Origin of the sequence: Staphylococcus ureilyticus (assembly GCF_025558845.1) — a bacterium.
Lineage (GTDB): Bacteria > Bacillota > Bacilli > Staphylococcales > Staphylococcaceae > Staphylococcus > Staphylococcus ureilyticus.
In genome coordinates, this window is sequence record NZ_CP094825.1 from 1,960,182 (window position 1) to 2,017,852 (window position 57,671).

Consider the following 57,671-nt stretch of genomic DNA (forward strand, 5'->3'; position numbering starts at 1 on the left):
CTGGTGTTAAAAATGGTGCTAGTAATGTTGAAACACTTGTGATAGCTACTGACAATGCAACATTTGCATTTGCTAAGTAACTCATAACGTTACTAGATGTACCACCTGGACAACATCCAACTAAAATCACACCAATTGCAATTTCTGGAGGCAAATGAAACAGTTTGACAATTAAAAACGCACTTAAAGGCATAATCGTATACTGCAAAACCACACCAATGATTACAGATCTAGGTGCTTGAAATATGATTTTAAAATCTTTGGGGTCTATGGTTAATCCCATACCTAGCATAACAATTCCTAGTAAATAAGGTACCCAATTACTTAAAGTAGAAAGTTGCATTGGAAATATAAAACCAATGACAGCTGCAATAAGCATCCATACTAAGAACGTATTCGTTGCAAACTTACTTACTTTTGATAACATCTAAAACACTTCCCTCTCTGTATTAATAAAGAAGAATGTATCATATTTTGAACATCGAAACAACAGAATTTTCTAAATATTTCGACTTTAAAACCCTAGGAATTTCCAAAATTTTATACTTCGTTCTAAAGACCTAGTGTCTTCTTTTAAAAAGAGTGGTACAATTTAATAGAATTTAAAACATGTATAATTTTAAGGGCACTAAATATTAATTTTAATATACGTATGTCACTTTATATAGATATGGAGGTATAATATGTTTTTAGATAAAACTGAAACGTTTGTTTTAAACATCAGTGGTTTAAATAAACGTCATATCCGCAAAAATTTGTTAAAACTTTTGAAACAAGTCCACTTTTGTAAATCGTTCAAATTTACTATTTTCAAAAAAAATCATTTATATGCTTTAGAAGTGAATTTACCCAAGCAACAACTACCATATTTGATTAGTTTTCTTAGCTTCCACAATTATTTAATCTATCAAATTTTAGAAAATAATCATGCACAAGACCTACTAGACTTGGATCATTTACTATTATCATCTAAGCGTTTCGAAATCGCTGTTGACGGCCTTCATGATGCATTTATTAAAGACAAAGTTATCGATATTATGAATTTACTCAATCACACTGAAACAATTGTTTATACCTTCAATCGAAATACCATCAACGTTTCTTGTTCGCCTACAGTATTCTCTAAATTAATTCACGCTATCGCAACACACAACATTGATGTTTACAGTGCTACCTACCAACCACGTTTAATGCATAAAACGAGAATTTCTTAAAAACATTAATGTACGACATCACTCACATATACAGTAAAATTGATTTAGCTACCATTTCACGATATTTAATCAACATAAATCATGTATACAAGGATCTAGCATCCAATCATAAACGTCTATGCTTATTGTAATTGTATAGAAATGACGTTTTTTTATGTGGACACTTATAAACAAAATAGAATGTAAGGCCCATCCTCGCGCCGTGTATACCATGTCTACTGACAAGCATGCAAAAATTAATTGATGCGTTTTTGATAAAAAATTGGACTAATCCATTAATGATTATCATATGGATTAGTCCTTTTTTGTGCATAAGTTTTATATGCAATCTCGTTATTATTTATTTTTTTCTTCAAATACTAAATTTTCAAATGCTTCTCTGACTTGAGGTACAGACATACCTACTACGACTTGCACATTTTTCCCACTTTTCACTAAGCCATGTGCCATTTGTTTATGCGTAAAGTAATCACTATCCTCAACTTTATTGACATCATTCACTGTCAATCTTAAACGTGTCGTACAATTTGTAACGTCTTTAATATTTTCTTTGCCACCTAGACCTTCTAAATAATAGATTGCTTTAGCTTCAAACTCGTTTGCTGACTCAGTTTTTTTAGCAACTTGTGCTTTACCGTCTTTATTTTTATAGTCATCTTTATTATATAATTTCATATCCTTATCGTCTTTTTTACGTCCAGGAAGTGGAATATTAAATTTTATAATTAAAAACTTGAACAAGAAGAAATAAATCGCTGTAAAACCGAAACCTATTGCAATTTGAATAATATAAGTTAACCAGTGATTTTGGGCTAAAGGTATCCAATTCGTAGCAAAGAAATCTAATAATCCTCCACCAAAGTTACCTACTAATCCGAAACCATACATTAACGTATCCATCGTTGCTGCTAAAATTGCATGTAAAACGAATAAATAAGGTGCAATAAATAAAAATGTAAACTCTAATGGTTCAGTGATGCCTACAACAATCGCTGTCAATGTTGCTGGAATTAGTAATGCTGCAATTTTCTTTCTATTTTCTTTTGGCGTCGTTGCATACATTGCTAAAGCAATACCAATTGAACCAAAGACTTTTCCGTTACCTTGTAACATAAAGCCATATGGGAATAATTCTTTTAATGGTTCTTTACTTTTAGCAAATTCATTTACATGTTCGAACCATTCTGCTTTCAATCCATGATTCACAACAACAGGACCTACTTCTATTGGTGCATATATAAAATGATGTAATCCAGTTGGTATCAATACTCTTTCTAAAAAATGATACAACCACACACCTATATAACCCGAGCCAATAATAAATCCTTGCAGTGAAGAAATACCATTTTGTACCGTTGGCCATATGATGCAAGTAATTAAAGCAATTGGCAACATGACAAAAAATGAAATCGTTACTACAAATGTCAAACCTTGAAATACACCAAGCATTTCAGGTAATTTTTTACTATAATATCTATTATGTATCCATGTGACAATGCTTGAAATAATAATACCGCCTAGGATATTCGTGTCTAATGTTTCTATACCAGCAATCGCTTTTAATCCCGTTACATTTTCTACACCCTTTTCCAAATTTGCTCCGAATGTATGCGGCCATTGCGTTAATATGGCATTGATAAAGGTATTAAACATTAAGTATCCCATTAATGCTGACAGTGCTGCATGTCCAGGTGCTTTTTTAGCTAAAGATAATGGCAAGCCAACAACAAATACCACTTCCATGTGATTAAATATTGTCCAACCACCAGACTCTATCACTGACCATATTTTGAACCAATTTGTACCTTCTTCAGCAATATCCCCCATTATTGAAGGATTTTTAAATAATGTTGCTAAACCGAGTACAATACCAAAAAATGCAAACATCAATACAGGTACAATCATTGCACTTCCAAATCGCTTTATAGCATTCATATAAAGTTCCCCTTTTCTAAATTTCCAAAATAATTCACTTATGATAATTGAATATCTCTCTATTCAAATGATTATGGATCAATTTACCATCGATTTTATAGTAAACGCTTACATCAGAACAATAGTTTGACGCCATTATGAACAATTTTGTACAATAAGATTATATTTTCAAAACTTGAAAATATTTTCAAAATTCTGAGGTGATAACGTTGCTTTTAGATGAACGCATAAATAACAATTTTAATAAATTAAATGAAAACGACCTACAAATCGCTCATTTTATAAACACACATATATCAGATTGTAAAACAATGAAAATCCAAGATTTAGCGGCTTATACACATGCATCAAATGCAAGTATTCATCGTTTTACTCGTAAGCTCGGCTTTGATGGCTACAGTGATTTTAAATCATACTTAAAATTTGAATCTGAACAAGTCCATCAATTACCTTCTGACTCTATGAACGCTTTTAAACAAGAAATTGAAAATACCTTCACTTATTTGGAGCGTATCGATTACGACCTAGTTACTGACAAAATATATCAAGCCGAAACGGTATATTTATATGGCACAGGTTTAGCTCAAATGAATGTTGCGCAAGAAGCTCAAAGAATTTTATTGACCATACATAAAAATATTATTGTATTACATGATGTACATGAATTTAAAATGGTATTAAATAAAGCTTCTGATAATGATTTGTTTTTTATTATTTCTTTATCCGGCGAGACTGATCACTTATCCGATATAACGAATTTACTGCAACTGCGTCAAAAGTATTTCATTTCTATTACTACGCTTCAAGACAACACCTTGGCTCAAAAGGCAAATTATAATATCTACGTATCAAGTAACACTTTTTATTTAACAAACGGCATTGATTATTCCAGCTTTATCAGCTACCATATTTTTTTTGAAACTGTACTACGTAAATTTAATGAGCGTATACAATACGGTCAATTCACACAAAATAATTAACATATCAAATAAAAGAAAGCTGGACAAATTAATTGTCTCAGCCTCTTAGTCAACATCTCAATTTATTACACAAGTGGGACTGATACATGAGCTTCTGCCCAAATATGCCTGAGTCCCACTTTTAATTTATTGAGTTAGGTTGTAATGATTTTTTATTGTTCCTCTTCATATTCTTCTAGTGTTGTTTGCAGCTTATCAAATAACATTTCAAAACCATGCGCAGTAGAATCATGATATTCCTTTTTCTTTTGCTTATACTCTAATGATGTCAATCTGCGTTCCCTAGATACATAAGCTGTATAATTAAAAATCATTTGGGTTATGCCTGGTTCTCTTTCAAACATCTCTACTTCAATTGTATCTTCAGAGTCACTTAATTCAGGCATCCCTATCGTCATTACAATATATTCATTTGGGTTCAAAGTAACGTAAGAACCCTTCACTATATTTTCTTTCCCTTTACGAACATCAATAATTTCATAGCTTCCGTTTTGTACAGCGTCTATCTCTATTGATTTATTCGTTCGTTCAGTTGTCATAAACCATTGTTTAAGAAATCGTTGCTCAGTCCAAGCTTGATATACTAATTCAGGTTCAACTTTAAACAGTCTTTCCAACTGAATTTCTACGTTTTCATTTTCCACATTATATCTAGCCATGATTGTTCACCTACTTTCACTCTTATAACTATTCTAACTCATTATACTAGACTTCTAAACAATAATACTATGAAATTCAACTTTCCTTTATATCCCCTTTAAAAGTGATAACCTATTTATTCTATCGTTATTAATCAGTAAACGTCAAAATTTCCCCTTTTTTAATACTATCTTACTTCTTAAAAAAGAGGACAAACAGTCTATATCAAATAATATAAACTGTTGCCCTTTCTTTTAATCAACTTTTTTATTTTAATCTTGGTAATCTAAAGAAAATTGCAATTAGGCCACAAACACCTAGAATGATCGGATAAATTGAATACGGCATTAATGAAACTGGTGAGATAGACGCAACGCCTGCTGCTGCTATAACTTGCGGACTATAAGGTAATAAACCTTGGAAACAGCTCGCAAATATATCTAAAACACTTGCAGATTTCCTAGGATCAATCTCGTATTCATCTGCAATATCTTTAGCTAAGGGGCCTGCCATTAATATAGAAATTGTATTATTGGCAGTCGAAATATCCGCAGCACTCACAAGTCCCGCTATACCTAATTCTGCACCGCGTTTTGATTTAACCCTATTGCGTACAAAATTTAATAGCCAAGTGATACCACCATTATGTTGTATCAATGCTACAAGTCCGCCAATTAAAAGTGCAATAATCGCAATATCCTCCATACCAACAATTCCTTTTGAGATTGAACTAAGCAAGCCTGACCAGTTGAATGATCCATCAACCAGTCCAATAATCGCAGATAATACGGTACCACCAATCAACACTATAATTACATTTATACCTGCCAGTGCTAAAATCAGTACCAATAAGTATGGAATAACTTTAATAAAGTTATAGTCATATGATTTCGTAGTATCTATCTGAGCACCATGCGTTAAAAACCAAAGTACTATAACAGTAAATAGCGCACCTGGTAATACAATCTTTATGTTCACCTTAAACTTATCGCTCATTTTAGTTTTTTGAGTACGAACAGCGGCAATTGTAGTATCCGAAATCATTGATAAATTATCACCAAACATTGCGCCACCAACGACAGTAGCCATTGTTATCGCTGCAGATACATCCGTCGCCTGACTCAAACCAAAACCAACCGGCGCTATAGCTGCAACTGTACCGACTGAAGTACCCATTGAAAGTGATACAAACATACAAATGATAAATAAACCGACGATAATTAAGTTTTCTGGAATAAAGGATAGTCCTAAATTTACCGTCGACTTGACTCCCCCCATATCTGCTGTAGTTTGAGAAAATGCACCCGCAAGTAGAAATATTAACATCATCAAAATAATATTTGAATGTCCAGCGCCTTTAGTAAATACATCTACTTTTTTAGAAAATGTTTCTTTTTTATTTATCAACAAACCCACAATGGATGCGATAATAATTGCAACATTGAGTGGCATTATTGAAAAGTCACCAGTAATAACGCCCACACCTAAAAATATACCTACAAAAATGATTAATGGCACAAGCGCCCATGCGTTACCTTTTTTATTTTCCGTCATACAAAACCAACTTTCTTTATCATTACTTTTTTAGTCAATCATTCATTTTGCTTACCATAAAAAATAAAAAACTCTTTTCTCATAGAAGAAAAGAGTAAATCGATACATCTTTAATCTTATCTTCTAGCACACTTTATGCTACTGGAATTGGCACACGCATTACCATGTTGCCGAAGTTTCAATGGGCCAGTCCCTCCACTTCTCTAGATAAGCTATTTTATTTATTTTATAACAGTACACTATTCATGCCACTTCGTCAATTATATAATCATAATATGAAATGATATTTTACTTCAAAGGTTATTCCGTTGGCCGAACAATCGTAAATGTATCACCAATCGTGGCATAATCATTTCCAGCTAAACGGCACACGGCTTCTAGTGCCTGTGCATTAATCTTACTGTCTTCAAAATACACGTTTTCATTAATATGAAACATCACGACTTCTCCAATGATTAGATCTGACCCCTCATCAGTATCTCCTAATGATATAATCCGCTCTAATTTACATTCCATACGTATTTTCGCCTGTTCAATACCAGGTACAGTTATCAGTTCTGAGTCGACAAGGGTTAACGCTGTTCGTTCTAATTCATTTTCAGTACGATCCAATGGTGCAGCTGTACGGTTAATTTGCTCTACGTTTGTTTCATCAGTGATATGTACTACAAAATTTTCAGTCTCTTCAATATTAAGTGAAGTGTCTTTACGTTTACCTTCTGAGCGTCCTGTAGAAATCATAATCATCGGTGGTGCACTGTTCACCACGTTAAAAAAACTGAACGGTGCCGCATTTAACTTACCATTTTTATCTTGAGATGTCACAAAGGCTATTGGCCTAGGTATGACACTACCACTCAATAATTTATAGTTTTGTCTTTTAGACAATTCACTTGCTTTAAAATGTTTCACAAAAATTCACTTTCCTTTCATAAATAAAAAGTGGCTATGTCAAAATGTAAGTGCATAACTGTTCATTTAAGCACGAATCACTTTGAAATAGCCATCTATCAAATTAATCTAATTGTGTACCACCTGTAACCCCGTATACTTGGCCAGTAGTGTAACTTGATTCATCAGCTGCTAAATGAACATAAACGCCTGCTAATTCTACAGGTTGACCTGCTCTGCCAAGCACTTCTTTTTGTCCAAATGTTGGAATTTTGGATTGTGGTTGTCCACCTGATATTTGAAGTGGTGACCAAAATGGTCCTGGTGCAACACAGTTAACACGGATGCCTTTAGCTCCTAGTTCTTCAGACAAACTTTTAGTTAGCGATATGATTGCAGCTTTTGATGCTGCATAATCATGTAAAATTGGACTTGGGTTATAACCTTGTACCGATGACGTTGTCGTAATTGTAGCACCTGGTTCAAGATAATCAATCGCTTTTTGTACAGTCCAAAATATTGGATACACATTCGTTTCAAAGGTTTCAGTAAATGACGCTGTATCGAAGCCCTTTAGTGTATCTCTATATTGTTGATGTCCAGCTACGAGTGTAACATTGTCTAATCCACCTAACGCGTGATATGCACGTTCTACTAACTCATAATTGAATTGTTCATTGCGTAAATCACCCGGTATTAGCACAGCTTGTTGTCCTGCCGATGTAATAACTTCTTCTACTTCTTCAGCATCTTCTTGTTCTGATGGCAAGTAATTGATTGCAACATCAGCACCTTCTTTAGCATACGCAATAGCTGCTGCTCTACCAATAGCTGAATCTCCACCTGTTACTAACATCTTTAAACCTTTCAATCTACCATAACCGGTATAAGAAGTTTCTCCACAATCTGGTTTAGGGTTCAGATCTTTTTGTAAACCTGGAACGGGTTGCTCTTGTTTTGGAAAATCTGCATTTGAATATTTCTTTCTAGGATCTTGAGACGCCATGCTTAATCCTCCTCAAAAAATAATGGTTGTAATTATTTTTTACCCAAATTAAATCGCCCATAACACAAGATTATATTTTTAAGTTTCGTTCAATAATTTCTGTACAAATGTTACAAAGTAATCTGGTACTTTTTCTAAAATGCGTTCATCGGGATCATATTTGGGGTGATGTAAATCATAGTCACTATTAGATCCAATAAAAACAAATACACTTGGATACTTGTTGGCAAACCCAGAAAAATCTTCACCAATAGTTAATGGCTGTTCCATTATATTCACATTGTAACCTACTTGTTTAGCAACGTTAATTGCATCGTCTGTTAATTTTTCGTCATTGATTACTGCGCCTGGTAATCGTATATATTGTGTTTCAATTTCAACATCAAATACTTCTGCCAATCCACTCCCAATTTCTCTCAATCTCTTCTCAATGAATGTGCGAATACCTTCATCAAAACTTCTCACTGTACCTTGTACATAAGCTTGATCTGCAATAACATTCCATGTATTACCACAAGATACTTCTCCAATCGTTACGACTGCATTATCAAAAGCAGATAAATTTCTGCTGACGATGGATTGAACACTATTGATTAATTGACCTAACACGATGACTGGATCATTACCTTGTTCAGGCTTTGCTGCATGTGCACCTTTACCCTTAATTTTAAATTCAAAGCGATCTACAGAGGATGTCACGGCACCAGATTTCACTGCCAATGTACCTATATCCATAGTAGGATAATTATGATAACCAAGCACAGCTTTTGTACCATCAATGGCACCTGTCTCAGCTAATTTAACAGCACCATATCCCAGCTCTTCGGCAGGTTGAAAAATAAAACGTACTCTACCTTTTAATTGATCTTCAATTTCTTTTAATTTTGTAGCTGTTGCTAAAATACTTGCCATATGGATATCATGACCACAAGCATGCATAATACCTTCATTAGTTGATGTAAATTCATGTACAACTTCTTCATTAATTGGCAAAGCATCTATATCCGATCGAACAGCAATAAACGTATCTCCTTGACCTACTTCAGCAATCAAACCAGTTTCCAACGGTATATCTAAAATTTTAATTTCATAACTTTCTAAAATACGTCTCAATCGTTTCGTTGTTTCATATTCATCATCTGACAATTCTGGAAATTGATGAAATGTACGTCTCCATTTTACAAAGTCTTCATATTGTGGCATGACACGTCACGTCCTTTCTAAATTTATAAAACGTTTTAAAATATAATATAGTATTGTTACAATCACAACGCCGAGCGCTAAATTATTAGAGATTAAAATAAGTACCATCGTAAGTATTACCATGAATCCATTTACTAAAGGTGACTTACGTATAAAGGGTATTGTTCGTCTATCAAATGTATTCAATGAAATTGTAATAAGCACGGTAGCTAAAACAGCCATTGGAATATGTCCTATAATTTCACCAAAAACAAATAAACTTACCAGTAAAAAACTTCCGGTAACAAGCGTCGAAACTCTAGAGTTCGCCCCCATTGTTACATTAAAACGCGATTGACTAACAAGCGCACTTCCACCATAACCGCCAAATAATCCTACTACTAAATTAGCTATGCCTTGACCTATTGATTCACGATTTTTATCACTAGTTGTAGCTGTTACTTCATCCATCATTCTTGCTGTTAAAGTCGTTTGAACGATTGCAACAATAGCCATCATCAAACCATAAAACAATGTAATTAGGAGAAAGTTAACATTTAATATTTCAATAGGGATAGTTGGATAAGGTAGTTTAATATGTATTGAAGACAAATCGTGCACATATTTTATATCAGGTTTTAATACCCACGAAAATATTGTCAGTATAATAATGGATATCAATGGTGCAGGTATAATTTTGATATGTTGACCGCCCAACCAAATAATAAAAAATGACATGATTGCAACGATATAAGTTGCCATAGAAATACCTAAAATATTCTTTAGCTGAGATGTAAATAATAATATACCTAGTGCATTCATAAATCCAATTACAACACCGACAGGTATCAATTCTAACCATTTATTAATTTGAAAATACCCAAATGAAATTTGGATGATACCCATAAATAAAGTTGCTAAAATGACAGCTTGCATCCCATGACTTGCAGCTAAAGGTGCTACGACTAAAGATACACCACTACTTGGTGCTGATACCATCAAGGTTCTATTTCCAGTCAAGCTAAGTACAAGCATCATTAAACCAGTACTTAACATACCGATTGTCGGATTCACGCCTGCTATAAATGAAAAAGCAATTGCACCAGGTAACAATGCAAGTGCAAGTAATACACCTGAAAGTATATTCTGTACTATGTTACCTTTCCATTGTTCAATATACCCAGCATTACTCACACCATACTCACCCCCAAGCCCCTTTAATTACTATACTATCATAATTGTCAAAATATTTTATTAACTTAATTTTTTGAACTTCTAAATTTCTATTTTTAGAAAACTTGAATAAAAAAATAAGAATAGAGCGAGGACAAATCAACATTTTTGATTCCATTCCTCACCCTATTCATCTCTAATAATCTTATTTTTAATTTTAATTACAGTTTCTCTATTAAAGTTTTACACGATTATCAAAGAGCACTTTACCATCTTTAATAACTCTTTCTGCATGATTAATACCATAATGATATGGAATATATTCATGATTAGGTGCATCCCAAATTACAATATTTGCTTTATCTCCCTCATTTATGGTACCTGCATCAACGTCAATTGCTTTAGCTGCATTGACTGTCACTGCATTCCAAATTTCATTTGGAGATAACTTTAATTTTAACGCTGCAATAGACATCACCAATTGTAAATTATTAGTCACACAACTACCTGGATTGAAGTCAGTAGCTATCGCAATAGCGCCATCGTTATCTAGCATACCTCTTGCATCTGCATAACCTTCCTTATCAAGATAAAAAGTTGTCCCTGGTAATAATACTGCAACAGTATCACTATATTTCAATTTTTGTTTACCTTCTTCACTAGATGCAACTAAATGATCCGCAGAGATAGCATTTTCATCAATTGCAAGTTCTAAACCACCTAATGGATCGATTTCATCTGCATGAATTTTAACATCAAAGCCTTGTTTTTTAGCTGCTTCCATGTAAGATTTAGATTCTTCCACAGTAAACACGCCTGTTTCACAGAAAATATCGGCAAAATCAGCATATGGTTTAACTTCCGGCAATAAATCTATCATTTCTTGTAAGAAAGCTTGGTTAGACTCCGCATCTTTAGGCACAGCATGTGGCCCAAGGAAGGTATGTTTCATGTCTAAATTATATTTTTTTGCTAATCGATTTGAAACACGCAATTGTTTAAGTTCATTTTCTTTATCCAATCCATAACCACTCTTACTTTCAACCGCTAAGACACCGTGTTGTAACATGGTTAATAGATTTTTTTCCGCTTTTTCAAAAAGTTCGTCTTCCGTCGCTTGACGTGTGGCTTCTACAGTAGAAAGTATACCGCCACCTTGTTCAAGTATTTCTAAATAAGACACACCTTGACGCTTGAGTGACATCTCATGTTCACGTGAGCCACCATGTACAAGATGCGTATGTGCTTCTACCAAGGCAGGTGAAACGACTTTTCCTGAAGCATCTATTATTTCTTTTGCATCATATGCATCAGAATGTTCACCCGCATAAACAATCTTGCCATTTTTCACAACTACTGTACCGTTTTCAACAATATTTAAATCATTTAATTCTTTGCCTTTTAAAGGACGTTCGGTAGCTTTCGGTAAAATTAATTGTTTAATATTTTGAATGATTAAGTCGTTCATTTTTTATCTCCTTTTCTTGTAATCATTGGAATGTGAATGCCTTTTTCATTTGCTACATTAATTGCTGATTCATAACCTGCATCAGCATGTCTTACTACTCCCATACCCGGATCCGTAGTTAATACACGTCCTAAACGTTTATCTGCTCTTTCTGAACCATCAGCAACTACTACCATGCCTGCATGTAATGAATAACCCATACCAACACCACCGCCATGATGGAATGAAATCCAAGATCCACCTGCAGCAGTATTGATTAATGCATTTAAAATAGCCCAATCTCCTACAGCATCTGAACCATCTTTCATACCTTCAGTCTCACGATTAGGACTGGCTACTGAACCTGAATCTAAATGGTCGCGACCAATTACAATCGGTGCAGAAATTTCACCTTCACGCACAAGTCTATTTAACGCTAGACCCATTTTCGCACGTTCTCCATAACCTAACCACGCAATTCTTGAAGGCAATCCTTGAAACGCAATTTTCTTCTGTGCTAAATCTAACCAACGAATAAGTTTTTCATTTTCAGGGAACAACTTTCTCATTTCTTCATCAGCACGTTCAATATCCTTAGGATCCCCACTTAATGCTGCAAATCTAAATGGCCCCTTTCCTTCGCAGAATAACGGTCTAATATATGCCGGTACAAATCCAGGAAAATCAAAAGCATTTTTTAAGCCATCATTATATGCGACCTGTCTTATGTTATTTCCATAATCAAAAGCGACCGCACCCTGTTTTTGAAATTCTAACATTAGTGATACATGCTTATGCATTGAGGATTGCGATTCTTTCACGTATTGTTTTGGATCTTTATTACGAAGTGCACTTGCCTCTTCTAATGAATACCCTTGTGGCACATATCCATTTAAAGGATCGTGGGCACTCGTTTGATCCGTAATAATGTCAATTTTAAATCCTTTATCTAAAATTGCTTGATGTACATCGACCGCATTACCGACCAAGCCAATAGATAATGGCTTGCCTTGTTTGCGTGCATCTTCCGCTAACGTTAATGCTTCGTCTAAATCTCGTGTTTTCACATCACAGTAACGTGTATCAATACGCTTATCAATGCGTGTTTCATCTACATCAACTCCGATGACAACACCACCATTCATCGTAACTGCCAATGGTTGTGCACCACCCATGCCACCAAGACCAGCAGTTAATGTAATCGTACCATTTAATTTGCCATTAAAATGTTGATTAGCTAGTTCACCGAATGTCTCATATGTACCTTGAACGATACCTTGTGAACCTATGTAAATCCAACTACCCGCAGTCATTTGTCCATACATCATTAAACCTTTTTGATCTAATTCATTAAAATGATCCCAGTTTGCCCATTCAGGTACTAATACAGAATTTGAAAGTAATACACGTGGTGCCTCTTCATGTGTTTTAAATACAGCAACTGGTTTGCCTGATTGAACTAACATCGTTTCATCAGCTTCTAATGAACGCAGTGTGGATTCAATTGCTTCGAATGCTTCCCAGTTTCGAGCTGCTTTACCTATGCCACCATAGACAACCAAATCTTCGGGTCTTTCTGCAACTTCAGGATCTAAATTATTATATAGCATTCTTAATACTGCTTCTTGTTCCCAACCTTTACATTCAATCTCTAAACCTTTTTTTGCTTTAATATTTCTCATGAACAATCTCTCCTTCATCGATTTTAAATTCAACCTTTGTTTTGATATTTAAAATATCCATAATGCAAATGGAATTGTAATCAGTAGTGTGAGTACTACTCTTTCAAACCAAATAATCACAAGTTTTCCTATCGATATTTTAATTTCAGTAGATAATATAACCGGAACAACGCTTGAGAAAAATATAATCGCTGAAACACTCATGACCGCTACTGTAAATCTTGTTGCTAAATCTGCTGATTGTGCAATCGCAGCTGGTAATAACATTTCAACAATTGAAATCGTTGAAGCCTGTGCTAATACCCCTACATTTTCTACTGGAAAAATGCTGATAAATGGATAAAAGATGTAAGATATATATTCGATTACTGGTGTGAATTCTGCGATTACTAATCCTAGAAAACCAATTGACATGATAGAAGGTAAAATTGCTATAGTCATTACGACACCATCTCTCAAATTTTCAAATACATTGTCAATTAATGACTTAGACTGTTTCACAGCTAATTTTGCTTCTAACCAAGACTCTTTTAACAATGGCATGTTTCTGCGAATCTCTTCTTGATATGGTTGGTCTTTATATGTCGTATGCTTTTCAAATCTGATAGGTGGGAGTTGTACGGTAATAGCAGTAACAATAAATGTCACTGCGAGTGTAAACCAAAAATATAAATTCCAATGCTGAATAATACCTAGTGTGTTAGCTACAATAATCATAAACGTAGCGGAAACCGTAGAGAACCCTGTCGCTACAACTACTGCTTCTTTATGTGTGTAACTACCACTCTTGTAGACTTTGTTTGTTATTAGTAAGCCTATTGAATAACTACCAACAAATGATGCTACTGCATCGACCGCTGACTTTCCTGGTGTCTTAAATATCGGTCGCATTATCGGACGACAAATCACACCGATAAACTCTAACAATCCAAAACCTACTAAAAATGATAAAAAAATCGCTCCTATGGGAATTAAAACACTTAATGGTATGGCTAACTTTTCATATAAAAATGGTCCAATACTTTCTTTTAAAACAAAAGCAGGCCCTATATTGAAAACAACCATGAAAGCGATGAATACCCCTACTACTTTAAATAAGCTAAAAATAATATTTGTTTTCGATTCATTCCACCTTTGATTGAGAAATGGATGAATTGCACCAATAATAATTAAAATCAAAACATAATATGGTAAAACTGGTTTCACTATTAGCGTAATCCATTGCACAATATGATCAATCATAATGGTTGATTGACCTTGTATAGTCACAGGAACGAAGAAAAATATAATACCAATCAAGCTATAAATGAAAAATCTCCACATGTACTTCACGCCCCTAACATGAAAGTACGACTCCCTCTATATCTAAAAGTATAATATGTTATTATATAGACTACCAATATCAATAAACTAATTATTAATAGTTTCAAACTATAAATACGCAAATATATAGGAGTGACATTCAGATGAAAATTGTTCAATTAGAATATTTTATTGCTGTCGTTAAATATAATAGTTTTACAAAAGCAGCAGATTTTTTGCATATAAGCCAACCCTCTTTAACTAATACAATAAAAAAAATAGAAGCTGATTTAGGTTATGATTTATTTTTAAGAACGACCAAGGATATCAAAATTACTGAAAAAGGTATTCATTTTTATAATTACGCAATTCAGCTCGTACAAAGTTATCATCAAACGCTAGAAAAAATGTATGATTTAAAAATGGGACATGCACCTAAAATCAAATTTTCTATTCTTGAATCATCAAATCAATGGATATCACAAGTAGTTGCTATGCATCAAAAAGAATATGCAGATCAAACGTATCACGCTTCAGAAGTACATGATCAGAGCACGATATTAGAGCGTCTATTAAATTTTGAAAATCATTTAGGCTTAACCAATGAACAAATTATTCACGAGGATATACACTCTGTTCCTCTATATAAGGAATCTTATGTCCTCATAACACCTAAAAATACCTTTTCTAATAGCAAAAAGGTATCCATTAAATCTTTACCGCTCATTTTACCTACAAAAGGTTCCCAAGTACGTAAGCATTTGGATGACTATTTTAACCGCTTAAATATTTACCCAAATATTATTATAGAGGCAGATCGCTTTGAAGCTTCAACGAATTTCGTTCATCGAGGATTAGGCTATGCCGTCATACCACGTGTCTATTACCAATCTTTTAATGCACGAGATTTAGATGCAATTGAAATTAAACCTACACTCAGTCGTACCATTTACATCAATTACCTAAAAAAAAGAAAGCACCCTGAACGAGTACTTTCTTTTATAGATTTATGCCTTTATTATTGGAATATTAAAGAATAAAATGATGTAAAAAATTAGCTGATAGCTTTGCAGTACGATTATCGACATCATATTTAGGGTTTGTTTCTGCAATGCTAATCGTAGAGACTTTGTCATTTGGGATAATGCGTTTGGCAAGTTCAAGGACAATATGTGGGAACAAACCTAATACTGCATTAGCACTTACACCTGGTGCGTATGCGCTATCTATAACATCCATACATATTGTGAACATAATAACGTCATGATTGTGTATAAATCGTTCTACCTTATCTTTTACAGGAGGAGATATTTGATGCAATAATTCCTCAGCATAAACAAAACCGATTTCTTTTTCTTCCGCATAATCAAATAGGCCTTGTGTATTACCGCCTTGTTGTATACCTAATACCAAATAATCTGCTTGATTATCTTGATCTAAAATTTGCCTAAAGCTCGTTCCAGAGGTAGACTGTGACTCTGCTCTGGTATCAAAATGTGCATCGATATTAATGATACCTAAAGAAGCATCAGGATAAACTTTTCTTATACCTAAATACTGGGCATATGCGATATCATGTCCACCACCCAATAAAAACGTCTGTTTATGCCTTTGTATTGATGTCGCAACATATTTTGCGAATTCTTTTTGGGTGTCTTCTAAGTCATCATGATCATGTTCTACATTACCATAGTCATATATCTTGCAGTCACTCAACACAGGTAGATTGGCAAATGCTTTCTTAATTGCGTCGGGACCTTCTTTAGCACCTAATCTCCCTTTGTTCAATTCAACACCCCTGTCAACTGCGTAACCTAATAATCCCACACCTTGGCGTGTCTCATGATAGTCATCTTTGATATTTCTAAAATTCACAGTTTGAAAATGTCTAAATTGAGACTTATCTGATTCGCTATCGACTCTACCTGTCCAGAAATCACGCTGTGCTAATTTATACATAATTCTCCTCCTTTTATAACAATGTCTCATTTAAAAGTATACGCTTACATTGAATTCAATTCAATTTATGCTTTTATTTACCCAAAATTTATCTACTTAATTTTATCAAATGACAATAAATTATTTCATTTAGATGTTAGTTTTGGCATTACTATTACATTTCAATGATAAATACCTAAATTTAATTTATTTCTGATTAATAAATATGTATAATTAGTGATAAATGATTTTCTGAACCCTATTGGAGGTTACATAATGAATAAACAACGTATATCAGGTTTTCAATGGGCAATAATGATTTTTATTTTCTATATTATTGCTTATGCAGCTCCTATTATACTGAAAGACTTACAAAGTACTATTTCACTTAAGACTTTTGTCTTTGACTTAAGTGCTATAGCACCATTTATTGCTGCGCTTGTTTGTATTATCGTTTTTAGCAAACGTAAGACGCAGTTATCTGGTTTAAAACTAACAATAGATTTAAAAGTGATTGAACGTATTTTACTAGCATTTATTTTACCTTTAATCATTTTCCTGATTGCTATGATAAGTTTTAATATATTTGCGGATAGTTTTGTATTATTACAAACAGAAGATTTATCTGTTTCAATTACTGCAATTATACTTGGACAACTAGTGATGGCATTCTTAATAGAATTTGGTTTCCGTTCTTATTTACAAAATATTATAGAAACGAAAATGAACACATTCTTTGCATCGATTATTGTTGGTTTATTATATTCCATTTGGAATATAAATATGGCCTTTAGTCTTGAATATACTTTATATGGTTTATTATATACATTTGCATTTTCCATGATTATCGGTGAGTTAATTCGTGCTACAAAAGGTCGCACGATATTTATCGCAACGATATTCCATGCAGCAATGTCATTTGGTCTTGTTTTCTTATTCAATGAAGAACTTGGCAGTGTTTTTGCAATGAAAGTAATTGCACTATCCACATCAGCTGTAGCAGTCGTATACATTTTATTAAGTATTATTATTCGAGCAATACTTTATTTCTTTACTAAACGTAGTTTAGATGAAGTTGATAGCAATAATTATTTAGATCATGTAAGTGAAGATTCAGAAACTGCTCAAGCAGATGATAGTAATGAAGATACACTCGAATCTGATAATTCAACAACAAATGTACATACACATAGTGGAGACAGTGAGCACAGTGAAACTGCTACATCTCAAACTGAAAGAGCAACAGACAATCATGTCAATTCACATGATGCTGACTCAAAACCATCGACTGAACATGTGAATGACACGGACACTGAGAAGGATCACCGACAAACACAGCACGATGACAGCCGAAACAATATTATTGATGAAAACACGCCACAAACTATAGAGAACAACGATGTCCAAGATGAACATCAACATGTTGAGACACAGGTAAATGGCGCCGTTGAAAATTCTACTGAAAAAGCACAGGTGGAGACATCATCACCAAAACATGATGATTCTAGTACTTCTGAGCCAACCATACAACAACAAAATAAAAAACGACAACGATCACCTTTTAAACTTAAAAACAAACATGATCATCGTCGCTAATTAACAAAAAGCAGGTTACGCTAATCGTATATTCAGATACAATGAATAAACTTCATGTCTATCTTAATTTATACCGTTAGTTAACCTGCTTTTATTATATTTTGAGTTATGATTTATTTAAAATTTCAACGCCTTTTTGCTTACCTATAATGACTTGATCTGTAACATCAAGAAAATATCCAGTTTCTAAAACACCTACTAAATGAATTAAAAATTCATGCATAGCATAAGGATCGATAGATGAATTCAATGTAACATCAAGGATGTAATTGCCATTATCAGTTATAAATGGGACATCATCCACCATTCGGCGCATAACTTTTAAATTATCGTAAGCTACTATTTTTTTAGAAACTAATAACCAATTAAATTTATCTACTTCTACAGGTAAATTAAAAGTTTGACCTAAGTATGATACACACTTAGATTCATCTACTAAAACAATAAACTTTTCCGCCATGGCATCAATCACTTTTTCTCTAAATAATGCCCCGCCGCCACCTTTAATTAAATTCAAATTGTTGTCTACTTCGTCTGCACCATCAATGGCAACGTCAATTTTTTCTACATCATTGACATCCACTACTCGAATACCTAATTCTTTTGCGATATAAGCAGTTTTATTAGAGGTGCATACACCTGTAATATCAATCTGTTCATGGTCCAACTTCTCAGCTAGTTTTGGGACAAGCAACTCTATTGTTGAACCAGAACCAATGCCCACAACCATACCGTCACTGATTTGGCTTAACGCTTCATTAAATGTACTAATTTTTAACTGTTTCGTATCCATAATGCGTCCCCTTTACATAACTTACTCTCACCTTTATTGTACATGAGATTGAAAAAAATACATAGTTAAAAAATATGTATAAATTTTAAATTAATATATCTTCTTGCATAATTAAATAGCTAGTTTACAATAATAATACATCACCAACTAGGAGGATTGTCATGATTTATCATTTAAAAGCGATTGCTACAGGAAAAATAGAAGATTTACCTTATAGTACTAAAAGACCAATGCGTTCAGCACTTAACAAAACACTTTTCACCGGTAAGATGTGGCTTTCAAAAACCGGTTTTTCTGAAGATGAACAAGAATACAAAGGACATGGCGGGCCCAATAAGGCTGTATGTTTATATAGCGAAAAAAATTACGATCTATGGAAAGATGATGTCACAGATTTACCAGAATATGCAATGTTTGGCGAGAACTTAACGGTCAAAGACTTAGATGAAAAAGATTTGCATTTTGGAGATCAATTTCAATTAGGTGAAGCGATTATCGAAGTTTCAGAGATAAGAGAGCCTTGTTGGAAAATACAAGAAAAGTATAAAATTCCTAATCTTATTAAACGCATGTCCAGTTCATGTAAAACTGGTTGTTACTTTAGAGTAGTTAAGGAAGGCTTTGTTTACGATTCGTCTCATCTTCAGCTCATAAAATTCGGGGAACATGATTCTCTTTTATCTGTATTCGAACTTAATGATATTTATTACAATGACAATAAAAATGTCGTGCGCTTGGCATATGCTTTGAAAAATCCATATTTAACTGAAGAAAGACGACGTAAATTAGAAAAATATCTAAAACGCGCTCAAAAATAAACATTACAATATGGGTAAATATCCTAAACTAATGGCTCAAAAAAAAGATTCTTATACAACAAGAATCTTTAAAAATGATATATTGATATAACTCAGGTTAAGTAACTGACCAAAAATGGTATTAATATAACTGCACTTACCTGAGTTTGTCTACTTAATCTATTTTCTGTAATACATTATTATAAATTGCTACTTACTTATCCATTTCATAAGTGGTGTTTGCTTACTTTATATTAATTCAAAACACTTGATACACGCGCAATGATATCATTCTACTTCTTCGCAAGTTTTTTCAGCAATTTTATATGATGTCTTAGAATAAAATGGCTGATTCGCTTCTAAAATTGATGGCGCATCTTCTCCATACAAATTAATATCATTAGGTATGCATTGTGTTTCTAACGTAAATCCTGAATGTGCTTTATAAATATTGAAATCACTTTCCCATTCCGTAGTATCATTAAATGTAAATATCACGACATTGGGCATATCAGTTTCAACAGACAGTTGAAAATGTTTATTTTCAACTGTCATACCTTGCTCTCCAATCTGAAACGGATGATCTAGACCACCATAACGTTTCATTTGTGATTGAATGTCATGATGCTCACTATTAAAAATATCTTTAAATTGAATGTGATTGCGTGCAAAAACATGTTCTAAATTTAGTGGCTTTTGTTTTGTCACAAAATGATCGTTATCTAATAAATGCATTTTTAATGTTGAACTTGAAATACTATGGTTATCGATAACATTATTATCTCTGTTCAAATTAAAGTAAACATGATTCATAGGATTAAAAATTGTTTTTTCGGTAGTAACGGCTTTATACTCAATTGTCCATTTGTGATCAACGTCATAAGTATGTATCACCTCTAAATCGATATTTCCTGGAAAATAATCATCTGATTGCTGAATTGTAGTGGAAAACACAATTTTCACTTGTCCTACTTGTTCAAATATCTCATAATCAAAATAACATTTATCAATACCGTTAAAACCACCGTGAATATTATTTTTACCATCATTCGTATCTAATCGATACGTTGTACCATCCAAATGAAATTCTGCATTTGCAATCCGTCCACCATAACGGCCTACAGTAGCACCAAAATAAAAAGGATTTTGTTGATAGAATTCATCCGCTTCTACCACATTACCTAATACAATATTGTTATCATCATATTTCCATGACACGATACGAGCGCCATAGTTTGTGAAAACAATCTTAGTTGCTTCATTGTCTATCTTAATTAAATCAATACCATTACTTTGTCTTTCTACTTTTGCAAACATCATCAATTACTCCCTTTCAAACCAAACATATTATGATTCACTTAGACTTTCAGTTCTATCTTGAATAAAACTTCAATCACAAATTGAATGTATCGAACCACAGTCATGAACACCATCTTTATTTTATAAAACAAGACATAGGATTCCTGGTAGTTCTAAAATTCATTGCTTTTAAAGTGAATGAAACAACATTTAAAAATGAGCTAAGGTCAATACGCACTCAATATCTCCCCAAATTATTGAGCAAAATACTTCATCCACTAATATTTAAAATTCCAAAATAGCTTACTACTTCCCTTAGTAAATATCTTACTTATCTATAGTGTAACAACTTAACTCAATCATTATCTATACTAATTATTCATTCTATCAAATATTATTTAAAATTGTGATATTTTTTCTATTTTTTATAAATATGTTTTATTTGGCATATTCAACAAACTCGAGGACCCTATTTTACAATTCATACTTTCATAAAAAAAGTAGGAGTGAAACCATTATGTTGTTTGAGTTTCATTCCCCTACTTATATATTATGATACGGTTTTAAAAGTTATTTGTTCATCTATTACTCATTTCTATAATCATTAACATATGTTAATTTTTTCCGAAAACACGTTTCATAGATTTAAACAGACCTTTATCAAAACTTAAGATGGTATCTTTATAACTTCTTACTGCAATATAAAGCAAGATAAATATGGTTACTATTGATAGACTCATACTTATTACAATTTCCCAAGTAGCTACATCAGGTGTTGATGCACGTAAAAACATGATAAAGGGAGATAATAAAGGAATAAAACTTGTAATCCTTATGATAGTCGTGTCAGGGTTTATAACACCAAACATTGCCGTATATAATGCAATGATACTAATCAACGTCATTGGCATAAGTGATTGATTAATGTCTTCGATACGTGAAGTAATCGATCCCAAAATAGCTGCCAATATAATATAGGAAAGTATACCTAAAATCAGCGATAGTATACCAACGATGATTAATTGTACTGTTAGATCATTCGGCTGTACATCAAATCCTTTAAGCATATCTCCAATATCAAATAACAGTACACTTATAATACCTACTACAATGAAAATACTAATTTGTGTTAATGCCACAGCAATGACGCCACACAATTTAGCAAGTATGTGTGTTACTGGTGATATGCTTGTAATAATCATTTCAATGACACGTGACGTCTTCTCAGTTGCAATTTCCATCGCTACTTGATTGGCATAATTTATGATAATGAAAAACATGAGCATAATACCTGCATATACGATAATCGTATTAAATGTTTTTTGTGATTCACTTAAATGTGTGCCATTCGCACTATCTGAAAGCACTTGTGAGCTTACTTCACTTTGAGATTGCAATTGCTTTAGCTCATCTTCAGATAGGTTCAAACTAGATGCCACAAGTTTGGTTTGGATAGTTGATAAAGTAGTTTGTAATTTTTGTTCATCTGTTTTCGAAACGGTATCCTTACTTAATATTTCACCAGTCAATTTATGATTATCATGTAATTGAATGACATACGCTTTATCTAACTTTTCATTTTTCACTTGTTGATGTGCTTGTGATTCTGTCATTTTTTTAAATTTCGCATCACTATCAAGATGATCACTTTGTGCTTTAACCCCTTTATATATTGAGTCTTGATTGACTACGATACCAATCTTATCAGGCCCATTATCAAATAGATCAACGATTTTATTAATATTAGCTGCCGCCAACATTAATACAACGACAATTGCTGTGAAAATCATAAATGATTTTGTTTTAACTTTACTTTTATACGTAAGTGAAAAAGTAGCCCAAAATTTATCCATTTACCTCACCTACTTTATCTATAAAAATCTCATTTAATGTTGGTTCTATCACTTGAAATCTTTTTACAAAACCATACTGCACAACGATATGATATATTTCCTCTGCAATAGATTCGTCTTCTATTAATGCTCGTATTTCCCTCTTATTGCGTTCCACTTGGATAACCCCATTGATATCATCTATTTCTGGCATCGCTTGATTGGTTTCAATGATTACGCTTTTATTGCCGTGATTTGCTTTCACTTCACCAATCGGCCCTGAAACAACAAGTTCACCTTTATTCAAAATACAAACATCATCACAAAGCTCTTCTACATGCTCCATCCTATGAGAACTATAAATAATCGTCGTTCCTGCATCATTTAAATCTTTTACAGCTGATTTTAATAATTCAACATTAACTGGGTCTAAACCACTAAAAGGTTCATCCAAGATTAATAACTCCGGATTATGTAACATACTTGCTAATAGTTGTATTTTTTGTTGGTTACCTTTAGATAATGATTCAATTTTCTTGTCCCTATTTTCTTCAATATCAAAACGATTTAACCAATAATCAATGGCTTTAGTTATTTCCTTGGATTTCATCCCTTTTAATGTAGCTAAGTATCTTAACTCATCGACCACTTTCATTTTTGGATGTAATCCTCGTTCTTCAGGCAAATATCCAATTTTATCATATATTGATTGGTCGATTGCTTTATCTTTATACAAAATTTGTCCTTCAGTAATCGGCGTCAACCCAAGTATCATTCTAAATGTTGTTGTCTTTCCTGCACCATTACGTCCTAAAAAACCTAGCATGTTTCCTTGTTCTAAATTTATCGAAATATCATTAACTGCTGTAAAATCCTTATATTTTTTTGTAACATTTGCTATTTTTAAGGACATGACAAGATTCCCTCCCTTAAAGTCTGTTAAGTATATATTGATAATAACATTTCACACCTTAAATATACATTTCAAATTGTCTTATATATAGAAGTTCTCATTTTGGTTCTTTCCAATGTTACAGCATGAGTCACAGCAAAGATAGGTACAAATGTAGATGATGCTTTTTCATCGCTACAATATTTTACATGATTTATTAGGATTACATTATCTAAATTTATCTTATTTAAATGAATAAACTTTATAAAAACCCAAGTATCACGAAGCATATTAACAGCCTAACTCGTATACTTGGGTTTATTTTAATTATTGTTCTCTATACATGTCATCAATCTTAGTATATTGATTTGCGTATTTATGGCTCGGACCATATTTATTTGTTTTGCGTTCACTATCCAAACAACTGACGACTAACGCATAGATACCAAAACCTATATAGAATGCGTACATCAATACAATGAAAATTATACTTGCAATATGATTCAAATCTGAATCTAATACAGCTATGATTAAAAATATGATGTAAGAAAATACTGTAATGCCTAAATAAATAAGCGGTAATAACATTGTTCTACCTGTATCATGAAACCTTCTAATAAATATTGCCCAATTAGGTATCAGCGTAGCCAAACCGTACACAACGAAATATATTAAACTGATGATAAGAAAAACTACGCTTATCATAATGACTGTTTCAGATTGAGAAGCAGCAGCGCTTATTAATGCAACCAAAGCAATAAAATATACAACGAACGCTGGTACTAGAAAAATTAAATGCCATAAAACCATATACCAATATTCACTTCTGCGTGCACGGCCCTTGAAGTTAAAATAATTTTTCCAAAATAGTTTTAATGCTTCTCCAAACCCAATTTTTCTTTCCAAATTGCTCCCCCCGTTTCAAGTTCATTTGATATAATGTTTATTTAACTTTAATATAGTCATTGATACTTTAAATACACTTTTTAATTTTTAGTAAACTTATAAGGTTATTCTACCAAAATTTACACATGGTTGTAACACAATTTTACAATTTAATAAAAAAGTTTGAAAAACATTTAATTTCTAAAACTATTATATGGAGGATTAGTAAATGGATTTTTTACAGCGAGATACTGTCACTATCGCCAAAGATTTATTAGGCGTACGTGTCATTTTCGAAGATGAATTACATACGTTTACAGGATACATTGTTGAAACTGAAGCATATGTTGGAAAAAAAGATCAAGCTGCTCACGGATTTAATGGCAAACGCACACCCAAAGTAGAATCTTTATATAAACTGGGTGGCACAATTTATGCGCATGTGATGCATACCCATCTACTTATCAACTTTGTAACGCAATTAGAAGGTGTACCTGAAGGTGTACTGATACGTGCTGTTGAACCAGAAGAGAATATTGAAGCAATGCGCTTAAATAGAAACAAAGACGGCTTTGAATTAACAAATGGCCCTGGAAAATGGACTAAAGCATTTAATATACCAAGACATCTGGATGGTTCACGATTAAATGAAGGCCATCTAAAAATAGATACTAAAAACCGTAAATACCCTAAACATATAGAGGAAACACCGAGAATTGGTATCCCCAATAAAGGTGAATGGACACAAAAACCACTTCGTTTTATCGTTAAAGGCAATCCGTACGTTTCCAGAATATCAAAACGTTCTACGGTACCGCCACAGGATACATGGCGTTAAAAAAGGAAACAGAGCTTTATATTTAATATATGCTCTGTTTCCTAAAATATTATTAAACTATTTGAATTATAATCGCTCATTTTAAATGTTCGTCTATGATATATGTTTTACTTTTCTACGCATTACCACAAACAAACTAAAAATTATTTAGAAAGTTTTTTATCTTTATCAAGTAAACCGAATTGTATCGTAATAACAGTACAAACAACAAATATCACAGGATAAAATGTGTATTTTAAAACTTCTATATAAGAAACATCACCATACTGTTCAACCATTAACATACCACTATCATGTGGCAGCACCATTAAGGCACAACAAGCAAATATATCTAATAAGCTTGCCATACGTTTAGGCGGTACCTTATATTCATCACCAATTTCTTTAGCGATAGGCGCAGAAATTAAAATAGCTAACGTGTTATGTGATAAAGCAGCAGAAAGCACACCAGACATTAAACTAATCACATATTCCGCACTTTTACGGCCTTTTGCTTTCTCTTTCATTGTCTTAATGATCCAATCAATACCACCATAATATCGGATTAAAGCCACCAGTCCTGATACTAAAAACGCCACAAGAAAGATAAGGAACATACTTTCCATACCTTCACCTATAGCTTTCGTAAACTGAAATATTCCCAAATTACCTTGAGCCAAACCAATGATACCTGCCATTATAATGCCAATGATTAGCACTAAAATCACATCTAGACCTGCGATTGCTGCTACAAGTACAAATAGATACGGCAGTATATTGATAAAGTTAAAACTTAAGTCACCTTCTACTTTACCCGTCCCACCCACAACTGCATATATCATTGCAGTAATAAGTGCAGCAGGTAGTGCAATCAACACATTCATCTTAAATTTATCTTTCATTTTAGCACCGACACCATTTGTTGCTGCAATTGTCGTATCTGAAATAATGGATAAATTATCACCAAAATACGCACCAGCAATCACAGCGGCACCAGCTGCTGCAACATTTAAATCCGCAGCTTGCGCTACAGCAACACCTACAGGAATAAATGCAGCTTGTGCCCCCGTAGAAGTCCCTAAGGTTAGTGCAGCAAAACCGCTCATAATAAATATCCCAGGTATAAGCAGACTTGGTGGGATTACAGTAAGTCCCATATTCACCATTGCTGTTTTACCGCCCATTTCCGATGTCACCGTAGAAAAAGCGCCTGCTAATAAGAGAATTAGACCTAGATTAACAATACCGGAGTTACCTGCATGTTCTGTAAATATTTCAACTTTTTTAGTGAACTTTGTTTTTCTATCATAGCATGTCCAAGCAATAATGATGCCAATAAAAATAGCAACATGTCTTGGTAATTGATCAAAAGCATCTTCCTTACCCATTATGGTAAAAGTAATACCTACACCAATGTATAACCCTAAAAATATCACTAATGGCAGAAGTGCTAAAAAACCATATTGCTTATCACTTCTATTAAATTCCTGCATAACACTCCTCCTGATAAACCTAGTAATTTTATGTGGCATATAGTATATCAAAAAATGAGTAAACACAGAAATTTAAAATCTCACCACGTCTCATGCTAAAAATAAAATGTGAGCATGAGCCAAAATCCAATTGACTTATGCTCACACACTGTTACTTAATAATTAATCTTACAGATTTAGTTGATTTCAGCATCACCTGTATCTGTTTTAATATGAATGAGATTTGATCCATTTCCTACTTGTTTGTTTTTAAACAAGTGATTGTTAATATCCAGCTCTCCTACGTCACTATCAAATTCTATCCGTGTATTGTTAGGCTGTTTGTCCGTGTAATCCATTGTTATATCGCCCACATCCGTTTTCACTTTAACCGGTTTATCAATTGGCATATCTTTGATATCAATTGAGCCAGTATCACCTTTGAACTCACCCGAATTAAATTGAGTTTTTGTCACATGCATATCCGCAACATCAACCTCAGCAATTAAACGGTCAAATTTTGCATGACTAATATTCAATTTCCCTACATCCGCATATAATTTAGCATAATCCGCTTTTATCTGATCAACCATAATCGAACCGGATTCAGTATTAACATTTAAATGACTTAATGATTTTGGTAAAGTAATCGTGACATCATTATGCTTAAAATCCATAAATGTGATATCAACATTGCTGTCTAAGGGTTTATCTTTCACATATAACGTTCCGTTTTTCACCGTAGTATCCATATTTATTTTATCGTTGGTGCCTCGTGATTCAACTTTAAGTTGATCTCCTCTTTTTAATTTTATATTACTGTTGTTCAAATCTACATTGAGTTTTTTCACCTCAGCATTATTATCATATACTTTATGATAATTCTCAGTGACTTCTTTCGATTTTTCACTTTCTACTTGAAACTGATTTACCACACCAATGCCACAAACAATCGTTATAATTAATCCAATTATGAAGAGGATAATTAGTGTTTTTTTCATGAAACCCCACTCCTTTTCACCACGTTTATGTTCCATTTGAGATACTTCACACAAATTAAATAAAATGCTTTAGTAATTAAATACGTAATCACAAATAACATTAATCCCATACCGAACAATGCACCTATCGCATAAACATCAAAAAGTAATATATTTTCAAACCCACTTAAAAACCCTTTCACTAATAACAATATTGGACTTAAAACGAATGAAATTGTAGTGACAATCAGTGAAACAACGATACTCAATACGAAAATAAACGGTACTAAAATTACAAAGAAATTTAATATACTTAAACCCATCACTGCAAAAATGGCATTTCCTACGTCACCAAATTTTTTACTGTCAGCAGCTTTTTCTACAGCAGCTGTCGCATTCATTTCTTTAGCTAAAGTTCTAGGATCTCCTAACTCCTCTGAAATTTGTGCTTCTGATTTACCTTCTTTTAGTCCACTATAAAAATGTGTTTCATATTCATTTAAAATATCTTGTCGTTCTGCATCAGAATCATGTTTTAAATGTTTATGCAATTGTTTTAAAAATTCATTTTTAGTCATTCCATTCACTCTCCTTTATAAATATTTCTACAATACTTGAAAATGATCGCCATTCATGTAATAAATCAGCTAACCTGTCATTACCTTGGTCAGTCACTTTATAATACTTCCTTGCTGGTCCTTCTGAAGAAGGTTGGTAGTATGTCGTGAGTTCTCCATTTTTCACTAATCTTCGTAACAATGGATATACTGTTCCTTCTGCAATACTCATATGCCTCGAAATATTTTGAACGAGCGAGTAACCATACTGGTCATCTCTTTTGATTATTAGCAACACAATAAGTTCAAGTGCGCCTTTTTTAAATTGACTATTCATATGTTACCTCCTATGGGAAACCAGTACTATACATTACACAGTAGCTGTCAAACAGAATATAACACACACTACTGTACATTGCAAGGTACTGTGCTATAAATATCTCTGATTAATTCTCCTTTAATTTTTGCGTATCAGACAATAGTATTATTGTCTGAAGATTACAAATAAAACAATCACTATTTATTCTATTTAGTATTTAATTCCAAACTAGATTTATGCGATTTAAATATGTATAATAGATAGCATGGAGTTTTGTAAGCACTTTCTTCATTGTCATTTTGCACACGACTCCATCCATATAACAAGACACACAGGAGAGTTTCATTTGAAATATAAGGGGGATTGAAAATGCTAGAGCTAGATGCAATTACTACTTTAGCAATCGCAAGTTTATTATACCTGTTAGGTATATTTATTGTTAATCATGTTTCAATATTAAGAAAGCTTTGTATCCCAGCACCTGTTATCGGAGGCTTAATCTTCTCGATTTTAGTTGCAATTTTACAATCTACGAACATTATAACAATCAAACTAGATTCTGAATTCATACAAAACTTCTTTATGCTTGCGTTCTTTACAACAATTGGATTAGGCGCTTCTTTAAAGTTACTACGTTTGGGCGGAAAAGTACTCATTTTATACTTTATATTCTGCGGTTTTCTTGCAGTCTTCCAAAACCTAATTAGTGTTTCATTAGCAAAAGTATTAAACATTCCACCATTATTAGGCTTAACAGCTGGTTCTATGTCTATGGAAGGTGGCCATGGTAATGCAGCTGCTTATGGGCAAACTATTCGAGACATGGGGTTTGATTCTGCATTGACCGCAGCTTTAGCAGCAGCAACACTAGGTCTTGTAGCTGGTGGTTTAGTCGGTGGCCCTGTAGTAAAATTTTTAATAACTAAGTATAATTTAAAATCAGAACATGCAGAAGAAACAACAACAGACTATGGTAACGTGAAATCTAATGAATACTTACATAATCGCATGAACTCTACTACCATCTTTTTCTTACAATTTACGATTGTAACTATTTGTATGGCTATTGGTTCATATTTAGGAAATACATTCTCTGAATTAACTGGTATCAATATTCCTATATATGTTGGTGCAATGTTTGTAGCAGTTATCATTCGCAATATTTCTGAATATAATAATTTAAATCTTATTGATATGAAATTCGTTGATAAAATTAGTGACATATCACTAAGCCTTTTCTTATCAATCGCTTTGATGAGTATACAACTTACAGAAATATATCAATTAGCTTTACCTTTAATTATTATTGTTTTAATACAAGTAGTATTTATCGTGTTATTCTCAATATTTATCGTATTCCGCGGTTTAGGAAAAGATTACGATGCAGCTGTAATGATCGGTGGGTTTATTGGTCATGGCCTAGGTGCAACTCCAAACGCTATGGCAAACTTAGATGTTATTACCAAAAAATTCGGTGCTTCACCAAAATCATATCTGGTCGTACCGATTGTAGGTGCATTTTTGATTGATTTACTTGGCGTCCCAATCGTTACTACATTTATCAATCTATTTTAATGCTGAATTTTGATTTTTAACATAGGAAAGATTCTGAGACATAGATCTTAAAAAAATAGCACTCTGATGATTCAATTCATCGGAGTGCTTCTTAATTTGTTTCTATACTTCATATTGTTGGCTCGCTTTCTTAGGCGCAGCTTCAGCTTGTCCTGTTTCCTCAAGCGACTCGCCAAAATACAACGTATTCATATGTCATTTCACATTAAAATACTCAAAAACAAGGTCTTATATCAACCAAAATGATGTTAAAAATTATTCTACATGCATACAGCCAATCTGAATGCTTTGGTCTTGTAACTGAAAAACTGCTTAATGATTGTATCTAAAAGTTGTAGCTCTCACAAAATCAAACACCGTCTTATAAAACAATGAATTGTTTTAGAGTAAATCTTAAATTAGATGTCCTATTAGAATCTTTATTTCTTGGTATTAATAGTATTTAATATGAGAAAAGTAGTAACTCAATGAGCCAATTATAATTAAAACAATATAGACAAAGGCAATTTCTATATTGTTCAATAGAAATTGCCTTTGTCACTTGTCCAAGAACTTTATGTCTAAGATTCTCTTAATTTACCTTTAATCATCAATAATTTAATATACGAAAGTAACACAGTAGTTCATGACTAGATTTACTAAAATAAATTTCAATAAAATATTAATTATAAATATCGATATTACGCTGCTCTATCCAAGATTGTAATCTAGGGCCAAAAATCAATTTAGCGCGTTTTAAATCATTTATCGTAGGCGCATTTAACATCGTCATAATTTTTCTCATATGTTCAGTAAATTGCTCAGTATAGTTTAATGTTTCTGTAATACCATAATTTTCAACTTGATTTAAAAATGGGCGCGACATACCCACCGCACTTGCCCCAAGCGCTAAACATTTCACAGCATCTAAAGGAGACCGTACGCCACCACTAGCAAGTATATTCATATCTTTTTGATAAGCAGTGCTTTCTAATAATGATTCCACAGTTGTTTGTCCCCACATACTTAAATAGTCCATGTCCTTGTAGGCACGTCTTTCATTTTCAATATCTACAAAGTTCGTACCGCCACGTCCGCTCACGTCTACATATCTTATGCCAATTTCATTTAAGTTTTTGATTGTTTCTTTACTCATACCAAAACCTACTTCTTTGACAATCACTGGAACATCTATCCGCTTCACAATTTGTGCAAGATTGTCCATCCATGTAGAAAAAGTTCTATTACCTTCAGGCATGACTAATTCTTGAGGTGCATTGACATGTACTTGTAATGCTTGAGCATCAAGTAATTGAACTGATTGAACAGCTTTATCAACAGGCACATCGGCGCCGACGTTACTAAATATGATACCTTCAGGATTGGCCTCACGCACGATTGTAAATGATGATGCCATATCGCTATTACGTAACGCCGCATGTGTAGAACCTACTGCCATTGCCATACCACTTTCACGTGCCACGATTGCCAATTTTTCATTAATTTGTTTCGTCCATTCGCTGCCACCAGTCATCGCATTAATATAAAGTGGTTGACTGAGCGTGAAATCTTTTAGCGAATGTTCAAGATTAACATCACTCACATCTATACTCGGAATAGAATCATGTACAAATCGAATTTCATCAAAATCTGAGATTGAAGCATCTGTTTGTGCCATTGCAATCTCAACGTGTTCATTTTTTCTTTGTTCTCTTTTTAAATCACTCATTATTTACTCCTACCTCAAAAATTTTTATTTTGTCAGTTTTCAAACTGCGTCATTAATTTCATACCATGAGACTAAAACCATTTTTCTTTTTTAAAATAAATCACACAACCTATACTAATACAAAACATTAGTGCTAAGACAAAATAATAACCATATCGCCATTTTAATTCTGGCATGTTTATAAAATTCATACCATAAATACCTGTAATTAATGTCAACGGTAAAAATACAACTGACACTAAGGTGAGGACTTGCATAATTCGATTCATTTTATATGAAGCATAGGATGTCAAATTATCTTTTATTTCGTTTGTCATTTCTTGGCATATTTTCAAAATATTTTGTTGCTTAATCATATGATCGTCAATATGTTGAAGATAAAGCTGGCTCTTATCATCTAAAAATAATTGATGACTTTCTTTTAATTGATTGACTAATTCTGTCATGGGATAAATGACGCGCTTTAATTTAATTAATTCCGATCGTATCTTAAATACATTGTCCATCTCAAACTTCATAGAACCCTTTGTATTTTCACTATCTTCAAATTCATATACCTTATCTTCGATAGCATAAATGAAATCAAAGTAACCGTCTACTAAACAATCCAGCACCAAGATAAATATATGAGTTGGGAGAATGTTATTTGTCATTTGTGTTTTAATAGTAGTTTCAATCTTCTTTAAAATATCAAAAGGTTGATGATGGTATGTAATAAGTAAACGATCTTTTATAAAAATATTTAATGCTTTTGCATTGAAATCTCCAGTTTTCACATCATGTACTACGATGTACTGATATGTGTCATAAGCTTTGTATTTAGCTCTCGGTGTCCCGTTTACTGTATCATCAATTTCAAGTTTATTAAAGTTAAAACGTGTTTTTAAAAATGTATTTTCTGCCTCAGTCGGTTGATTAAAATCACATCATATAAACTGCGCTGTTTTCGGAATATCTTCTAAACAATTAGCGCTTGTGAGTTTATTTTCAGACGATAAGTATCTCATTGTGATAGCCATAGGTCACCCCTATAATCATTTTCTTTATTTTATCACGAAATGCTATTTGTGTATGTTATATACAATTTTTAGTAAACTTAGGTTAGCAAAATTAATATATATGCTTAATCTAACAATTAAAGTATTAAAGGAGATGTAACGATGAGCAATCCTTTCACATTTTCCAACAATGTGACACCTGATATGATTGACCATAATGGGCATGTACATGATGCAAACTATAATATGGTTTTCAGTGAGGCAATTAATCAATTTAATTATACACATGGCTTATCTTTAGCTGAACGTGACAAGTTAAATTACACATTATTCACTGTTGAAGAACAAACAGCTTATTTATCAGAATTAACTGAAGGTGATACATTTACCATTACAATCTACATCTATGATTATAATGAAAAAAGCTTGCATTTCTTTTCCATCATGACGAACCAAGATGGTATTAATATAGCAACAAATGAAGCAATGATGTTAGGAATTGATCGCACAATTAATAAAACAGCGCCCTTCCCTAAATCATTTGCTGACCAAGTTAGCAATTATTATGATAATCAACAATTAATCGAATGGCCTAAACAATTAGGTCATAAAATCGGTATCTCAAGATAAGGAGTGCTTAAGATGTCACAAAGTGTAATCGACGCAATCAAAGTGCAGCTTTATGATTTAAACGATGATATGAAAGCTGCGCTTAGCGAACTTAACCAAAACAAACAGCTAGTTATTAATGGTCCTGATCATCAATTGATTAAGCGCGGATTTGATATCAGTTATTACCAAGGTCAGAAACAAGCGATAGATACGATTCATTCATTAGTCGAACAAATTGATGTAGAAGAAGATTTAGTTCAACGCTACAGAACTTTTGTTCAAGAAGAAAAACAACTGTATGAAAATAATCTCTCAGAATTTAAAAATATGGATGAGCCAAAGCAAGATTTCAATGAATTTATAGCACTCTACTATAAATTAAAAGGGACACAGACTATTTTAACTGTCATTGATACAATAATGAACGAACACTACTAATTCAATGAACTATTTGGGACATATAAAAACAGACGCAAGGCAATATCAACACATTTATGTTTGATGTCTACCTCGCCTCTGTTTTTAATTTTTTATAGGCTTATCATGCTTCTAGAATTCAGTTATATGCTAACGCATTAGCGTTTATCATGAATTGTATTGACGATTTCTTTTACAACTTTATGAGATTCTCTAATAGGTAATAATGCGAATGCATTCACCATTTTTTTAAAGGTATACAGTTGTACTGGTTGACGCATATCTTCTAACATATAAGCTAACCTTTTCATATCTGGTAAATAAATCTCTCTTCCACCACCAAATATATATATAGGCGGTAAACCAAATAATTCTCCATAAATTGGTGATAATCTACTATCATTCAGTGGAAGATTATTGGACCATACTTTCATAATTTTTTGTAAACCTTCTATATTTATGATGACATCTTTATCGATTAAATCATCTGTAATATTTTCATTATTCAATTGAGCATCTAACATAGGTGAAAACAAGTACAATTTAGCTGGCAAAGGTTGATTGTTAGATTTTAATTGTTGCACAAAACTCATCGCTAATGCAGCGCCAGTACCATCACCCATCACAATAATATCTTCATTACTGCATTCTGTTAATAATTGTTGATACACTTTATGAATCGCAGCATATGTATCCTCAACATGATATTTAGGTGCTTTTGGATAAATAGGCAATACAACTTCGTATAAAGTACTTAATGCAAGTTTATCCATAAATCTCCAATGAAAAGCTGAAGGCTGTAAAATATTATACCCACCATGAATATAAAGTATTTTCTTTTGTTGGCTGTGTCTAAAACGAAATCTGAACAACTGCATATCATCCATCATTTGTTTTTCTAAATCTGATTTTACATTTAACGTTTCAGGTTGTTTGTGCTTTTTTTCATTCATCGTTAATCTTTTTTGTAAAAATTTTTCAAAGCTTTGTTGGTTATCAAATATAATTGAACGATGTGGTAATAAGTATTTATTAACAAATTTTGTTGTTAGTCTTGATTTCATACATAATCATCCCTATCTTTTTGTAACAAATTTTAGAATTATAGAATTTTTGTTTCAATTCAGTATTTAAAATAAATTATATGATAAAATAAAAATAACGACATAAACGAGAAGTTATAATAGATATTGAAATTTTAAAAATATGACAATTCATACTAAAAATTAAAATATTCAACTACATTGGTTAAAATGTAACAGTTATCACATATTATAACAAAATAAAAGTCATAAAATAACTAGATCCCCCATCTAATGTTATGAAAGGAGTAAGTTATGACCGCAAACAATCACCAATTTAAAGATTTTGAACACACTTTAACGAAGGAAACAATGCAACGAGGCACTCGCTATGGAAAAAAGAAAAAATCTTGGGTTAGCCTTATTATACAAGTAATCGTCTTAATTCTAGTTGCAATTTCTGGTTACAGTATGTTTAAAGAGCCCATATTCAATTTAGTTTTCGTAGATAAATCGGTTAATTTTAAAGAATTAACGAATTTTCAAGAAACCATCAATAACTTAACACATTTAAATATAAATATAGAAAGCATTGATAACTTACAAACAAGTATTGATCGCTTAATACTTGTATTTTATATATTTTTTATCGCCTGTATATTAAGTTTAATCTTAACTATTTTTACATTATTTTTTAATAAAACGATTTTGAAAATAGTTAATATGTTTATCATAGCGATCATGCTTGCAATTACTTTTGGTTTTTCTGCATTAATTAAAAATATTGCTACAAGAATTGCCGATTCAATGAATCAATATTATATAACTGTTGATTCAAACCAAATATTAACAGAAGCAAATGCAATCCATAACGCTTTTATTTTATTAAGTTGTAGTATTGCTTTACTTTTAATTAGTTTATTCTTTAGAAATCGGAAACCAAGAATTTAACTTCGTTCAAATTTTATCAAAAAGCTGCTACATATAGTATATTAAGCCCGAAAATGTATGCCAAAGTTCATTTTCGGGTTTCTTTTATACCTATAGATCGATGCACCAATCGATTAATATATTTGATAAAATTAAAGTCAAAACCTAAAAGGACTCAACTTAATTATCAAATTTATTTAGACCACGTGGCTTTTTACTTTTAATGTATTTAATACTGGTAATTATCTGAGTCACAAAAGTATTCATTATAAGAAAATAGTAACGCAGACTTTATTAAAGATTAAAAAAGCGACAATTTCTATACAACTGTTATAGAAATTGCCGCTTTTTCGTTAGTCAGAAATGTTATATCACTGATTCTTTTTCTTATTCTTCATTTGAAATGTAATGTGACTTGCCTTTTAAGAACAAGCTCAAAATAAATGCCAACGCACTTAACAAAGTAGCGATTAAGAAAGCACTATTTACGCCGTTAATTGAAGCTAGCTTTTGCACAAATTCTAAAACTTGAGAAGTTGCCATTTGTTCTCCACCCATTGCTTGAGCCATTTCTTGTAAACGGTCTTTAATAAATGGATTTGTTTTATCTAAATCCTGTGTATATGATGCAATATGTTGTGTTGTTTGTGTAGACATAACTGTAACCAGTAATGCCGTACCAATTGAACCAGCCAATTGTCTCAATGTATTAGTTAATGCATTGCCGTGTGCAATGAGTCTTTGCGGTAATGCGTTCATACCAGCAGTCATTATTGGCATCATGATAAAACTCATACCAAATGAACGAATAATATAAATAACCATTAAATGACCATACGTTGTATTCATATTTAATTTTGTTAATTCCCACGTAGCATAAGTCATAATGGCTGTCCCTACTAAAGCTAGTGGTTTAATACCTATCGTATCTAATAATTTTCCTGCTATTGGGCCCATTACACCCATTATTAGAGCACCTGGTAATAATAATAAACCTGATTGTACTGGTGTAAAACCTCTTAAGTTTTGTAAGTAAAGTGGTAATAAAATCATACCACCAAATAAACTCATGGTTACAATCATGTTAATAACTGTTGTTAATGTAAAACCTGAGTATTTTAAAACTTCCATGCTTAGCATTGGCACACGCATTGTAAGCTCTCTAATTACAAAAGCAATAATAAAAATCACACCAATGATAAGCGACACTACAACTATTGGAGAACTCCATGTGTTATTTCCCGCTTCACTGAAGCCGTATAATAACGCACCAAATCCAATTGTACTAAATATGATACCGGGGATATCTGCTTTAGGGTTTGTAGTAACTTGATATACTCTAAACCATATATAAGCGATAGCCAATGAAATAAGCCCTATAATGAACATGCCATAGAACATCACGTTCCAATGATAATTTTCTACAATATAACCTGATAATGTTGGTCCTATTGCAGGTGCTAAAATCATTGCTATACCGAGTGTCCCCATTGCTGCGCCACGTTTTTCAGGTGGGAATATAGTCATAAATACATTTGTACCGAGTGGCATTAAGACACCTGCACCAATAGCTTGCAGTACTCGGCCAACCATCATTATTGTAAATGAACCTGATATACCACAGACTAACGAGCCAATCGTGAATAATGTCATCGCTATTAAGAATAATTTACGATACGAATATTTATTAAATAAATAAGCACTGATTGGTATTAGAATACCATTCACAAGCATAAAGCCTGTCATAAGCCATTGACCTGTATTAGCAGAAATATTAAAATCTGTATTTATTTTAGGTAAAGCAACATTTAATAACGTTTGGTTTAATATAGCTATAAACATACCGAAAATCATCGCTATTAAAACTTTACCTTGAGAAGTGCCTTTTCCAAACATAAATGAACTATGTTTAGCTTTCAGCTTTTCATTTACCTGTGCTTCTTCAGAATTCGGATTGATTTGTTCATGATCCGAATCATGTTGTGTCGATGATTCAGTAGCGTCACTGTCAGAGTGCGTTGCCTTTTCTGGCTTTTCGTCTATTGATTCATCTTTGTTTAGTTCTTGATTTTCTGTTGTTGTTTTGTCGTCTTTAACTTTAAATTTAGATTGATAACTTTCGTTAGAAGCAATGCTTTCATGCTTAGATTGTTCCATTTTTCTGGCAGATTTTTGCTTATTTCTTTTCATGATAAAGAAATTTAGTCCGCCGACAAGAATGAGCGCTATGACTACGTAAACAATAATGAAGGTCATTGTCATTTTAAGACCCCCTTAATTTTTATGAATTTTTACTTCAGCGTTCATTCCTGGAACAACATTTTTAGATGGTTTTGAATCTAGTGAAATTTTCACTGGTACCACTTGTGATACTTTTGTATAGTTGCCATCACTGTTTGATGAAGGCATCATTGAAAAGCTTGAAGCAGTTGCTTTGCCTACTTCTTCTACTTTACCTTTTAATTCAGCGTCTTCACCATCTAATTTAACATTTACATCTTTACCTTCCTCAACGTCTGCAATATCTTTTTCATCCACGTTAGCAGTTATATAAGAATCATCTAAATTATAAGCGTAAGCGATTGGTGTGCCAGCTTGAGCTATTGAACCTTCCATGCCATCAACTTTTACAATTGTGCCATCTTTAGGCATTTTAATACTCATGTCTTGAGATTGACCGCCTTCACCTTTAGCAGCAATCTCTGCAACTTTATCACCTTTGCTTAATTTTTCATTATTTTTGACATCAAGCGATTTGATTTCGCCAGAAGCTGGAGCTGATATTTTAATTTGTTCTCCATCCACTTTAGCATTATCCGTACTTACAAAAGATGTTGCTTGATTATAAAAATGGAATCCTACGACACCAATAATTACAAGTACAACAATGGTAATGACATTGATTAATACCATTTTCTTCATGATACTTTCCTCCTATTTGCATTTAAAATTCACCTTGTATATTATAAAGAGATGAAATTTAAAAGTATACCGACACTTAAATAAAATGTGTTGGGTACGTTATTTATGTTCTATGAAGGAGTTATTATGAAACAAAATGCTAAACGTAAAATCATCCATAATATGATTGCATTACTAGAGTTACATCCGTTTGAAAATATAACTATCAAAGTGTTATGTGCATATAGTGATATAAATAGGACAACTTTTTATGATTACTTCGTAGATAAATATGATCTTTTAGCTACAATACAGTCACACCATATTCAGAAATATAAAAAACTATTAGAAAATCTATATAAAAGTTCAGAAGAGATTGCAGATAATTATTCGAAACTATATCAGTTTTTCAAAATCATTTTACGCTATATTAAGCGCCATTATGGCTATTTCCATGCTATTTTAGTCACATATCCTAATCGAGACTTGTTTTTTGAATATATGCATGCCACGCGTGATACCTATATTAAAATTTTGGATGACTATACCAGTGTTATAAATAAAAAACAATTTGTAATTTACGCACTAGGTGGCCAAATGGGTCTTGTTTATACTTGGATTAAAGAAGGATGCAATCAACCGGTAAATGATTTAGCTCAAATTTTATTAGCTAATACAATTAAATTGAATCGTTAAGTCATTTCCTAATAAATGATCTAATTAAAAAGACTACTAAATTTCTACAAAATAATAGAAGTTTAATAGTCTTAGATTATTTCTAATTCAAATATATAGAACAGCTTGATACCTACCATGCAACATCATGTCAATGCTATACTTCACCATGGTTTAGCAAAATTCTAGCCTTCGCCACTTCGAACCATTCCTGCAAAATAAATTAGCGTGGTTTAAAAATCTAATTTGTTTAAAATGACATTATTGCTACATCCATGAATGTAAGCACATGTTTAAATCAACTTAAAGTACTTGACTTAAAACACATGCACCAGCTACTTACCAAAATAATACAATGATTTTATTTCATCCTCTCTTAGGCTCACTTGCTTGTTCTAAATACAAAATAACTCATCACTTGCAACACTATGAGTAATATACCTGCAATTAGGATAATTGTGACATAAGGTACATAATTTTCTTCTCCCATTAAACCTACGAGAGGTGAAATCACCCCACCTAATAAGTATTGGATAAGTCCAAGTAAACTTGATGCGCTTCCATTACCCCCAGTACGTTCATCCATTGCTATAGAAAATCCCAGTGTTGCTACACCAGTAACCGGTGCAACAAGAATAATAAAACCAAAGCATAAAATCCATATTGACGAGTGATTTACTAAAGTAAACGTTACACTCAGAATTCCTACTAATTGAATCAATGTCAAAATTCGTAATAACATTTGCCTATTTATAAAATCAACCAACTTACCAGTCAATTGACTTGAAACAATCAGACTTATACCAACAACTGCAAACATAATACTAAATTGCTGTGGAGACATACCATAAATATGTTGAGTAATAAATGGAGAGGCTGAAATATAACTAAACAATATGATAAACGTAACCCCTTGAATCAACATTGGTAATACAAAACGTGGTGTTCCTAATAATTGTATGAAATTCTTAAAAATACTTCCCATATGAGGACTATCCCAATGTTCAATTGATAATGTTTCTTCCACTTTAAACATTGTTCCAAAAAACATGAGCATGCCAAATATGGTAAGTACGACAAACACCATATGCCAAGTTGAAAATGATAAGATCACACCACCTAAAGCGGGTGCTAATACAGGTGCGACGCCATTGACTAACATGAGTAAAGCTAAAAATTTCGTTAATTGTTTACCACTGTATAAATCGCTTGATATTGCTCTAGAAATAACTGCGCCTGCGCCTCCACAAAAACCTTGCACAAATCTTAAAATGATCATCCACCAAATATTGTTTACAAAAATAATTCCTAAACTTGCTAATGTAAATAACAACATCGCAATCATAAGTGGTTGTTTACGTCCGATGGAATCAGAAATAGGACCAGTAAATAAATTCCCAACAGCTAAGCCAATCATAAATAAAGATAAAGTTAATTGTGCATTTGAAGTTGTCGTATTAAAATCTGTCTGAATTTGAGGTAAACCAGGTAAAAACATATCTATAGATAAAGCACCAATTGCAGTTAATGCACCTAGAATTAAAATAAAAATAAGTGATTGCTTTTGTTGTTGATTGTCTGACATCTTATAACTCCTTCAAATATTACTTAAAATACTCAATTCGACGATAACTACATTTAATTACGTATTTCTTACTGACTTATTACAATATTATGAATAAGCATTATTACCATTATAGCTTTAGCTCAAAAACAAAGAAAGCGTCAATTTCTACTAACTGTTATAGAAATTGACGCTTATACATGAGTCAGAATGAGTTTATTCTCAAATTGCTCTATTTTTCTACTACTACATTTATCAAAGTGATATTGACAAGCATTTCACTACATTACTATTCCGAATATTTCACTACCTTGAGATTACTGGCATCATCATTGCCTTCAAGTTGATAGTTCACTTCGCCATACTGTCCGTCTTCTTTGACGGTTTGAGCAGTTATATAAAATGTTTCACCTTGTCTCACAATTTCAGTGATTTGTGGCTGTGGTAAATAAAAAATAGCATTTTCTTTCACTTGATTTTTTGTAGACTTGTAGTTATTGCTATTCTTTTTCAGATAAGATGAAACTAAATTAAAGTTACTTTGGCTATGCGCGTTATTCATTGCAGCAGTATAATTACCGAAAAAACGAACCACCTTATTTCTGAAACTATTTTCTTCTTTTTCTTTTTTATCAACATAATCTTGAATTTCATCACCATCAAAATTCAATGTTACATATGTTTTATCTTTCAAGTTATCCGTTTTAACAGTCGTTTCAGCTGATTTAAATGTCTTTTTCTTCGCTTCACCTTCGGCAGAAACTGTTAATTCTTGTGTTTTTGGATATGGTCCTATTTCTTTATTATTATTATAGTCATATGTTTTATCATTTACTTTCACTTTAACCGTATCTTTATCAATTTCTGATGCGCCTTTTAAATCTAAGACAATATAAGCTTCATTAAAATCTTCTGAAACGTCAACTGTTTCATGATTACTATTATTAAAATTAAATTTGAGTTCACCACTAAACTGTCCGTTAGCCATTTCCTTTTTAGACTCGATAACGTAATCACCTGGTATGAATTCACCAAGTACCGTCGTCTTATTCTTCTGTGCGTGAACGGTTCTTTGCTTATCATTTGCTTTAAATTTATATGTTGCATCGTACTTAGGCTTTACAATCGCTTCTTTTGTAGGTGCTGTAAAACTCATGTTATCAAATATCAAATAACGTCGCCCATTTTTACTGATACGCAAAACTTTTTCACCATTTTTGGCTGTTACAAAGTCTTCCTCACTCGTCTCATTATTATTTAAAGATGCTACTTTTTGTTTAATATCTTTTGTATATTGTTTCATGCCAACTTCTTTTTTTATATATTTAATATAAGCTTTAGCCTCATTTTCATCCACACTATTATTTTGTGTGCTTAATAAAGTTGATAATTTTTGAATATCATTATTATCTACTGCATTAATTAATATTTCCGATTGTGCTTCCGGCGAATTAAAATTTTTCAATAAGATAAATATAATCACCAGCAGAATAATGATAAAAGCTGCAATACCCCAGGGAATAATTTTCCTTGCTTTGCTATTAACAGTTTTTTTGTTTTCTTTTGAAGTTCGAGTCATTTTTTCGTTACTTGTCGACTCTATACGATAGCCACAATGACTACATCTTCGTTGTCCTATCCTTATATTTCCCCCACATTTAGGGCACTTTTGCATTTTATCACCACGCTCAGTCCTTATTTTTTACATTATCCCGTTATTTTAACATAATATATTTATAAACTATATGGCATTATCAAGCCATTTCCACCAATTTTTTGTAGTTTTTTAATAAAGTGAAATTTATTTTTACGCTACCTTATTTCTATTATATGTATATAAATCAGTAAAAGATATACATCATTAGTCCAATGTCTTCTTATATCTTCTATGATTTTTTCTTTCATCTTATATAGCTTAAGCTTTTAATTATGCACTTCAAATGAATCATTTTAACTTGGGTACGTCATTCCGGTTGTTGAATCATGATTTTAATTAAATGTATTTAGCTTTGCTTTTAAATACTTTCATTGCTTATACTATTAAATACTGTGCTTCAAATTGAAATTTTTTAATCTTTGGTCAATAATTTCTAAAACATAACGTGCTTGTTCGATTTGTTCATCAGACAAGTCGTGTAAAATATCACTGACAATCGTATTGATAATTTCCTTACTTTGTTTATTAAATTGTTTGCCTCTTTCTGTTAATTTAATATATTTTAATCTTTGATCTGTATTTTCTTCTGCTTTCTCCCATTGAACTACTTCTGCTTGTATTAATTTTTTGATTCTCCGGCTAACGGCAGCTTTATTTACGCCTTGTCTTTCAGTTATTTCAGTTAGCGTCATGGTTTTTTCGTTTTCTAACATTAATATAACATTGGCCTGCTCTTTTGATACGTTATAGTCTTCTCTTAATTCTTTTAACAATTTAGCTAACAAAGTATTCACATCATTTATAAATTCACCCATAAAATCAATATGACTACTTAAATTTTTAACCATAACTTCTCGCACCTCTACTATTCTAGCTCACATAAGTAAACGTTATTTTTTTTATATTATGTTTATAATATCAATATTCGAGATGGTATAAAAGCAGAAATTTGTATTCACTGCGTTTTTTAATTGTTAAATCTAGCCAAATTACAAAATACAATACCATTAAAATTTGATTAATTTTAATAATTGCTCTACATTTAAAATATTATAAACTTTCGGGGTGAACCATGTATACGTTGTCTTTAATTATAAGTTTAATTATTTTATGTGGTTTTATTGCTATGATTAAAAATTTCAAATTCACTACTAATTTAACTTTTTTTGTAATTCAAATTATTTTAGGTTACTTTGTAATCATCTTACATGTAGGTAAGTTATCTTTGCCTATGCCACTCATATTCACTATGTTTGTTGGCGTGTTGTTAATACACATCAAACATCATCATCTATTTAAACATAGATTAAGCGCACTTTTTTTGCGCCGTTTGTATGCTATTGCATATAGAGTATTACTATTTATGATTGCTTGTGCTTATATTAGTCTAATACCTGTAGGTATCAATGTGATTTTTTATTGGTTAGCTGCTATTGCATTTAGTGCATGTTTCACCTTCATTTGTTATGCGCTTTGCACATCTGCATTTTCAAATGTTACATACAAAGAAGACTTTGATGTCATATTGGTGTTAGGCGCAGGTATTTTTACTGATCAAGTAACACCTATGCTAGCTAAAAGATTAAACAAAGCTATAGCATTACACCATTTAAATCCAAATGCTCGACTCATTGTAAGTGGTGGACAAGGTCCTGACGAACCAATTTCAGAGGCCTTGGCTATGTATCGATACTTAGTACAAAGAAATATTAATCCTTCAATGATAGTACTTGAAGACCAGTCTACGAGCACTTTAGAAAACCTTAAATATACAAAAGTGCTCATTCAACAATTATATAGATATGAACCAAGTATCCTATGTGTCACAAGTCAATTTCATATTATGCGCGCTTTAAGGTTTGGACAAAAATTAAACCTCAACTTAAAAGGTGTCGGCAGTCATACACCTTATCATTTCTTTGAAATTGCATTAATTAGGGATTTTTTAGCAATCATGTACCAATATAAGCTTTTACTAACTTGTTACTTTGTAGTGTTATTTTGGGCAAGTATGATGGCGTTGTGGCATATTCCATCCATTTAAAGCCACTATACACAAAATAATTTGTGCATCCTCTTTACAATAGAATATAGTGTTTTCTTCATAGAAAAAGAGCGGGACAGAAGTCTAATTTTATTAAAAGATTTCTGTCCCACTTCATTTATTTAGGAATCATAATTATATTACGGTTCATTTAATTATACTATTGATCAACGATGACACCATCATCTAATTCGATGACTCTATCAGCATAATCAAATAGTCTTTTATCGTGCGTTATCATAATACCAATCATATTTTTACTTTGAATTTGATTTTTAATCATATCTATTACTTCTGTGGCACGTTCAGCGTCTAAACTTGCAGTTGGTTCGTCAGCTAAGATTATTTTCGGATGATTCATCAATGATCTCATGATGGCAACACGTTGCTTTTGTCCGCCTGAAAGTGTGTGTGGAAATACGTTGAGCTGTTCTGCTAAACCGATTTGTGTTAATAGTTTTTCTGATCTATCAGTGGCTTCTTTTTTAGACATACCTGCTTCTTTACCTATTGTTGTTAACTGATCTTTAACTTTTAAATAAGGTACTAAGTGTGAAGATTGAAATATAAATCCAATTTCATTTAGTCTTAGCTCAGAAGCTTTTTTATCACTATCATATAAATGCTCACCATTATATAATATTTCACCACTACTTTGTGACAATAGCCCACCTAAAATAGTTAAAAGCGTTGTTTTACCTGAGCCTGAAGCACCGTTTAAAATTACAAATTCTCCTTTATTCACTTCAAAATTAATCCCTTTTAAAACTTTAGTTTCGGAAGAACCTTTCCCAAAGGATTTTTTTATATCTTTAACTTGTAAACTCATTATTCTCCACCTCCAATAGCTTCAATAGGGTCTACTTTAAATAATTTAATAAATGATAGTGCTGCGCCAACAATTGCAACAACGATGAAAATGCCTACGACTAATAATATATTCGCAACAGTTACGTGGAAAGGCATAGAAATTGGCATTATTAATGATAAACCACTAATTAATGCAACAGCAATTATCACTGCAACCATTGTAGTTATTAATATTTGTAATACTAAAGCACTTAGTAAATGTCTTGTTTTGATACCAATTGCTTTTAAAATACCGATTTCTGGAATTTTTTGTATCGTCATAACATAGAAAAATGCACTCAGAACTATAGCAGAAATAACAAACAAGCTAACTATCATCATATTAAGTGGTGCTTGTTCTGCTTGGTAACTCGGTATTTCACTTGTGATATCGTCTTCCGTAAATACATCGATACCATTAATATCTTCTAATTTATTTATCTGTTTTTGTGACATATCTTGAATTGGATAAACGGTACTTACATTTTTATTCAATTTATCAAATCCACTATTATTCATCATAACCACTGAACTATGAGCATACATTGTGTCATCCAAAATACCTGATACTTTTAACGTTTCACCGTCTTTAATTTTAATGTTGTCTCCAACATCTACCCCACTTGCAGTTAATTTACTATTAATTGCAACTTCATTGCCTTTTTTAGGATAATGTCCTTCTGACAATTCTGGTTTTTCATTTTTCACTGTATTCGTCATAACAACATCTTCTTCATCTTTATCAATTTTCAAAGTTTGAGATGCTATTTTTAAAGGTGACTGTCCACTAATATCTTCAATTTTCTCTTGCTGTTCTGGTTTAATAATTGATTTTTCGATTTGTGGTGTTTTGTTATTTTGCATCACATATTTTTCTGACTTCATATTATCTAACATAGAAATATTTTCTCTTGCTAAACCTTGTGCCAACCCACTAATAAATAAAACCATAACACCTAATAACAATATAATTAACATGATTAATATATAACGAAATTTATAATATTTTATCTCTTGCCATGCCAATTTCATAGTGTTTCACTCCCTTTCAAGAACTTATATTTAAAGTTTAAGGTCTTTATATGAACTCAATATGAACTATGATTAACTTTTTAAATTATTTCCTATTTGTTAAGTTAAATTTTTCCATATATAATGTCTGTAAAATGATTAAGGAGATTTTGAGCATGACAACTTGTTTAATTGTCGATGATGACAGTAAAATTTTAGAATATGTTTCAAATTATATTTCACGAGAAGGACTAGATGTTGTGACACAATCAAGTGCTGAAAACGCACTGTCGTATTTAGATACACATCAGGTTGATATTGCTATCGTCGATGTAATGATGCCTGGCATGAGTGGTTTTGAACTATGTAAAGTTTTAAAAGAAGATTTTGAAATGCCTGTCATTATGTTAACAGCAAGAGACGCACTTAGTGATAAGGAACAAGCCTATTTAACTGGTACAGACGATTATGTTACTAAGCCATTTGAAGTAAAAGAGCTTATCTTTAGAATAAAAGCAGTATTAAAGCGGTATAATATAAATGCTAATAATGAATTGAAAGTTGGAAATCTCACGCTCAATCAAGCTTATTTAGAACTTCAATCTTCTACTAAATCAATGAACTTACCAAATAAAGAGTTTCAACTCTTATTCTTACTTGCTTCACATCAAAAACAAGTATTTAACCGTGACGATTTGATTGAAAAAATTTGGGGCTTTGACTATGAAGGTGATGAACGGACCGTTGACGTACACATTAAGCGTTTGAGAAAGCGGTTATCAAAGTTAGGAGCTACGATTACGATTCATACAGTACGTGGCTTAGGATATAAGGTTGATGACAATGTTTAAATCACTATATTCACGTATTGCTATTTATACTGTCGTCATTTTACTATCGAGTGCTTTGCTTAGCTTTCTATTAACTAATATTATTTATCACAATCATTTAAAAGAGAATAATGATGCAAAAATAATGAGAACATTAAAAGATGCTATTTCCTATGAAAAAGAATCTAAGATACAAATGCCAAAACCCTTTTTCAAACATCTTGGACAAATGAATTATCAAGTGATGACCGTCTCAGAAAATGGCAAAAAGGCTTATTATGGCACTGCATTTAGAAAAGATAATGTTGACTCTAAAAACATTAAATCTGTGTTAAATGGCCATGATTATCATGGGATAAGAAATTTGCCCTACAACCCTTTTATCACTGGATTTTTTGAAAATACTACTCAAAATACTGTGGGTGTGCAATTTCAATCCAATGGTCAAAATTATGCTGTTTTTATGAGACCAGACATCGGAAAAACTTTTAGTGAATTTAGAATTTTCTTAGTCATATTAATTACACTCTTATTAGTCATCTCAATCATTTGGGTTATTTCTTCAACTTATATGATTATTAAACCGATACAACAGTTAAAACAAGCGACTGAAAGGTTAATGGAAGGCAATTTTGATGTACCGATAGACATTAAACGTAATGATGAATTTGGCACATTACAATATCGATTTGATAAAATGAGACTCTCTTTAAAACAAGTCGATGACATGAGACAGCACTTTGTTCAAAATGTTTCACATGAGATCAAAACACCATTAACACATATTCATCATTTACTTGATCAATTAAAATTCGCTAAAGACGCAACAGCTCGTGAACAATATATCGATGAAATATACCAAATTACAACACAGCTCAGTGAATTAACCAAAGAACTTTTATTATTATCAGAAATTGATAATGGCGAACATCTAGAATTAACGGACAACATCGAACTTAATAAACTGATTAAACAGATTATACGCCATGAACAATTTGCGACGAATCAAAAAGATTTAATCATTATGTCTGATTTAGCTAATGTATCTATAATTGGGAATGAGCGCTTACTAAATCAAGCTTTTCAAAACTTAATAACGAACGCGATCAAATATTCTGAACAAGGGGGTACAATTGATATTACACTCACACATGATACCGATCAAATTCATTTTAATATCACTGATGATGGTCAAGGCATGACACCAGAAACCCAATCTCGTCTATTTGAGCGTTTCTATAAAGCAAGCAATCATGATAATAGCAATGGCTTAGGCTTAGCTATTGCGAAAGCAATTTTTGAATTACACAATGGTACAATTGAAGTAGCAAGTACGAAATATGAAGGTACGACATTCACTGTTACCATCCATAAATAATAATGTAACAAGTGAGTTGATACCTATGAATTTTATGAGTTAAAGCTCGTAACAGGCTACAATATTTTCTAGCAAACATACACAATTAAAACCTTGAGATTTTAAATACAAAAAAGCGCTAATCCTTTGTGGATTAGCGCTCTTACTTTGACTATGGCTATTTATCTCCCAAGCTTCTCATTTGTTAAAATGAGTGTACTATATCTATTAATTAATCTTTAAGTTTTTAGTTATTTCTTTATTAATTTGAGTATATAGAGCTTCATTTTCCGATAATTTCATACCGAATGAAGGCACTATTTCTTTAACTTTTTCTTCCCAATTGTTAAATTCTTGTTTATAACAACGTTGAAGTACATCTAACATGATGTCAACAGCAGTTGAAGCACCTGGAGAAGCACCTAACAATGCTGCTAAAGAACCATCTTCGGAAGTAATGACTTCTGTACCAAATTGTAACGTGCCTTTTCCTTTATCTGTATCTTTAATGACTTGTACACGTTGTCCAGCAACCACAATTTCCCAGTTTTCGCTTTTTGCATTTGGCACAAATTGACGTAAATCTTCCATTCTCTCTTCATTTGATAATGTGAGTTGAGAAATTAAATATTTAGTTAAGTTCATTTCTTTAATTCCTGCCGATAGCATTGTAATAAGGTTGTTTGGTTTCACTGATTTTATTAAATCCATATTTGAACCAGTCTTTAAAAATTTAGGTGAAAAACCAGCAAATGGCCCAAACAATAATGTACGTTTGCCATCAATATAGCGTGTATCTAAATGTGGTACTGACATTGGCGGCGCACCAACAGCTGCTTTTCCATAAACTTTAGCAAGATGTTTTGATGTGATAGCCTCATCTCTACATACTAAGAACAGACCACTTACTGGGAATCCACCAATATGTTTAGATTCCTTGATACCTGTTTTTTGTAATAAAGGTAAACTAGCACCACCGGCACCAATAAACACAAAGTCACTTTCCACTATTGTCACTTCATCCGTTTTCAAATCTTTCACTTTAACTTCCCAAGTGCCATCCTTACGTTGACTTAGGTTTTCTACTTCATGTTCGTAATTAAGTTCTACATGTTTATCTTCTAAATTTGAAAATAATTTTTTTGTTAACGCACTAAAATTCACATCTGTCCCCGTTTTATCATATGTAATAGCCATTGGTATATTGGATGTACGCCCTTCCATAATCAACGGTGCCCATTCAGAAATTTGCGCTTTGTCATCTGTAATTTCCATATTACTAAATAAAATATTTTTATTTAATCTTTCTACACGTCTTCTTAAAAAATCTACATTGCGTACACCCTGTACAAAACTCATATGCGGCACAGGCTTAATAAAGGCTTCAGGTTTTGATAATTGACCTTGCTTAACAAGATAATTCCAAAATTGCTTTGTAATTTGAAACTGTTCATTAATTTTAACAGCTTTAGAAATATCGATTGATCCATCTTTGTTTTCGTTTGTATAATTTAATTCGCATAATGCAGAATGCCCTGTTCCTGCATTATTCCACGCATTTGAACTTTCTTCTGCTGGTGTAGATAATCTTTCAAACATTTTAATATCTTTCTCAGGTGCAAGTTCTTTTAATAACGTTCCTAGTGTTGCGCTCATGATACCGCCGCCAATTAATATGACATCTGTTTTGCTATGTTGTTTACTCATAACAAACACAGTCCCCCTTTTATATATGTTTATAGACACGTTATCTTTATCTAGGAAAATCACAGCCATGATAAAGCGTTTTCTATAGTGAATAATTTAAATCTTAATCTACTATAATTATACTAAATGTTAAAAAAATAGCAGAATCTTTTGTTACACTTCTAATTATATACGTTATTGTCCTATGAAAAAAGAGCTTTCAGTAATTCTACTCAAATTATGTTAATACCTGTTAACTATAATAGCTATGAGACGACTTAAATTGCAATTAACATTAGACACTTAAAATCAAATTACATTGTGTCACACATAACATTCATTACTTTATCACTCTCTTAAATTTCATGCTATAATAAATTTTAATTTAATTCTTATACTTTTGGAGGTATTCCAATGAAATCTATCACTTTTTTTACGCATAATGTTTATGCTATGGGTGGTACTGTTAAATCTATTTCTCAATTAGCTAATGTTTTAGCCGAAAAAGGTCATAAGGTTGAAATCATTTCCGTTTTCAAGGGAGCTTCTAAACCTTATTTCAAACTACATAAATCTATTAAAGTTCGTGCTTTAACAGACTATCAGTTACATTTTTTAAATATTAAAGCTATATTTTTTAATAGAATCCGCAAATACACTCCGTTTTCTAGACCAAAATTAATTTCACAATATGAACCAGGTCTTTATCAGTTTTCACATTATATAGAAAAGAAAATGATTCAAGCAATACGCAATGTTTCCACTGATATGCTCATTGGTACACGTGCGAGTTTTAATATATTAATTGCTCACTATGGTCCACAAAATGTAGAGAAAATAGGTATGGAACATATGAATTTTGAAGCACATAACGATGCCCTACAACAAGAAATCTTAGATGCTTATCAATATTTAGACAAAATAACCACACTAACAGAAAGTGATAAAAGTAAATATGAATCTTTTGTTCAAACTCCTGTTTATGTCATACCCAACATTTTAAATGAGCCCCGTCTCTCAATATCAAAAGAAAAAATCATTACTGCCGCAGGACGACTAGAATACGAAAAAGGGTTCGACCTATTAATTCAAAGTATCATACCTATTCAACAAGAAGTCAGACGTTTTAAATATCAAATACACATCTATGGTGACGGAAAAGAGCATGAGCTTTTACAACAATTAGTCATAGAGCACCAACTAGCAGATATCGTAAAACTTTATGGTTCAACTCAGCAATTAAACGAAAAATTAGCTAAAAGTGATATTACAGTCGTCCCTTCTCGTAATGAAGGGTTCGGAATGGTAATTTTAGAAGCTATGAATCAAGGTAATGTCGTGGTTAGTTTTGATGGTAATGCAGGACCAGACGCTCTGATACAAAATAACGTCAATGGATACCTCGTATCGCATGGAAATGTAAAAGATCTTTCTAATAAACTACTCAGACTTATCAATCAGGAATTTAATAAACAATCCATCATAGAAAATGGGTATCAAACCGTCCAATTATTTTCATCAGATTCAGTCTACCATTACTTTCAAATGATGATTGCATCGAAATAAAAAAAGAAGCCAAACGGCTTCTTTTTTCATTTCGATCTTTATATTTTATTACAATAAACCTAATCATCTGTAATATGCCATAATCACAGGCATCTTACTAACAGCCATAACCATGATGATGCTTTAATGAATGATAAAGTTCAACATGAAAGTCCATAAACATATAAAGATAATAAATGCAAAACTATAGCGTAACGTCATTTTTAATAACTCTGATTCTTTACCTACTTGTTGTACAGATGCAGTTGCAATCGCAATGGATTGTGGTGAAATTAATTTCGCTGCTACACCACCTACTGTATTTGCAGATACAAGCAATGCACCGCTTGTACCAATATTATTAGCTACCGCTGACTGTATCGGAGCAAATAACGTATTATTATTTGTCACAGAACCAGTTAAAAATACGCCAATCCAACCTAAGATAGGTGACAATAGCGGGAAGATTGATCCTGCTTTAGCAATACCTTCACCTAAAGCATTACTTAAACCTGCATAAGTCATCAATTTAGAAATAATTAAAATAATACAAATTGTAATAATAGGTAACCATAATTCTTTAAAAGTTAATTTTAATAAGCGTGTTGCATCAAGCATGTTCACTTGTTTTGACATTAATATAGTTATTAAAATTACTAATAAAATCGCTGTACCAGTTTGTCCAATGATATTGAGTGGTAATGTAATTGCTTTGTCAGCAATGTCACTATACGTACCTGGTAGTTGAATATTAAATACTAATGCGCTCAATGCACCATTAGGTGAGAACAACGCTTTAAATTGCGGTGCACTCCAAATCATAACTAATGCTGTTAAAATCACAAATGGACTCCATGCATATATTAAAGTTTTAAAATTATGTTTTACAATAGACTTAGGTTCTCCACTATCTTTCAACCTAAATATATTTTTAGGCTGATGTTTTTTAGAATATAAGGCTAACGCTAACATTGATACTAACGGTGGGATAATATCAGCTAGTTCTGGTCCAATAAACACCGTAATCAAAGCTTGTAATATCGTAAAAGTTCCACCAACAATAAGGATTGCTGGTAACGTTTCTTTAATCCCTTTAAACCCGTCAATAATCCATACTAATAAAAATGGGATAAACATATTCATAATCGATAAAGTTAAAGCAGACATTTGAGAAACCGCAAATCCTGTAACATCACTTGGCAAACCAAGTGTATCAATCACCGTTACAGGCAAGCCAATTGCTCCAAATGCACCAGCTGAAGCATTAGCAATTAAACATAACATTGCAGCTTCTAAAGGTTTAAAGCCTAATTGAGTTAATAACAAGGCACATATGGCAATCGGCACACCAAAACCTGCTGCACCTTCTAAAAAGCCATTAAACGCAAAACCTATGAGCAATAATTGAATACGATGATCTTGCGATACACTCGCAATACTATCTTGAATCTTATCAAATTGTCCAGTTTCATTTGTAACCTTATATAACAGCACTGCCATAATCACAATATAACCAATTGGAATGATGCCTTGGAAAAACCCTTCAATTGATGCACCTGTTGCGATATTCATAGGCAATTTGAATATCGTTATTGCAAGTATCAATGTAACTACTAATGTCGTAATTGAAGCATATATCCCTTTCATTTTAAAAATGGTTAAGCATAATAAAAATAAAATGATAGGAATAGCGGCTACAATACTGGATAATAATACATTGTTAAAGGGGTTAATACTTTCTACAAACATTTATACTCACTTCCTATACTTAAATTAATTAATCATCTTCTGTTTGTGAATTATTTCACATAAATTATAACATCTACTTTAAGTAAAATACAATAATTTCTAAAAAATTAATAGCCTAAAATTAAAGTTTTTTATTTTTCTAATAAACTCCAATTGAATATACATCATCTCAAACGCAATTCTTCATTCCTAATATGAATATTGAAGTTTCTTTTATCTATGACGTATTAAATGATAAAATAAGGATAATAATATTTAAATCGAGGGATTATAAATGATAAAGCAAATAGAAGTTTCAACGTGGGACCTTTTCGTAAAGGACCTTGAGAAAGCTACAGCACAAGGATATACTCACTTTGTATATATAGATCAAAATAGTGAAATTTATCAATCGATGTTAGACGCAGTTACACTAAAACCGGTCACTATCGTTGCAGATTATACAATCAATCAACAATATTTAAATGATTGCCGATATTTTGGTAAACCGGAAATCACTTTTAATGATTGGATGGATAATCTAAATCATTTTCCAAATATTATTTTCCATATAGAAACCACTCAAAAAATAATAAACAATTATACCATTAATAATATATTTGACTTAGCATTATTATCACTATTGCAAGATGATGTAGCAACAGATAGCCATGTCGTTTTCAATTTCAAACATGCTTTTACAACCAGTAGTGCTATATGGGATTATATTCAAGCATTCACGCCATTAAACACTACTAAATTCAATTTAAACAAATTAGCCTTTGAACATAAACACTCGATACCATTTAAAAATAGTGAAACACTAGCGCCTAATCACGACGACATTCGATTTACAGATAAAGTGCTTAAAAATACTAAATTCAAACTTCCACATTGGATTTATACTTTAGTTCATCGTCATTACGAAAAAAAACATTATGAAAGCAGTTATATTTATAAGAAAGATAAATCGAAAGTTAAAAATCATATCGTCTTTTTAGGTTTTGATTATGGATTTCGAGGTAATTCTCGCTATTTATTTAATCATTTTGCAAAGTACTTTTCTAAATTACCTATATTTTTTATAACGAATGATGTAAATGGCCCTAATTTTATCGATCCAAATGACGCGAAATCAAAAAATCTAATAGAAACAGCAAGTGTGGTTATTTTAGAAAACGATATCCCTGATGATATCAAACCAAATGGTACAATTATACAACTATGGCATGGCACACCTATTAAAAAACTATTTTTAGATAGTCATGAACCTAATGAGAATCTCAATATCTATAATTATCGTGCACGCAAATATAATAAATGGTTGCAACAAGATTACTTCATCAGTGATTCCGGAGCCATTATGGAACATTTCAAGTCTGCGTTTCCCCAACAACACACACACTTATTAAATTGTGGGTATCCGAGAATTAGATATCTGTTAGATAAACAATCTGATCAACCATATATCTCATTTATAAAGAAAGAATTAAAACTAGATCCTCAAAAACAAACATTACTTTATGTTCCTACATGGAAAGCAGCAAATGAAGCAACCGATTTGTTACCAATGAGTGATGGCTTATTAAATAAATATAATGTTATCTTTAAAGGACATATCAACGATCAATCTAACTATATACCTGAAAATGCTATCATTGCGCCATCACATATTGAAGTTCAAGATTTATTGTTAGTATCAGATACAGTATTAACAGACTATTCTTCACTTATTTTTGATGCACTTACGATTGATAAAACTGTCTGCCAATATACGCCTGACCATGAAAAATATGTGAGTGAACGCGGTGTTTATGAAGATGTTATGCATTCTCTTTCTACAGTTAGATATAGTGATTCAAAAGCGCTCTTAAATGATTTAATCAGTCACCAAATGAAAGATATACATGCTAATCCGTTTATAAATAAAGACAACCATGCCTTTGAAACGATTTCACATATTATTCAAAAGTCGATTAATTCCAATAAATTAAACTAATCATCACATATACAACCAACAATTTGTTATTCTAATTTAAAATTCAAAGTTTTAAATTATGAATATTGGCTTTGGTGCTTTTAATTAAATATAAAATGCATTTAAAGGAATCATACTCGAACGATTCGCACATAAAGAAAATTTTACCAAAATAAAAAGTGGCAAGTTAGAAGTTAATGCTTTCTATTTGCCACTTTTTTATAATACGTATAAAAATCACGTTATTTTATGATGCTTTTATTGTTGGTAAGCTGGATCAACTACTCTAACAGTTCCTTGTTGGTCAACAGTTACAATTGAATAACTACCAGGTTGTGCTTGGTTTTGGAAGCTAAAGATATAGCTATAATTCCCTTCGCTTCCTTCAATAGCATAATCATTATAAGGATTTGATTGGCCATTTAACGCATTGACTTCAGCAGTTGCATTGTCTAAAGCGTTTTGGAAATTAGGCAATGACTGTAAAGCTGTTTGTGCGTCAGTGCTACCTGAAGTAATGTTTTGTGCGACTGGCACTGCATTTTGACCTTGATAAGGTGCCACATATTGAGAAGCACCACTGTTACCTGTGTTGCCCGCATTTGAATTACCTGCACTATTAGATGCTTGATCAGCATTACTATTTGCATTACTTGCTGTACTATCATTGCTATCCGCATTGCTTGAATTGTTATCATTATTTGAATTATCGCTATTGCTATCACTGCCGTTGGAACCGTTAGTCGAACTATCATTGGCATTGTCACTGTTTCCAGAATTGCTGCTATCATCAGAGTTAGAACTAGAGTCTGAGTCAGAACTATTTTTCTCAGCATCACTGTCTGATTTGTTGTCCGAATTACTATCTGAATCTTTATCGGAACTATCATTGTCCTTTTTGTCATCGCTCTTAGAATCTTTTGAGTCTTTTGATTTGTCATCGGAAGACTGTTTGTCTTTCGAACTATCGTCTTTACTACCGCCATTGTCATCACTACCATTAGAACAAGCAGCAAGTGCTAATGTAAGTGTAAGAAAACCTGCTAATAACTTCTTCATATAATAAGCCTCCTTAGTTGTGTCCTTCCCATTGCCTAATTTAAAATTATGTAATGTGTTTAACAATTAGGATAAATGAGAATTATTATGTTATTCACTATTATTATTAAAATAAACACCTTTTATCAAAACTTTTTTTGAAATAAATATAATTTTTACAAAAACTTAAAAAATAGAAACTTTAATTTAATATCTAGCTTTTGCAATAGGAATACAATGCGCCAAGATAATTGAACAGATTACAGGATAAATGACTTTTTCAAAAGCTGCTATATGGTTTTTTCCATTATTAAATCTGTATCTACCACGTTACCAGTATGAAATTCATGGGAACCTGTTATAC

Annotated in this window: 50 protein-coding genes, 2 pseudogenes and 1 riboswitch (2 of these 53 cut by a window edge); of the genes and pseudogenes, 17 read left to right on the top strand and 35 right to left on the bottom strand. The window is 32.2% G+C overall.

All coding sequences use genetic code 11. The features are described 5' to 3' along the window. On the bottom strand, window positions 1-427 hold the 5' portion of the coding sequence (locus MUA21_RS09840; protein ID WP_107525412.1) for a bile acid:sodium symporter family protein. 488 nt of this gene lie to the left of the window's left edge; only the first 427 of its 915 coding nucleotides appear in the window; it begins with the start codon at window positions 425-427; its stop codon lies beyond the left edge, outside the window. A 256-nt stretch (window positions 428-683) separates the two neighbouring features. Here MUA21_RS09840 and MUA21_RS09845 point away from each other — a divergent pair, with 256 nt between their 5' ends. Continuing rightward, the gene (locus MUA21_RS09845) at window positions 684-1,214 is read left to right on the top strand and encodes a hypothetical protein (protein WP_046208496.1); all 531 of its coding nucleotides are present in this window, start codon (window positions 684-686) and stop codon (window positions 1,212-1,214) included. Window positions 1,215-1,550: 336 nt separating this feature from the next. Here the strand turns inward: MUA21_RS09845 and MUA21_RS09850 are convergent, their stop codons facing one another. Continuing rightward, window positions 1,551-3,149, bottom strand: a complete 1,599-nt coding sequence (locus MUA21_RS09850; RefSeq protein WP_107525411.1) for an alpha-glucoside-specific PTS transporter subunit IIBC — start codon at window positions 3,147-3,149, stop codon at window positions 1,551-1,553. Window positions 3,150-3,358: 209 nt separating this feature from the next. On the opposite strand from MUA21_RS09850, the gene MUA21_RS09855 reads away from it, so the two are divergent. Beyond that, window positions 3,359-4,129 carry a MurR/RpiR family transcriptional regulator gene (locus MUA21_RS09855; protein WP_046208498.1) on the top strand — a complete coding sequence of 257 codons (771 nt, stop codon included), beginning with the start codon at window positions 3,359-3,361 and terminating at the stop codon, window positions 4,127-4,129. Between the two features lie 152 nt (window positions 4,130-4,281). On the opposite strand, the gene MUA21_RS09860 is transcribed toward MUA21_RS09855, so the two are convergent. The 9 genes from MUA21_RS09860 to MUA21_RS09900 all read right to left on the bottom strand — a co-directional run bounded on the left by MUA21_RS09860 (window position 4,282) and on the right by MUA21_RS09900 (window position 15,026). Continuing rightward, window positions 4,282-4,788: an SRPBCC family protein gene (locus MUA21_RS09860; RefSeq protein ID WP_262561168.1), complete on the bottom strand. Its 507-nt coding sequence runs from the start codon at window positions 4,786-4,788 to the stop codon at window positions 4,282-4,284. A 247-nt stretch (window positions 4,789-5,035) separates the two neighbouring features. Next, a complete protein-coding gene (locus MUA21_RS09865) occupies window positions 5,036-6,322 on the bottom strand; it encodes a Na+/H+ antiporter NhaC family protein (RefSeq protein WP_107525410.1) in 1,287 nt (428 codons plus the stop codon). A gap of 113 nt (window positions 6,323-6,435) precedes the next feature. Next, a riboswitch (SAM riboswitch) is annotated at window positions 6,436-6,536 on the bottom strand. An 86-nt stretch (window positions 6,537-6,622) separates the two neighbouring features. Further along, window positions 6,623-7,234: a flavin reductase family protein gene (locus MUA21_RS09870; protein ID WP_064209351.1), complete on the bottom strand. Its 612-nt coding sequence runs from the start codon at window positions 7,232-7,234 to the stop codon at window positions 6,623-6,625. 103 nt (window positions 7,235-7,337) lie between these two features. Continuing rightward, window positions 7,338-8,219, bottom strand: coding sequence for an SDR family oxidoreductase (locus tag MUA21_RS09875; RefSeq protein WP_070037559.1), 882 nt, complete (start codon window positions 8,217-8,219; stop codon window positions 7,338-7,340). Window positions 8,220-8,297: 78 nt separating this feature from the next. Next, entirely contained in the window at window positions 8,298-9,422 is a 1,125-nt protein-coding gene (locus MUA21_RS09880; RefSeq protein ID WP_073343923.1) for an amidohydrolase, read from the bottom strand. A 6-nt stretch (window positions 9,423-9,428) separates the two neighbouring features. Beyond that, window positions 9,429-10,595 (bottom strand): SulP family inorganic anion transporter, encoded by a 1,167-nt coding sequence (locus tag MUA21_RS09885; protein WP_262561171.1) that lies wholly within the window; start codon window positions 10,593-10,595, stop codon window positions 9,429-9,431. A gap of 214 nt (window positions 10,596-10,809) precedes the next feature. Further along, window positions 10,810-12,042, bottom strand: coding sequence for an imidazolonepropionase (gene hutI, locus MUA21_RS09890; RefSeq protein WP_262561172.1), 1,233 nt, complete (start codon window positions 12,040-12,042; stop codon window positions 10,810-10,812). Continuing rightward, window positions 12,039-13,703: a urocanate hydratase gene (gene hutU, locus MUA21_RS09895; protein ID WP_107525407.1), complete on the bottom strand. Its 1,665-nt coding sequence runs from the start codon at window positions 13,701-13,703 to the stop codon at window positions 12,039-12,041. Before hutU ends, hutI begins: the two co-directional genes overlap by 4 nt. 48 nt (window positions 13,704-13,751) lie before the next feature. Then, window positions 13,752-15,026, bottom strand: a complete 1,275-nt coding sequence (locus MUA21_RS09900) for a YjiH family protein (RefSeq protein ID WP_046208507.1) — start codon at window positions 15,024-15,026, stop codon at window positions 13,752-13,754. Between the two features lie 143 nt (window positions 15,027-15,169). Here MUA21_RS09900 and MUA21_RS09905 point away from each other — a divergent pair, with 143 nt between their 5' ends. Further along, complete coding sequence (locus tag MUA21_RS09905) at window positions 15,170-16,045, top strand: LysR substrate-binding domain-containing protein (RefSeq protein WP_262561173.1); 876 nt, start codon at window positions 15,170-15,172, stop codon at window positions 16,043-16,045. Here the strand turns inward: MUA21_RS09905 and hutG are convergent. After that, window positions 16,035-16,964: a formimidoylglutamase gene (gene hutG, locus MUA21_RS09910; protein ID WP_107525405.1), complete on the bottom strand. Its 930-nt coding sequence runs from the start codon at window positions 16,962-16,964 to the stop codon at window positions 16,035-16,037. The two genes, MUA21_RS09905 and hutG, sit on opposite strands and share 11 nt — an antisense overlap. Window positions 16,965-17,219: 255 nt before the next feature. Here hutG and sdpC point away from each other — a divergent pair, with 255 nt between their 5' ends. Then, window positions 17,220-18,539: a peptidoglycan release complex CPBP-like subunit SdpC gene (gene sdpC / locus MUA21_RS09915; protein ID WP_262561174.1), complete on the top strand. Its 1,320-nt coding sequence runs from the start codon at window positions 17,220-17,222 to the stop codon at window positions 18,537-18,539. Between the two features lie 106 nt (window positions 18,540-18,645). Here the strand turns inward: sdpC and MUA21_RS09920 are convergent, their stop codons facing one another. Beyond that, a complete protein-coding gene (locus MUA21_RS09920; RefSeq protein WP_046208511.1) occupies window positions 18,646-19,335 on the bottom strand; it encodes a ribose 5-phosphate isomerase A in 690 nt (229 codons plus the stop codon). A 158-nt stretch (window positions 19,336-19,493) separates the two neighbouring features. On the opposite strand from MUA21_RS09920, the gene MUA21_RS09925 reads away from it, so the two are divergent. Further along, window positions 19,494-20,150, top strand: coding sequence for an MOSC domain-containing protein (locus MUA21_RS09925; RefSeq protein ID WP_046208512.1), 657 nt, complete (start codon window positions 19,494-19,496; stop codon window positions 20,148-20,150). A gap of 267 nt (window positions 20,151-20,417) precedes the next feature. Here the strand turns inward: MUA21_RS09925 and MUA21_RS09930 are convergent, their stop codons facing one another. The 4 genes from MUA21_RS09930 to MUA21_RS09945 all read right to left on the bottom strand — a co-directional run bounded on the left by MUA21_RS09930 (window position 20,418) and on the right by MUA21_RS09945 (window position 25,058). Then, window positions 20,418-21,446: an aldose epimerase family protein gene (locus MUA21_RS09930; protein ID WP_262561175.1), complete on the bottom strand. Its 1,029-nt coding sequence runs from the start codon at window positions 21,444-21,446 to the stop codon at window positions 20,418-20,420. A gap of 596 nt (window positions 21,447-22,042) precedes the next feature. Next, window positions 22,043-23,281: an ABC transporter permease gene (locus MUA21_RS09935; protein WP_107365316.1), complete on the bottom strand. Its 1,239-nt coding sequence runs from the start codon at window positions 23,279-23,281 to the stop codon at window positions 22,043-22,045. Beyond that, window positions 23,274-24,173, bottom strand: a complete 900-nt coding sequence (locus MUA21_RS09940; RefSeq protein WP_073343950.1) for an ABC transporter ATP-binding protein — start codon at window positions 24,171-24,173, stop codon at window positions 23,274-23,276. The genes MUA21_RS09935 and MUA21_RS09940 overlap by 8 nt, the downstream gene beginning before the upstream one ends. A gap of 306 nt (window positions 24,174-24,479) precedes the next feature. Further along, window positions 24,480-25,058, bottom strand: a complete 579-nt coding sequence (locus MUA21_RS09945; protein WP_064209343.1) for a DUF805 domain-containing protein — start codon at window positions 25,056-25,058, stop codon at window positions 24,480-24,482. A 208-nt stretch (window positions 25,059-25,266) separates the two neighbouring features. Between MUA21_RS09945 and MUA21_RS09950 the strand changes: the two genes are divergently transcribed. Continuing rightward, window positions 25,267-25,875: a DNA-3-methyladenine glycosylase gene (locus MUA21_RS09950; protein ID WP_046208518.1), complete on the top strand. Its 609-nt coding sequence runs from the start codon at window positions 25,267-25,269 to the stop codon at window positions 25,873-25,875. 143 nt (window positions 25,876-26,018) lie between these two features. Here the strand turns inward: MUA21_RS09950 and MUA21_RS09955 are convergent, their stop codons facing one another. The 4 genes from MUA21_RS09955 to MUA21_RS09970 all read right to left on the bottom strand — a co-directional run bounded on the left by MUA21_RS09955 (window position 26,019) and on the right by MUA21_RS09970 (window position 29,200). Then, on the bottom strand, window positions 26,019-27,347 hold the full coding sequence (locus MUA21_RS09955) for a Na+/H+ antiporter NhaC family protein (protein WP_046208519.1): 1,329 nt from the start codon (window positions 27,345-27,347) through the stop codon (window positions 26,019-26,021). 176 nt (window positions 27,348-27,523) lie between these two features. After that, complete coding sequence (locus MUA21_RS09960) at window positions 27,524-28,327, bottom strand: DUF4097 family beta strand repeat-containing protein (protein ID WP_262561176.1); 804 nt, start codon at window positions 28,325-28,327, stop codon at window positions 27,524-27,526. Next, window positions 28,324-28,884 carry an HAAS signaling domain-containing protein gene (locus tag MUA21_RS09965; RefSeq protein ID WP_073343963.1) on the bottom strand — a complete coding sequence of 187 codons (561 nt, stop codon included), beginning with the start codon at window positions 28,882-28,884 and terminating at the stop codon, window positions 28,324-28,326. The genes MUA21_RS09960 and MUA21_RS09965 overlap by 4 nt, the downstream gene beginning before the upstream one ends. After that, window positions 28,877-29,200, bottom strand: a complete 324-nt coding sequence (locus MUA21_RS09970; RefSeq protein ID WP_046208522.1) for a PadR family transcriptional regulator — start codon at window positions 29,198-29,200, stop codon at window positions 28,877-28,879. The genes MUA21_RS09965 and MUA21_RS09970 overlap by 8 nt, the downstream gene beginning before the upstream one ends. A gap of 351 nt (window positions 29,201-29,551) precedes the next feature. On the opposite strand from MUA21_RS09970, the gene gltS reads away from it, so the two are divergent. After that, entirely contained in the window at window positions 29,552-30,757 is a 1,206-nt protein-coding gene (gene gltS / locus MUA21_RS09975; RefSeq protein ID WP_107525396.1) for a sodium/glutamate symporter, read from the top strand. A gap of 239 nt (window positions 30,758-30,996) precedes the next feature. Then, a pseudogene (locus tag MUA21_RS09980) lies at window positions 30,997-31,197 on the top strand (IS5/IS1182 family transposase); the annotation flags it as partial. A 221-nt stretch (window positions 31,198-31,418) separates the two neighbouring features. Here MUA21_RS09980 and fni read toward each other — a convergent pair. Next, the gene (gene fni / locus MUA21_RS09985; RefSeq protein WP_262561178.1) at window positions 31,419-32,465 is read right to left on the bottom strand and encodes a type 2 isopentenyl-diphosphate Delta-isomerase; all 1,047 of its coding nucleotides are present in this window, start codon (window positions 32,463-32,465) and stop codon (window positions 31,419-31,421) included. Between the two features lie 71 nt (window positions 32,466-32,536). Then, window positions 32,537-33,328: pseudogene (corA, locus tag MUA21_RS09990) on the bottom strand (magnesium/cobalt transporter CorA); the annotation flags it as partial. Between the two features lie 297 nt (window positions 33,329-33,625). Here corA and MUA21_RS09995 point away from each other — a divergent pair. After that, on the top strand, window positions 33,626-34,093 hold the full coding sequence (locus MUA21_RS09995; RefSeq protein ID WP_064209339.1) for a thioesterase family protein: 468 nt from the start codon (window positions 33,626-33,628) through the stop codon (window positions 34,091-34,093). 12 nt (window positions 34,094-34,105) lie between these two features. Then, window positions 34,106-34,513 carry a hypothetical protein gene (locus tag MUA21_RS10000; RefSeq protein ID WP_107525392.1) on the top strand — a complete coding sequence of 136 codons (408 nt, stop codon included), beginning with the start codon at window positions 34,106-34,108 and terminating at the stop codon, window positions 34,511-34,513. Window positions 34,514-34,650: 137 nt separating this feature from the next. On the opposite strand, the gene MUA21_RS10005 is transcribed toward MUA21_RS10000, so the two are convergent. Then, window positions 34,651-35,556, bottom strand: coding sequence for an alpha/beta hydrolase fold domain-containing protein (locus MUA21_RS10005; RefSeq protein WP_107525391.1), 906 nt, complete (start codon window positions 35,554-35,556; stop codon window positions 34,651-34,653). Window positions 35,557-35,829: 273 nt separating this feature from the next. Between MUA21_RS10005 and MUA21_RS10010 the strand changes: the two genes are divergently transcribed. Beyond that, on the top strand, window positions 35,830-36,465 hold the full coding sequence (locus tag MUA21_RS10010; protein WP_262561179.1) for a hypothetical protein: 636 nt from the start codon (window positions 35,830-35,832) through the stop codon (window positions 36,463-36,465). Window positions 36,466-36,831: 366 nt separating this feature from the next. Here MUA21_RS10010 and MUA21_RS10015 read toward each other — a convergent pair whose 3' ends face one another. Both MUA21_RS10015 and MUA21_RS10020 read right to left on the bottom strand, forming a co-directional pair. Then, on the bottom strand, window positions 36,832-38,706 hold the full coding sequence (locus MUA21_RS10015; protein WP_262561181.1) for a DHA2 family efflux MFS transporter permease subunit: 1,875 nt from the start codon (window positions 38,704-38,706) through the stop codon (window positions 36,832-36,834). Between the two features lie 12 nt (window positions 38,707-38,718). Then, window positions 38,719-39,366 (bottom strand): HlyD family secretion protein, encoded by a 648-nt coding sequence (locus MUA21_RS10020; RefSeq protein ID WP_107525388.1) that lies wholly within the window; start codon window positions 39,364-39,366, stop codon window positions 38,719-38,721. Window positions 39,367-39,492: 126 nt separating this feature from the next. Here MUA21_RS10020 and MUA21_RS10025 point away from each other — a divergent pair, with 126 nt between their 5' ends. Beyond that, entirely contained in the window at window positions 39,493-40,041 is a 549-nt protein-coding gene (locus MUA21_RS10025; RefSeq protein ID WP_107525387.1) for a TetR/AcrR family transcriptional regulator, read from the top strand. Between the two features lie 361 nt (window positions 40,042-40,402). On the opposite strand, the gene tcaB is transcribed toward MUA21_RS10025, so the two are convergent. The 3 genes from tcaB to tcaR all read right to left on the bottom strand — a co-directional run bounded on the left by tcaB (window position 40,403) and on the right by tcaR (window position 44,089). Beyond that, window positions 40,403-41,605 (bottom strand): putative multidrug effflux MFS transporter TcaB, encoded by a 1,203-nt coding sequence (tcaB, locus tag MUA21_RS10030; RefSeq protein ID WP_262561182.1) that lies wholly within the window; start codon window positions 41,603-41,605, stop codon window positions 40,403-40,405. Between the two features lie 268 nt (window positions 41,606-41,873). Next, on the bottom strand, window positions 41,874-43,259 hold the full coding sequence (gene tcaA / locus MUA21_RS10035) for a membrane-associated protein TcaA (protein ID WP_262561184.1): 1,386 nt from the start codon (window positions 43,257-43,259) through the stop codon (window positions 41,874-41,876). Between the two features lie 365 nt (window positions 43,260-43,624). Continuing rightward, a complete protein-coding gene (tcaR, locus tag MUA21_RS10040) occupies window positions 43,625-44,089 on the bottom strand; it encodes a MarR family transcriptional regulator TcaR (RefSeq protein WP_019468867.1) in 465 nt (154 codons plus the stop codon). Window positions 44,090-44,313: 224 nt separating this feature from the next. Here tcaR and MUA21_RS10045 point away from each other — a divergent pair, with 224 nt between their 5' ends. Then, on the top strand, window positions 44,314-45,285 hold the full coding sequence (locus tag MUA21_RS10045; protein ID WP_019468866.1) for a YdcF family protein: 972 nt from the start codon (window positions 44,314-44,316) through the stop codon (window positions 45,283-45,285). Window positions 45,286-45,445: 160 nt separating this feature from the next. Here the strand turns inward: MUA21_RS10045 and MUA21_RS10050 are convergent, their stop codons facing one another. Continuing rightward, window positions 45,446-46,114: an ABC transporter ATP-binding protein gene (locus MUA21_RS10050; protein WP_262561188.1), complete on the bottom strand. Its 669-nt coding sequence runs from the start codon at window positions 46,112-46,114 to the stop codon at window positions 45,446-45,448. After that, a complete protein-coding gene (locus MUA21_RS10055; RefSeq protein WP_262561189.1) occupies window positions 46,114-47,166 on the bottom strand; it encodes an ABC transporter permease in 1,053 nt (350 codons plus the stop codon). The genes MUA21_RS10050 and MUA21_RS10055 overlap by 1 nt, the downstream gene beginning before the upstream one ends. A gap of 155 nt (window positions 47,167-47,321) precedes the next feature. Between MUA21_RS10055 and MUA21_RS10060 the strand changes: the two genes are divergently transcribed. Next, window positions 47,322-47,996, top strand: coding sequence for a response regulator transcription factor (locus MUA21_RS10060; RefSeq protein WP_107525383.1), 675 nt, complete (start codon window positions 47,322-47,324; stop codon window positions 47,994-47,996). Beyond that, window positions 47,989-49,353: a sensor histidine kinase gene (locus tag MUA21_RS10065; protein ID WP_262561190.1), complete on the top strand. Its 1,365-nt coding sequence runs from the start codon at window positions 47,989-47,991 to the stop codon at window positions 49,351-49,353. Before MUA21_RS10060 ends, MUA21_RS10065 begins: the two co-directional genes overlap by 8 nt. Before the next feature lie 207 nt (window positions 49,354-49,560). Here MUA21_RS10065 and mqo read toward each other — a convergent pair whose 3' ends face one another. Further along, window positions 49,561-51,039 carry a malate dehydrogenase (quinone) gene (gene mqo, locus MUA21_RS10070; protein ID WP_046208536.1) on the bottom strand — a complete coding sequence of 493 codons (1,479 nt, stop codon included), beginning with the start codon at window positions 51,037-51,039 and terminating at the stop codon, window positions 49,561-49,563. Window positions 51,040-51,432: 393 nt separating this feature from the next. Between mqo and MUA21_RS10075 the strand changes: the two genes are divergently transcribed. Continuing rightward, window positions 51,433-52,584: a glycosyltransferase family 4 protein gene (locus tag MUA21_RS10075; protein ID WP_064209334.1), complete on the top strand. Its 1,152-nt coding sequence runs from the start codon at window positions 51,433-51,435 to the stop codon at window positions 52,582-52,584. Window positions 52,585-52,707: 123 nt separating this feature from the next. Here MUA21_RS10075 and MUA21_RS10080 read toward each other — a convergent pair whose 3' ends face one another. Beyond that, on the bottom strand, window positions 52,708-54,312 hold the full coding sequence (locus tag MUA21_RS10080) for an L-lactate permease (protein WP_019468859.1): 1,605 nt from the start codon (window positions 54,310-54,312) through the stop codon (window positions 52,708-52,710). A 274-nt stretch (window positions 54,313-54,586) separates the two neighbouring features. Here MUA21_RS10080 and MUA21_RS10085 point away from each other — a divergent pair, with 274 nt between their 5' ends. Continuing rightward, a complete protein-coding gene (locus tag MUA21_RS10085) occupies window positions 54,587-56,290 on the top strand; it encodes a CDP-glycerol glycerophosphotransferase family protein (protein ID WP_070037506.1) in 1,704 nt (567 codons plus the stop codon). Between the two features lie 237 nt (window positions 56,291-56,527). Here the strand turns inward: MUA21_RS10085 and MUA21_RS10090 are convergent, their stop codons facing one another. Next, a complete protein-coding gene (locus MUA21_RS10090; protein ID WP_262561191.1) occupies window positions 56,528-57,328 on the bottom strand; it encodes a hypothetical protein in 801 nt (266 codons plus the stop codon). 269 nt (window positions 57,329-57,597) lie between these two features. Beyond that, window positions 57,598-57,671 carry the 3' end of a GNAT family N-acetyltransferase gene (locus tag MUA21_RS10095; protein ID WP_064209332.1) on the bottom strand. 445 nt of this gene lie beyond the right edge of the window, so 74 of the gene's 519 nt are visible here — the last part of the coding sequence; the start codon falls outside the window, past its right edge; the stop codon is at window positions 57,598-57,600.

What these genes read in the sequence shown, in the direction of transcription:
- MUA21_RS09845 (WP_046208496.1), top strand. Translation starts at nt 684, where the DNA reads ATGTTTTTAGATAAAACTGAAACGTTTGTTTTAAACATCAGTGGTTTA.
- MUA21_RS09850 (WP_107525411.1), bottom strand. Translation starts at nt 3,149, where the DNA reads ATGAATGCTATAAAGCGATTTGGAAGTGCAATGATTGTACCTGTATTG.
- MUA21_RS09860 (WP_262561168.1), bottom strand. Translation starts at nt 4,788, where the DNA reads ATGGCTAGATATAATGTGGAAAATGAAAACGTAGAAATTCAGTTGGAA.
- MUA21_RS09865 (WP_107525410.1), bottom strand. Translation starts at nt 6,322, where the DNA reads ATGACGGAAAATAAAAAAGGTAACGCATGGGCGCTTGTGCCATTAATC.
- MUA21_RS09875 (WP_070037559.1), bottom strand. Translation starts at nt 8,219, where the DNA reads ATGGCGTCTCAAGATCCTAGAAAGAAATATTCAAATGCAGATTTTCCA.
- MUA21_RS09880 (WP_073343923.1), bottom strand. Translation starts at nt 9,422, where the DNA reads ATGCCACAATATGAAGACTTTGTAAAATGGAGACGTACATTTCATCAA.
- hutI (WP_262561172.1), bottom strand. Translation starts at nt 12,042, where the DNA reads ATGAACGACTTAATCATTCAAAATATTAAACAATTAATTTTACCGAAA.
- hutU (WP_107525407.1), bottom strand. Translation starts at nt 13,703, where the DNA reads ATGAGAAATATTAAAGCAAAAAAAGGTTTAGAGATTGAATGTAAAGGT.
- MUA21_RS09900 (WP_046208507.1), bottom strand. Translation starts at nt 15,026, where the DNA reads ATGTGGAGATTTTTCATTTATAGCTTGATTGGTATTATATTTTTCTTC.
- MUA21_RS09905 (WP_262561173.1), top strand. Translation starts at nt 15,170, where the DNA reads ATGAAAATTGTTCAATTAGAATATTTTATTGCTGTCGTTAAATATAAT.
- hutG (WP_107525405.1), bottom strand. Translation starts at nt 16,964, where the DNA reads ATGTATAAATTAGCACAGCGTGATTTCTGGACAGGTAGAGTCGATAGC.
- sdpC (WP_262561174.1), top strand. Translation starts at nt 17,220, where the DNA reads ATGAATAAACAACGTATATCAGGTTTTCAATGGGCAATAATGATTTTT.
- MUA21_RS09925 (WP_046208512.1), top strand. Translation starts at nt 19,494, where the DNA reads ATGATTTATCATTTAAAAGCGATTGCTACAGGAAAAATAGAAGATTTA.
- MUA21_RS09930 (WP_262561175.1), bottom strand. Translation starts at nt 21,446, where the DNA reads ATGTTTGCAAAAGTAGAAAGACAAAGTAATGGTATTGATTTAATTAAG.
- MUA21_RS09935 (WP_107365316.1), bottom strand. Translation starts at nt 23,281, where the DNA reads ATGGATAAATTTTGGGCTACTTTTTCACTTACGTATAAAAGTAAAGTT.
- MUA21_RS09940 (WP_073343950.1), bottom strand. Translation starts at nt 24,173, where the DNA reads ATGTCCTTAAAAATAGCAAATGTTACAAAAAAATATAAGGATTTTACA.
- MUA21_RS09950 (WP_046208518.1), top strand. Translation starts at nt 25,267, where the DNA reads ATGGATTTTTTACAGCGAGATACTGTCACTATCGCCAAAGATTTATTA.
- MUA21_RS09955 (WP_046208519.1), bottom strand. Translation starts at nt 27,347, where the DNA reads ATGCAGGAATTTAATAGAAGTGATAAGCAATATGGTTTTTTAGCACTT.
- MUA21_RS09960 (WP_262561176.1), bottom strand. Translation starts at nt 28,327, where the DNA reads ATGAAAAAAACACTAATTATCCTCTTCATAATTGGATTAATTATAACG.
- MUA21_RS09965 (WP_073343963.1), bottom strand. Translation starts at nt 28,884, where the DNA reads ATGACTAAAAATGAATTTTTAAAACAATTGCATAAACATTTAAAACAT.
- MUA21_RS09970 (WP_046208522.1), bottom strand. Translation starts at nt 29,200, where the DNA reads ATGAATAGTCAATTTAAAAAAGGCGCACTTGAACTTATTGTGTTGCTA.
- gltS (WP_107525396.1), top strand. Translation starts at nt 29,552, where the DNA reads ATGCTAGAGCTAGATGCAATTACTACTTTAGCAATCGCAAGTTTATTA.
- fni (WP_262561178.1), bottom strand. Translation starts at nt 32,465, where the DNA reads ATGAGTGATTTAAAAAGAGAACAAAGAAAAAATGAACACGTTGAGATT.
- MUA21_RS09995 (WP_064209339.1), top strand. Translation starts at nt 33,626, where the DNA reads ATGAGCAATCCTTTCACATTTTCCAACAATGTGACACCTGATATGATT.
- MUA21_RS10000 (WP_107525392.1), top strand. Translation starts at nt 34,106, where the DNA reads ATGTCACAAAGTGTAATCGACGCAATCAAAGTGCAGCTTTATGATTTA.
- MUA21_RS10005 (WP_107525391.1), bottom strand. Translation starts at nt 35,556, where the DNA reads ATGAAATCAAGACTAACAACAAAATTTGTTAATAAATACTTATTACCA.
- MUA21_RS10010 (WP_262561179.1), top strand. Translation starts at nt 35,830, where the DNA reads ATGACCGCAAACAATCACCAATTTAAAGATTTTGAACACACTTTAACG.
- MUA21_RS10015 (WP_262561181.1), bottom strand. Translation starts at nt 38,706, where the DNA reads ATGACAATGACCTTCATTATTGTTTACGTAGTCATAGCGCTCATTCTT.
- MUA21_RS10020 (WP_107525388.1), bottom strand. Translation starts at nt 39,366, where the DNA reads ATGAAGAAAATGGTATTAATCAATGTCATTACCATTGTTGTACTTGTA.
- MUA21_RS10025 (WP_107525387.1), top strand. Translation starts at nt 39,493, where the DNA reads ATGAAACAAAATGCTAAACGTAAAATCATCCATAATATGATTGCATTA.
- tcaB (WP_262561182.1), bottom strand. Translation starts at nt 41,605, where the DNA reads ATGTCAGACAATCAACAACAAAAGCAATCACTTATTTTTATTTTAATT.
- tcaA (WP_262561184.1), bottom strand. Translation starts at nt 43,259, where the DNA reads ATGCAAAAGTGCCCTAAATGTGGGGGAAATATAAGGATAGGACAACGA.
- tcaR (WP_019468867.1), bottom strand. Translation starts at nt 44,089, where the DNA reads ATGGTTAAAAATTTAAGTAGTCATATTGATTTTATGGGTGAATTTATA.
- MUA21_RS10045 (WP_019468866.1), top strand. Translation starts at nt 44,314, where the DNA reads ATGTATACGTTGTCTTTAATTATAAGTTTAATTATTTTATGTGGTTTT.
- MUA21_RS10050 (WP_262561188.1), bottom strand. Translation starts at nt 46,114, where the DNA reads ATGAGTTTACAAGTTAAAGATATAAAAAAATCCTTTGGGAAAGGTTCT.
- MUA21_RS10055 (WP_262561189.1), bottom strand. Translation starts at nt 47,166, where the DNA reads ATGAAATTGGCATGGCAAGAGATAAAATATTATAAATTTCGTTATATA.
- MUA21_RS10060 (WP_107525383.1), top strand. Translation starts at nt 47,322, where the DNA reads ATGACAACTTGTTTAATTGTCGATGATGACAGTAAAATTTTAGAATAT.
- MUA21_RS10065 (WP_262561190.1), top strand. Translation starts at nt 47,989, where the DNA reads ATGTTTAAATCACTATATTCACGTATTGCTATTTATACTGTCGTCATT.
- mqo (WP_046208536.1), bottom strand. Translation starts at nt 51,039, where the DNA reads ATGAGTAAACAACATAGCAAAACAGATGTCATATTAATTGGCGGCGGT.
- MUA21_RS10075 (WP_064209334.1), top strand. Translation starts at nt 51,433, where the DNA reads ATGAAATCTATCACTTTTTTTACGCATAATGTTTATGCTATGGGTGGT.
- MUA21_RS10080 (WP_019468859.1), bottom strand. Translation starts at nt 54,312, where the DNA reads ATGTTTGTAGAAAGTATTAACCCCTTTAACAATGTATTATTATCCAGT.
- MUA21_RS10085 (WP_070037506.1), top strand. Translation starts at nt 54,587, where the DNA reads ATGATAAAGCAAATAGAAGTTTCAACGTGGGACCTTTTCGTAAAGGAC.
- MUA21_RS10090 (WP_262561191.1), bottom strand. Translation starts at nt 57,328, where the DNA reads ATGAAGAAGTTATTAGCAGGTTTTCTTACACTTACATTAGCACTTGCT.